The 44,424-nt window shown below is 64.2% G+C and carries 41 protein-coding genes, 2 tRNA genes and 1 pseudogene; 22 read left to right on the top strand and 22 right to left on the bottom strand.

The features are described from left to right. Positions 1 to 161 precede the first annotated feature (161 nt). Positions 162 to 938: an enoyl-CoA hydratase gene (locus tag EBS11_RS21310; RefSeq protein ID WP_290606149.1), complete on the bottom strand. Its 777-nt coding sequence runs from the start codon at positions 936 to 938 to the stop codon at positions 162 to 164. 174 nt (positions 939 to 1,112) lie between these two features. Between EBS11_RS21310 and EBS11_RS21305 the strand changes: the two genes are divergently transcribed. Both EBS11_RS21305 and EBS11_RS21300 read left to right on the top strand, forming a co-directional pair. Beyond that, a complete protein-coding gene (locus EBS11_RS21305) occupies positions 1,113 to 2,321 on the top strand; it encodes an MFS transporter (RefSeq protein WP_290606147.1) in 1,209 nt (402 codons plus the stop codon). A 137-nt stretch (positions 2,322 to 2,458) separates the two neighbouring features. Further along, positions 2,459 to 2,896, top strand: coding sequence for a universal stress protein (locus EBS11_RS21300; protein ID WP_290606145.1), 438 nt, complete (start codon positions 2,459 to 2,461; stop codon positions 2,894 to 2,896). Positions 2,897 to 2,930: 34 nt separating this feature from the next. Here EBS11_RS21300 and EBS11_RS21295 read toward each other — a convergent pair whose 3' ends face one another. Beyond that, positions 2,931 to 4,169: a murein transglycosylase A gene (locus EBS11_RS21295; protein ID WP_290606143.1), complete on the bottom strand. Its 1,239-nt coding sequence runs from the start codon at positions 4,167 to 4,169 to the stop codon at positions 2,931 to 2,933. Positions 4,170 to 4,218: 49 nt separating this feature from the next. Here EBS11_RS21295 and EBS11_RS21290 point away from each other — a divergent pair, with 49 nt between their 5' ends. Next, positions 4,219 to 4,365, top strand: a complete 147-nt coding sequence (locus tag EBS11_RS21290; protein WP_290606141.1) for a hypothetical protein — start codon at positions 4,219 to 4,221, stop codon at positions 4,363 to 4,365. 33 nt (positions 4,366 to 4,398) lie between these two features. On the opposite strand, the gene apaG is transcribed toward EBS11_RS21290, so the two are convergent. Then, complete coding sequence (gene apaG / locus EBS11_RS21285; RefSeq protein WP_131376037.1) at positions 4,399 to 4,773, bottom strand: Co2+/Mg2+ efflux protein ApaG; 375 nt, start codon at positions 4,771 to 4,773, stop codon at positions 4,399 to 4,401. Between the two features lie 166 nt (positions 4,774 to 4,939). Between apaG and rpe the strand changes: the two genes are divergently transcribed. The 7 genes from rpe to EBS11_RS21250 all read left to right on the top strand — a co-directional run bounded on the left by rpe (position 4,940) and on the right by EBS11_RS21250 (position 11,068). Continuing rightward, complete coding sequence (gene rpe, locus EBS11_RS21280) at positions 4,940 to 5,614, top strand: ribulose-phosphate 3-epimerase (RefSeq protein ID WP_290606137.1); 675 nt, start codon at positions 4,940 to 4,942, stop codon at positions 5,612 to 5,614. Then, positions 5,614 to 6,330: a phosphoglycolate phosphatase gene (locus EBS11_RS21275; RefSeq protein WP_290606135.1), complete on the top strand. Its 717-nt coding sequence runs from the start codon at positions 5,614 to 5,616 to the stop codon at positions 6,328 to 6,330. The genes rpe and EBS11_RS21275 overlap by 1 nt, the downstream gene beginning before the upstream one ends. 241 nt (positions 6,331 to 6,571) lie before the next feature. Then, entirely contained in the window at positions 6,572 to 8,068 is a 1,497-nt protein-coding gene (gene trpE / locus EBS11_RS21270) for an anthranilate synthase component I (RefSeq protein WP_290606133.1), read from the top strand. A gap of 1 nt (position 8,069) precedes the next feature. Next, complete coding sequence (locus tag EBS11_RS21265) at positions 8,070 to 8,633, top strand: aminodeoxychorismate/anthranilate synthase component II (RefSeq protein ID WP_290606131.1); 564 nt, start codon at positions 8,070 to 8,072, stop codon at positions 8,631 to 8,633. A 65-nt stretch (positions 8,634 to 8,698) separates the two neighbouring features. Beyond that, the gene (gene trpD / locus EBS11_RS21260) at positions 8,699 to 9,742 is read left to right on the top strand and encodes an anthranilate phosphoribosyltransferase (RefSeq protein WP_290606129.1); all 1,044 of its coding nucleotides are present in this window, start codon (positions 8,699 to 8,701) and stop codon (positions 9,740 to 9,742) included. A gap of 34 nt (positions 9,743 to 9,776) precedes the next feature. After that, positions 9,777 to 10,577 (top strand): indole-3-glycerol phosphate synthase TrpC, encoded by an 801-nt coding sequence (gene trpC / locus EBS11_RS21255; RefSeq protein WP_290606127.1) that lies wholly within the window; start codon positions 9,777 to 9,779, stop codon positions 10,575 to 10,577. A gap of 20 nt (positions 10,578 to 10,597) precedes the next feature. Further along, positions 10,598 to 11,068: a hypothetical protein gene (locus EBS11_RS21250; protein WP_290606126.1), complete on the top strand. Its 471-nt coding sequence runs from the start codon at positions 10,598 to 10,600 to the stop codon at positions 11,066 to 11,068. On the opposite strand, the gene EBS11_RS21245 is transcribed toward EBS11_RS21250, so the two are convergent. From EBS11_RS21245 to dkgB, 10 genes are all read right to left on the bottom strand, one after another. Further along, positions 11,019 to 12,224 (bottom strand): GGDEF domain-containing protein, encoded by a 1,206-nt coding sequence (locus EBS11_RS21245; RefSeq protein WP_290606124.1) that lies wholly within the window; start codon positions 12,222 to 12,224, stop codon positions 11,019 to 11,021. The genes EBS11_RS21250 and EBS11_RS21245 overlap by 50 nt on opposite strands. Before the next feature lie 60 nt (positions 12,225 to 12,284). Next, positions 12,285 to 13,433, bottom strand: coding sequence for a GGDEF domain-containing protein (locus EBS11_RS21240; protein WP_290606122.1), 1,149 nt, complete (start codon positions 13,431 to 13,433; stop codon positions 12,285 to 12,287). A 198-nt stretch (positions 13,434 to 13,631) separates the two neighbouring features. Continuing rightward, on the bottom strand, positions 13,632 to 15,467 hold the full coding sequence (locus EBS11_RS21235) for a M61 family metallopeptidase (RefSeq protein WP_290606120.1): 1,836 nt from the start codon (positions 15,465 to 15,467) through the stop codon (positions 13,632 to 13,634). Between the two features lie 48 nt (positions 15,468 to 15,515). Continuing rightward, the gene (locus tag EBS11_RS21230; protein WP_290606118.1) at positions 15,516 to 16,094 is read right to left on the bottom strand and encodes a nucleotidyltransferase family protein; all 579 of its coding nucleotides are present in this window, start codon (positions 16,092 to 16,094) and stop codon (positions 15,516 to 15,518) included. 13 nt (positions 16,095 to 16,107) lie between these two features. Next, positions 16,108 to 18,366: a xanthine dehydrogenase family protein molybdopterin-binding subunit gene (locus EBS11_RS21225; RefSeq protein ID WP_290606116.1), complete on the bottom strand. Its 2,259-nt coding sequence runs from the start codon at positions 18,364 to 18,366 to the stop codon at positions 16,108 to 16,110. A 10-nt stretch (positions 18,367 to 18,376) separates the two neighbouring features. After that, on the bottom strand, positions 18,377 to 18,835 hold the full coding sequence (locus EBS11_RS21220) for a (2Fe-2S)-binding protein (RefSeq protein WP_071325478.1): 459 nt from the start codon (positions 18,833 to 18,835) through the stop codon (positions 18,377 to 18,379). Between the two features lie 131 nt (positions 18,836 to 18,966). Further along, the gene (locus EBS11_RS21215; RefSeq protein WP_290606113.1) at positions 18,967 to 19,689 is read right to left on the bottom strand and encodes a DsbC family protein; all 723 of its coding nucleotides are present in this window, start codon (positions 19,687 to 19,689) and stop codon (positions 18,967 to 18,969) included. A 155-nt stretch (positions 19,690 to 19,844) separates the two neighbouring features. After that, on the bottom strand, positions 19,845 to 21,083 hold the full coding sequence (locus tag EBS11_RS21210) for an FAD-dependent monooxygenase (protein ID WP_290606111.1): 1,239 nt from the start codon (positions 21,081 to 21,083) through the stop codon (positions 19,845 to 19,847). Positions 21,084 to 21,149: 66 nt separating this feature from the next. Beyond that, positions 21,150 to 22,079, bottom strand: a complete 930-nt coding sequence (locus EBS11_RS21205; protein ID WP_290606110.1) for a TIGR03571 family LLM class oxidoreductase — start codon at positions 22,077 to 22,079, stop codon at positions 21,150 to 21,152. 10 nt (positions 22,080 to 22,089) lie between these two features. Continuing rightward, positions 22,090 to 22,914 carry a 2,5-didehydrogluconate reductase DkgB gene (gene dkgB, locus EBS11_RS21200; RefSeq protein WP_290606108.1) on the bottom strand — a complete coding sequence of 275 codons (825 nt, stop codon included), beginning with the start codon at positions 22,912 to 22,914 and terminating at the stop codon, positions 22,090 to 22,092. 186 nt (positions 22,915 to 23,100) lie between these two features. Here dkgB and EBS11_RS21195 point away from each other — a divergent pair. After that, positions 23,101 to 23,176 (top strand) — tRNA-Phe (locus EBS11_RS21195). 132 nt (positions 23,177 to 23,308) lie between these two features. Here the strand turns inward: EBS11_RS21195 and EBS11_RS21190 are convergent. Continuing rightward, on the bottom strand, positions 23,309 to 23,848 hold the full coding sequence (locus tag EBS11_RS21190) for a DUF2058 domain-containing protein (protein ID WP_070223805.1): 540 nt from the start codon (positions 23,846 to 23,848) through the stop codon (positions 23,309 to 23,311). Positions 23,849 to 24,135: 287 nt separating this feature from the next. Between EBS11_RS21190 and EBS11_RS21185 the strand changes: the two genes are divergently transcribed. Continuing rightward, positions 24,136 to 24,441, top strand: a complete 306-nt coding sequence (locus EBS11_RS21185) for a PsiF family protein (protein ID WP_290606105.1) — start codon at positions 24,136 to 24,138, stop codon at positions 24,439 to 24,441. A gap of 205 nt (positions 24,442 to 24,646) precedes the next feature. Further along, positions 24,647 to 27,058 (top strand): S9 family peptidase, encoded by a 2,412-nt coding sequence (locus tag EBS11_RS21180; RefSeq protein WP_290606104.1) that lies wholly within the window; start codon positions 24,647 to 24,649, stop codon positions 27,056 to 27,058. Between the two features lie 47 nt (positions 27,059 to 27,105). Here the strand turns inward: EBS11_RS21180 and EBS11_RS21175 are convergent, their stop codons facing one another. Then, positions 27,106 to 27,243, bottom strand: coding sequence for a hypothetical protein (locus EBS11_RS21175; protein WP_290606103.1), 138 nt, complete (start codon positions 27,241 to 27,243; stop codon positions 27,106 to 27,108). A gap of 10 nt (positions 27,244 to 27,253) precedes the next feature. Here EBS11_RS21175 and EBS11_RS21170 point away from each other — a divergent pair, with 10 nt between their 5' ends. Continuing rightward, positions 27,254 to 27,703 (top strand): hypothetical protein, encoded by a 450-nt coding sequence (locus tag EBS11_RS21170; protein ID WP_290606101.1) that lies wholly within the window; start codon positions 27,254 to 27,256, stop codon positions 27,701 to 27,703. A gap of 41 nt (positions 27,704 to 27,744) precedes the next feature. Here EBS11_RS21170 and EBS11_RS21165 read toward each other — a convergent pair whose 3' ends face one another. Next, positions 27,745 to 28,515: a hypothetical protein gene (locus EBS11_RS21165; protein ID WP_290606099.1), complete on the bottom strand. Its 771-nt coding sequence runs from the start codon at positions 28,513 to 28,515 to the stop codon at positions 27,745 to 27,747. 117 nt (positions 28,516 to 28,632) lie between these two features. Here EBS11_RS21165 and EBS11_RS21160 point away from each other — a divergent pair. After that, positions 28,633 to 28,708: transfer RNA gene (locus EBS11_RS21160), tRNA-Phe, on the top strand. 159 nt (positions 28,709 to 28,867) lie between these two features. Beyond that, entirely contained in the window at positions 28,868 to 31,309 is a 2,442-nt protein-coding gene (locus tag EBS11_RS21155; RefSeq protein ID WP_290606097.1) for an acyl-CoA dehydrogenase, read from the top strand. On the opposite strand, the pseudogene EBS11_RS21150 reads toward EBS11_RS21155, so the two are convergent. Continuing rightward, positions 31,285 to 32,424 (bottom strand): annotated as a pseudogene (locus EBS11_RS21150) (TCR/Tet family MFS transporter); the annotation flags it as partial. The gene EBS11_RS21155 and the pseudogene EBS11_RS21150 overlap by 25 nt on opposite strands. 105 nt (positions 32,425 to 32,529) lie before the next feature. On the opposite strand from EBS11_RS21150, the gene EBS11_RS21145 reads away from it, so the two are divergent. The 4 genes from EBS11_RS21145 to gdhA all read left to right on the top strand — a co-directional run bounded on the left by EBS11_RS21145 (position 32,530) and on the right by gdhA (position 37,792). After that, the gene (locus EBS11_RS21145; RefSeq protein WP_290606095.1) at positions 32,530 to 33,168 is read left to right on the top strand and encodes a TetR/AcrR family transcriptional regulator; all 639 of its coding nucleotides are present in this window, start codon (positions 32,530 to 32,532) and stop codon (positions 33,166 to 33,168) included. Positions 33,169 to 33,269: 101 nt separating this feature from the next. Then, complete coding sequence (gene yegQ / locus EBS11_RS21140) at positions 33,270 to 34,631, top strand: tRNA 5-hydroxyuridine modification protein YegQ (RefSeq protein WP_290606093.1); 1,362 nt, start codon at positions 33,270 to 33,272, stop codon at positions 34,629 to 34,631. 183 nt (positions 34,632 to 34,814) lie between these two features. Further along, complete coding sequence (locus tag EBS11_RS21135) at positions 34,815 to 36,062, top strand: DUF819 family protein (protein WP_290606091.1); 1,248 nt, start codon at positions 34,815 to 34,817, stop codon at positions 36,060 to 36,062. Between the two features lie 386 nt (positions 36,063 to 36,448). Further along, the gene (gene gdhA, locus EBS11_RS21130) at positions 36,449 to 37,792 is read left to right on the top strand and encodes an NADP-specific glutamate dehydrogenase (protein ID WP_290606089.1); all 1,344 of its coding nucleotides are present in this window, start codon (positions 36,449 to 36,451) and stop codon (positions 37,790 to 37,792) included. 130 nt (positions 37,793 to 37,922) lie between these two features. Here gdhA and EBS11_RS21125 read toward each other — a convergent pair whose 3' ends face one another. Further along, entirely contained in the window at positions 37,923 to 38,480 is a 558-nt protein-coding gene (locus EBS11_RS21125) for a flavin reductase family protein (RefSeq protein WP_290606087.1), read from the bottom strand. 179 nt (positions 38,481 to 38,659) lie between these two features. Between EBS11_RS21125 and EBS11_RS21120 the strand changes: the two genes are divergently transcribed. Together EBS11_RS21120 and EBS11_RS21115 are read left to right on the top strand one after the other, a co-directional pair. Continuing rightward, entirely contained in the window at positions 38,660 to 39,289 is a 630-nt protein-coding gene (locus tag EBS11_RS21120) for a DUF2807 domain-containing protein (RefSeq protein WP_290606085.1), read from the top strand. Positions 39,290 to 39,331: 42 nt separating this feature from the next. Then, positions 39,332 to 40,132, top strand: a complete 801-nt coding sequence (locus EBS11_RS21115) for an enoyl-CoA hydratase (RefSeq protein ID WP_290606083.1) — start codon at positions 39,332 to 39,334, stop codon at positions 40,130 to 40,132. A 16-nt stretch (positions 40,133 to 40,148) separates the two neighbouring features. On the opposite strand, the gene EBS11_RS21110 is transcribed toward EBS11_RS21115, so the two are convergent. The 4 genes from EBS11_RS21110 to EBS11_RS21095 all read right to left on the bottom strand — a co-directional run. Continuing rightward, the gene (locus tag EBS11_RS21110; protein ID WP_290606081.1) at positions 40,149 to 40,886 is read right to left on the bottom strand and encodes an AIM24 family protein; all 738 of its coding nucleotides are present in this window, start codon (positions 40,884 to 40,886) and stop codon (positions 40,149 to 40,151) included. Between the two features lie 3 nt (positions 40,887 to 40,889). Further along, positions 40,890 to 41,501, bottom strand: a complete 612-nt coding sequence (locus tag EBS11_RS21105) for an AIM24 family protein (protein WP_365955885.1) — start codon at positions 41,499 to 41,501, stop codon at positions 40,890 to 40,892. A gap of 47 nt (positions 41,502 to 41,548) precedes the next feature. Next, the gene (locus EBS11_RS21100; RefSeq protein ID WP_290606077.1) at positions 41,549 to 42,166 is read right to left on the bottom strand and encodes an AIM24 family protein; all 618 of its coding nucleotides are present in this window, start codon (positions 42,164 to 42,166) and stop codon (positions 41,549 to 41,551) included. 155 nt (positions 42,167 to 42,321) lie between these two features. Continuing rightward, positions 42,322 to 44,424, bottom strand: a 2,103-nt coding sequence (locus tag EBS11_RS21095) for a S8 family serine peptidase (protein WP_290606075.1), incomplete at its 5' end; no start/stop codon positions are given.

Raw genomic sequence — 44,424 nt, 5'->3', positions numbered from 1 at the left:
CTTTCGCGCTATCGACAAAGCGTTGTGTTTGTCAGCTGCGAAGAAGGAAGAGTATGAAGCATTTCGCTAAATCCGTCAACCTTCTTTTTTACTACCCAGCCCCGGAAGGCCGTCCCTTTTGTGCCGCAAACCAGTGCGTCTCATCGGGGAGGCGAATCATATCAAAGACCGTCGAAGTTTGGCAAGCGCTTTTCCAGGAAAGCGTGCATGCCTTCTTTTTGCGCAGGCGTGCCGAAGGCGGCCTGGAACAAACGGCGCTCGTAGGCGACGCCATCGGTCAGGGTGGTTTCAAAGGCGCGGTTGACGCAATCCTTGATCATCATGGCGACCGAGGTCGGCATGGCGGCGATGGTCCTGGCGGCGGCCAGGGCTTCTTCCAGCAATTTATCAGCGGGCACCACGCGCGACACCAGGCCGATGCGTTCCGCCTCGGCCGCATCGATGGTGCGCGCCGTCAACAACAAGTCCATGGCCTTGGCCTTGCCGATGGCGCGCGGCAAGCGCTGCGTGCCGCCCGCGCCTGGCGTGACGCCCACCTTGATTTCCGGCTGGCCAAATTTGGCGCTGTCGGCGGCGATCAGGAAATCGCACATCATGGCTAGCTCGCAGCCGCCGCCCAGCGCATAGCCGGCCACCGCGCCCACCACAGGTTTGCGCACGCGCAAAATATGCTCCCAGTTACGGCTGATGTAGCCCTGGGTAAAGGTGTCGGGATAAGTATAGTCGGCCATGGCGGCGATGTCGGCGCCGGCGGCAAAGGCTTTTTCGCTGCCCGTGAGCACGATGCAGCCGATGTTCTCGTCGGCATCGAACTTGAGCAGCGCAGCGCCCAGCTCATTCATCATGTTGTCGTTCAAGGCATTGAGCGCCTTCGGGCGGTTCAGGCGGATGACCGCCACTTTGTCCTGGATATCGATGATCAAGTCTTCGTATTGCATATAGTCTCCTCTGAATGAACACGGTAGCGACGATTGTAGCGGCTAACGGCAGCGGCGCGACAGGCGCACTGTTATTATTCTGAGCCTGATCCTTTTCAAATCGAGCAGCAAATTTCCTCCTCTCTACTTCAGTCACTGGCCGGCCGCCTGCGCGGCGACGGCAGCGTCGCCAGCGTGAATTTTCGCCGCCTGTGGTTCAGCAATGGCCTCAATTGCTTCGGCGCCCAGATCACCTCGCTGGCCCTGCCCCTATGCGCCGTGCTCTTGCTGCATGCGACGCCGGAGCAGATGGGTCTGCTCGTCGCCTTGCAGGCGCTGCCGTTCGCCCTCTTCGGCTTGCCCGTCGGCGTGCTGCTGGACCGGCGCAGCAAGCACCCGATCATGCTGTTCAGCGAAAGCATGTCCGGCCTGGCCCTGGCCAGCGTGGCCGTGGCTTACTGGTGCGGCGTGCTGTCCATGCCGTGGTTATATATAGTGGGATTCATTATCGGCACGGGCTTCGTCGTGGGCGGCGGCGCCGAACAGGTGTTTCTGACCTTCCTCGTGGGCCGCGATGGCTTGATCGATGCACAATCGAAATTTGCCGCCACGGAATCGGCGTCGCGCCTGATCGGTCCCGGCCTGGCCGGTGTACTCGTGCAAATGCTGTCGGCGCCCGTCGCCATCCTGTGCACGGCGTGCGGCTACCTGATTTCCGTGTTTAATCTGCGCGCCATGAGCGTACGCGATCCGCGCCCCGCCCCCTCCGACAAGCACGCCCTGCGCGACATTGCCGACGGTTTGCTGTTCGTCTGGCGCGAACCGCTGCTGCGCGCGCTGGCCTGGGGCGCCGGCATCTGGCACTTCCTGTTTTACGCCAGCATGGCCTTGACGGTGCTGTTCGCCACGCGCGACCTGGGCATGAGCCCTGGCGTGCTGGGCATGACACAGATGCTGGGTGGAGCCGGCGTGCTGCTCAGTGCCTTCATCGTCAAGCCGCTGACGAAGCGCTATGGCGCCGGCCGCACCATCCTGATCGGCCTGGCTTCGACCTCGCTCTGCTTTTCCCTGACGCCAACGATTCCCGCCGCCTTGTTCGGCAGCGCGGCCGCCAGCGCTGTGGCGTATGCCATATTGATGTTCTTTTTCGATTGCGGCGTGATGCTGTTCTTTATCCCCTACCTGGGCTTGCGCCAGAAGGTCACGCCCGATCCCATGCTGGGGCGCATGACGTCGACCATGCGCTTCCTGACGGTGGCGACGGCGCCGCTGGGCGCGCTGGCCGCCGGCTGGGTCGCGGAACATTTTGGCGTGCGCAATGGCCTGGCCTGCATCGCGGCAGGCAGCATTGCGTTGACGGTCGCCATGGTGTGGGGCACGCCGCTGCGTAGCGTGCGCACCTGAAGCGAGGAACGGGCATACACTGGTGAAAGATTGCCTTGGCGACACTATTCATGCCAAAGCCTGTGAGGTTTGATTTACATCAAGGTTTTAATTGATGTAAATCCATAAGCTGTCTTACATCACTTGAGGAGCACGCCATGTTTAACACCATCTTATTTCCCACCGACGGCTCGCCGTTGTCCGACAAGGCCGCCGAAACGGCCCTCGCCTTCGCCCAGCTGAACAAGGCCAAACTGGTCGCCATCAGCGTGGTGCAGCCGTTCCCGTTCTCGCCGATGGCGGACGGCGGCATCGTGCTCGACGCCGGCCTGTATGAGCAGCAGATGCAGGAAGCGTCACAACGCGCAATCGACAAGATCGGCGAAGCGGCGCGCGCTGCCGGCGTACCCTTCGAAGGCGTGGTCGCCGTCTCGCCCAGCCCGCATGAAGAGATCGTGAATGCGGCGCAAAACTATCAGTGCGACATCATCCTGATGGCCTCGCATGGGCGCAAGGGCTTGAACAAGCTCTTCGTCGGCAGCGAAACGCAAAAAGTGCTGGCGCACACGCACTTGCCAGTCATGGTCCTGCGCTAAGCAGTACCACACCTCCCGGCGCCGCCATGATGCCTTAGCGCGCCGGCGCCTGTTTCGGCAACAACACCCACACGGCGCCGCTCTGCTTCATGCGGCCCGCGTTCTCCGCCGCTTCCGCACCAAAGCCAAAAAAATAGTCGACACGGATGGGCCCGCGAATGGCGCCGCCCGTATCCTGCGCCATCACCAGGCGCTGCATGGGGATGTCGCTGTTGGCTTGCGTGGTAGCAAGGAACACAGGCACGCCGAGCGGCACATAACGCGAATCGATGGCCACCGAGCGCTGCGGCGTCAATGGCACGCCCAGCGCGCCCTTCGGCCCCACTTTCGGATCGGGCAAGCGCTCTTCCTTGAAAAACACATAGCTGGGGTTGGCATTGAACAGCTCATCCTTGCGCGTGGGATGGCCGGCGATCCACGCCTTGATGCCTTGCGCGGACGCCTGGCTCATGGTCAGTTCACCCTTATCGACCAGATAACGGCCGATGGATTTGTAGGGATGGCCGTTCTGGTCCGCATACGCCACGCGCACGGTTTCCTGCGTATCCGTCAGCTGCACCCGGCCGGAACCTTGCACTTGCAGGAAGAACGCTTCCACCTCGTCGTCGACCCACAGCAATTCCTTGCCGGAGACGGCCGTGGCACGCTCGATGTCGGCACGCGTGGCATACGGCACCACTTTCTTGCCCACCAACTTGCCCCGCAAGCGCATGTTTTTCAATTCCGGATACACGCCGGCCAGGTCGACCGTAACGAGGTCATCCGGCACCTTGTACAGCGGCGTCTGGTATGGTCCGCCACGCTTGCGCGCGCCATGCAGCAACGGTTCATAATAGCCCGTAACGAGGCCCGTACTGGCGCCATCGGCAGCGATGACTTGATTCGGCACAAAGAAGGTTTCAAAAAACAGGCGGATGGCCTTGTCGCTGTCGGCATTTACCTGGCGCGCGATCGTGCACGGCTCCTTCCAGTCGGGCCGCTTGACCAGCACGCCGCACGACGCCGTGAAGGCAGGCCAGGCAGCGCGCAAGTCGTCGCGTCCCCAGCCAGGCAAGGCGGAAAACTTGGCCGGAACGAAAGTGGGCGCGGCCGCGTCAGTGGCATCCTTGGCATCCTTGACGTCGGCCGGCTTGGCCGGCACCGGCTTGACGACGGACGGCGCAATCGCCGGCTCCTTGCCACCGGAAGCGCCGGGCGCGGCTGGGGGCGTGGTACAGGCGGACAGCGCGAGCGCGACGCCGCCGATGGAAACGAGTAGACTACCGCGTGTCAATAAACGATGGTTCAATAATAAGCTGCGTGTAAATAACATAGGGGTGCGTATGTGGATCTTGATGATAGAGGCGCTGGTGGCGTTCTTCTTGCTGGCATTTATAGTCTGGTGGACCATGTATTCAGGCAAGAAGCCCACGCCGCCCGCCCGCAAACAGCTCAGCGAAGAGCGGGACACCACCGAAAAACTGAAATAAGCGGCGCAAGTCCGCTCCATCTGGTCTGATTAATTAATGCAGGGTGCGCGGCACCGACAGCACGAATTCGGGAATCGGCGCTTCGAACTGGTGGCCATCCTCGGCCACACAGAAGTATTCGCCGCGCATCGAGCCTTGCGGCGTGCCCAGCATGGTGCCGCTCGTGTATTCGAACTGCTCGCCCGGCTGCAGCAGCGGCTGGTGGCCGACGGCGCCCAGGCCGCGCACCTCTTCCACCTTGTTGTTCGCATCCGTGATGACCCAGTGGCGCGAAATCAGCTGTGCGCCCACCGTTCCCGTATTGACGACGCGGATCGTGTAGCTGAACACATGCCGCCCCTGGTCCGGTGCCGATTGCTCGGGCAGATACTGCGTCTTGACCGTTACCGTAAATTCATAAGTCGCCATCGTCGTTCCTATTCAGACATTGCCAGTCATATATTGTGTGTCGCGCGCCGCATTGGCCGCCGCGCGCCGTGTATTCTGTGCTGCACCGTGCTGCAATCAGGCATGGTAGCGGCGTCAAGCGTAAAATAGCGCATCTTCGCATTTTCTATCCTTTGGCTACTTCACCATGACAACATTCCGTATCGCTCCCAGCATCCTGTCCGCCGACTTTGCCCGCCTGGGCGAGGAAGTGCGCAACGTCGTTACCGCCGGCGCCGACATCATCCACTTCGACGTGATGGACAATCACTATGTGCCGAACCTGACCATCGGCCCGCTGGTGTGCGAAGCGATCCGCCCGCATGTGCAAGTGCCCATCGACGTGCATCTGATGGTCAAGCCTGTCGATCGCATTATCCCGGATTTCGCCAAGGCTGGCGCGAACATCATCACCTTCCACCCGGAAGCATCGGATCACCTTGACCGTTCGCTGCAGCTGATTCGCGACAATGGCTGCAAATCGGGCCTGGTCTTCAACCCGGGCACGCCGCTGCACTACCTGGAACACGTGATGGACAAGATCGACATGATCCTGATCATGTCCGTCAATCCGGGCTTCGGCGGCCAGTCCTTCATCCCCCACGCGCTGAAGAAAATCGCCGAAGCGCGCCGCATGATCGATGAATCGGGCCGTGACATCATGCTAGAAGTCGATGGCGGCATCAAGATCGACAACATCGCCGCTGCCGCCGCTGCTGGCGCCGACACCTTTGTCGCCGGCTCGGCCATCTTCGGCAAGCCTGACTACAAGGCCGTCATCGACGCCATGCGCGCCGAACTGGCCAAGGTAGCGGGCGCCTGATGCAGGCGGGCACGGTGAAAGCCCACGTACTGGCCGGCGTGCGCGCCGCCATCATCGACCTCGATGGCACGATGCTCGACACCGTGCCCGATTTCCATGTCGCCATCAACGGCATGCGCGCCGAATTGGGTCTTGCGCCCATCAGCGCCGAAGCCATCAAGTTGATGGTGGGCAAAGGCTCGGAAAACCTGATCCGCACGGTGCTGGCGCTCGACTTCGATGCGGCGGGCGTGGAACTGCGCTTCGACGCGGCCATGGATGCCTACCAGCGCCACTACCTGGCCATCAATGGCCAGTTCAGCACCCTGTACCCGGACGTGGAAGCGGGACTGGCGGCGATGCAGGCGGCCGGCTTGCGCCTGGCCTGCGTCACCAACAAGCCGATCGCCTTCGCCCTGCCCCTGCTGAAACAGAAAAAACTCGACGGCTATTTCGAGATCGTCTACGGCGGCGATTCGCTGCCGAAGAAGAAACCGGACCCGCTGCCGCTGCTGCAGGTGTGCGCGGACTTCGACCTGGCACCGGCCAGGGTGGTGGCCATCGGCGACTCCTCGAATGACGCGCAAGCGGCACGGGCTGCGGCTTGCCCCGTGTTGACGGTACCGTATGGCTACAACCACGGACACTCTATACACGACACCGATTCCGATGGTATAGTAAATACGCTGCTTGAAGCGGCCCATTTTATTAGCATGCAAAACAGACCAGCATACTGACCCACACCACATCGTGAACACGTTTCTCATCAAAAAACACAATGTCACCCAAACCGGCTCGATTGAGGCCTGGCTTTGGCGACGCTGGCAATCCTGGCAGGCCTGAGGGCCGAGCCGTGTAAGATTGCTGTCGGCTGCGCGCGCACATTTTGCGCACTTAGCGTACCGGCAGGTTTTTTGATAACCCACCGCAGGGCTTGTGCATCGTGCACACTTGTCCCCTGACGGCATGGAGAGAAACATGACCGAACTCGAATTCAAATCGCTGGCCCAGCAAGGCTACAACCGCATCCCCCTGATCGCGGAAGCTTTCGCCGACCTGGAAACCCCGCTCACGCTCTACCTGAAACTGGCACAGACGCAGCAAGGCGGCAAGAACACCTTTTTGCTCGAATCCGTCGTAGGCGGCGAGCGCTTCGGCCGCTATTCCTTCATCGGCTTGCCCGCCACCACCGTGCTGCGCAGCCATGGCAACCGCACGGAAATCATCAAGAACGGCGCCGTGATCGAAGAGCACGAAGGCAACCCGCTCGACTTCATCGAACAATACCAGTCGCGCTTCAAGGTGGCCCTGCGCCCCGGCATGCCGCGCTTCTGCGGCGGCCTGGCCGGCTACTTCGGCTACGACACGGTGCGCCACATCGAGAAAAAACTCGCCGGCGGCGCGCCGAAAGACGACTTGAAGCTGCCCGACATCCAGCTGATGGTGACGGAAGAACTGGCCGTCATCGACAACCTGTCCGGCAAGCTGTACCTGATCGTCTACGCCGACACGACGCAGCCCGAGTCCTTCAGCAAGGCGCGCCAGCGCCTGAAGGACCTGCGCATGATGCTGCGCCGCGGCGTCGACGCCCCCGTCACCAGCGCCTCCGTGCGCACGGAAACCATTCGCGACTTCTCCAAGGAAGACTACCTGAAGGCCGTCGCCAAGGCTCACGAATACGTGATGGCGGGCGACCTGATGCAGGTGCAGATCGGCCAGCGCATCCGCAAGCCGTATGTCGATTCGCCGCTGACCCTGTACCGCGCCCTGCGTTCGCTGAATCCGTCGCCGTATATGTACTTCTATAATTTCGGCGACATGCAGATCATCGGCGCTTCGCCCGAGATTTTGGTGCGCAACGAAACGACGGCGGACGGCGGCAAGAAAGTGACCCTGCGCCCCATCGCCGGCACCCGCCCGCGCGGCGCCACGCCCGAGCGCGACGCAGAATTGTCAGCCGAACTGCTGGCCGACCCGAAAGAGATCGCCGAGCACGTGATGCTGATCGACCTGGCCCGCAACGACATCGGGCGCATCGCCGAGACGGGCAGCGTGCACGTCACCGACCGCATGGTCATCGAAAAGTACTCGCACGTGCAGCACATCGTCTCGAACGTGGAAGGCAAGCTGAAAGACGGCTTGTCGAACCTGGACGTGCTGCGCGCCACCTTCCCCGCCGGCACGCTGACGGGAGCGCCAAAGGTGCGCGCCATGGAAGTGATCGACGAACTGGAAATCACCAAGCGCGGCATCTATGGCGGCGCCTGCGGCTACCTGTCGTTTGGCGGTGAAATGGATGTGGCGATCGCCATCCGCACGGGCGTGGTCAAGGACGGCATGCTGTACGTGCAGGCCGCGGCCGGCATCGTCGCCGACTCGATCCCCGAAATGGAATGGCAGGAAACCGAAAACAAGGCGCGCGCCGTACTGCGCGCCGCCGAACAAGTGCAAGATGGCCTGGATGGGGAGTTTTAAGATGCTGCTGATGATCGACAACTATGACTCCTTCACCTACAACATCGTGCAGTATTTCGGCGAGTTGGGCGAAGACGTGCGCGTCTACCGCAATGATGAAATCACGATCGAACAGATCGAGGCGCTGAACCCGGACCGCATCTGCATCTCGCCCGGCCCGAAAGCGCCAGCGCAGGCGGGCATCTCGGTGGCAGTGCTGAAGCACTTCGCCGGCAAGAAGCCGATCCTGGGCGTATGCCTGGGTCACCAGGCCATCGGCGAAGCGTTTGGCGGCAAAGTCATCCGCGCCAAGCAGGTCATGCATGGCAAGACTTCCCTCATCGCGCATACGGGCGTGGGTGTCTTCAAGGACCTCCCCAGCCCCTTCACAGTGATCCGCTACCACTCTTTGGCGATCGAACGCGCCTCGCTGCCTTCCTGCCTGGAAGTGACGGCGTGGACGGACGACGGCGAAATCATGGGCGTGCGCCACCGGGAATACGATATCGAGGGCGTGCAATTCCACCCCGAATCGATCCTCTCGGAGCACGGCCACGCCCTGCTGAAGAATTTTCTCGAGCGCTGATTCCCCGCGCACGCCACGGCGTGCCGTCAGTGTCCTCCTGCGCCATCATTGAAGAAGGAAGCATCATGCCGATCACCCCACAAGAAGCCCTGCTGCGCTGTATCGAACACCGCGAAATCTTTCACGACGAAATGCTGTACCTGTTCCGCCAGATCATGTCCGGCGAAATGTCGCCCACCATGATCGCGGCCCTGACCATGGGCTTGCGCGTCAAAAAGGAAACCATCGGCGAAATCGCCGCCGCCGCGCAGGTGATGCGCGAGTTTTCCACCAAGGTGCCCATGGCCGACACCACCAACCTGCTCGACATCGTCGGCACGGGCGGCGACGGCGCGCACACGTTCAATATTTCCACCGCCTCCATGTTCGTGGCGGCGGCAGCCGGCGCGCGCGTGGCAAAGCATGGCGGGCGCAGCGTGTCGTCCTCGTCCGGCAGCGCCGACGTGCTGGACTCGCTGGGCGTCAACATCAACCTGCAGCCCGAGCAGATCGCCCAGTCGATCGCGCAGACGGGCATCGGCTTCATGTATGCGCCCAACCACCACGCGGCCATGAAGCATGCGGCGCCCGTGCGCCGCGAACTGGGCGTGCGCACGATCTTCAATATCCTGGGGCCGCTGACAAATCCTGCCGGCGCACCGAACATTTTGATGGGCGTGTTCCACGCCGACCTGGTCGGCATCCAGGTGCGCGTGCTGCAGCGCCTGGGCGCGCAGCACGCCATCGTCGTGTATGGCCGCGACAATATGGATGAAGTCTCGCTCGGTGCCGCGACCATGGTCGGTGAACTGGTCAACGGCGAGATCCGCGAGTATGAAATCCACCCGGAAGATTTCGGCTTGCAGATGATCGCCAGCCGCAACCTGAAAGTGGCCGATTCCGTGGAATCGAAAGCCAAGATGATGGAAGCGCTGCGCGGCGAACCCGGCGCCGCTTCCGACATCGTCGCCCTGAACGCGGGCACGGCGCTGTACGCGGCCGGCGTGGCCAGCTCGATCGAGGATGGCCTGGCGCGTGCGCGCACCGCCGTCAGTTCGGGCGCCGCGCTGGCGAAACTCGATCAATTCGTGCAGGTGACGCAGCAACTGGGCACCCCGGTGCAAGCCTAAGCCCTCCGCCCTCCCTTATAGAATAGCCACCATCATGTCCGACATACTCGATAAAATCCTGGCCGTAAAAGCCGACGAAGTGGCGAAGGCGAAAGCCCATCGCAGCCTGGCCAGCCTGCGCGGCGACGTGGAAAGCGACGGCGCCCTGCGTGCCAATCTGCGCGGCTTCGAGGCGAGCCTGCGCCAGCACATCGCCGCCGGCAAACCCGGCATCATCGCCGAGGTAAAAAAAGCCTCACCGTCGAAAGGCGTGATCCGCGCCGATTTCCGCCCGGCCGACATCGCCGCCAGCTATGCGGCGCACGGCGCGGCCTGCCTTTCCGTGCTGACCGACGAACAGTTCTTCCAGGGTTCCGTGGCTTACCTGCAGCAGGCGCGCGCCGCCTGCGCCATTCCCGTGCTGCGCAAGGACTTCATGGTCGACATGTACCAGGTCTATGAAGCGCGCGCCATGGGCGCCGACTGCATCCTCCTGATCGTCGCGGCGCTCGACCATGGCCTGATGGCGGAGATGGAAGCGTGTGCCCACGAACTGGGCATGGGCGTGCTGATCGAAAGCCATGATGGGGAAGAGCTGACGGCGGCCCTGAAGCTCAAGAGCGCACTGATCGGCATCAACAACCGCAATCTGCGCACCTTCGAGACGTCGCTGGAGAACACCATCGACCTCCTGCCGCGCATTCCGCAAGACCGTTTGATCATCACTGAATCGGGCATCCACAGCACGGCCGACGTGCAACGCATGCGCGCAGCCGACGTACACGCCTTCCTGGTGGGCGAAGCGTTCATGCGCGCGCCAGACCCCGGCGTGGAGCTGGAACGCCTGTTCGCCTGAACAGTGGTAGCCTGACGGTCATGAAACAGCTATTGACCGTCCTTGCCGCCACCACCCTGCTGGCAGCCTGCCAGCAGGCGCCGGAACCGCACGCGCGGGCATCCGCCGGTGCCCCTGCCGTGCCACCGGCGCCCAAGGCCATCGCACCGGCTGCCACCATCGATGCCTACAAGCTGCAGGTGGCGCAGCAGATCATGGATGCCAATACCCAGTTCACCTTCAGCGGGCGCCTGCCATCCATGCTGCCGGCCATCGTCGTGCTCGACCTGAGCGTCGGCCGCGATGGCACCCTGAAAAGCGTGCGCGTGCACCGTTCACGCGACAGCGACGCATCCAGCGTGGCGCTCGCTGCCGTGCGGCGCGTGCCCGGCGCCTTCCCGCCTGCGGCGCAACTGATGCGCAGCCGCGACAAAACCCTCGATTTCTCCGAGACGTTTTTATTCAACGATCAATATCGCTTCCAGCTGCGGACACTGTCCGGACCACAGTAGCGGCCCCGGTAGCGTCGATTTCGATGCGGTCGCGGCCATTTTCCTTGGCCTGGTACAGGGCCGCATCGGCGCGCGACAGCAGTTGATCCAGCTCTTCCTGCATCGATGCCTGGCAGGCCACGCCGATACTTACCGTGCAAGCCGGTAGCCCGTACGCATTCGGTTCTCGCAGCAGGGCGCGAATGCGTTCGGCGACGCCCAATGCGCTGTGCGGCGCCATGTCGGGCATCAGCACGACAAACTCTTCGCCGCCAAAGCGGGCCACGCAATCCGATTCCCGCAGCGCGCCGCCGATGATGGTGGCCACGTGCGCCAGCACCTTGTCGCCCGTGGCGTGGCCGTAGCGGTCATTGATCGACTTGAAGAAATCGAGGTCGATGCTGAGCAGGGTCAATGGCTGGCGGTGGCGCGGCAGATTGGCTTTCTCGCGCTCGTACACATCGCCGAAACCGCGCCGGTTCAATACCTGCGTCAGCGGATCGTGCGTCGAGCGGCGTTCGAGTATGGTCTGCAGGCGCCGTGTCGCCACCGTCATGAAGCCCACCGTCAGCAGCAGCGCCATGAAATTGGCCGCCGCCAGGTAGACGCTGGCCAACGTGCCCGTCACCGTCAAATCCACGCTGGCGCCCCCGTGCAGCAGCGCCGCACCTCCGCGCACCAGCACGACCGCCGCCTGCACCAGCATCAAGCTGCCAAAGAAGAGGCTTGAGAAATGGCGTTCGCCATGGCGGAACACGAGTTGCGCCTGGCGCGCATAGAAAAAGAAAACCACGACGGAAAAGACCGTGACGCGCCGTGAAAAATCGGGCGTCACCAGCAGCCACCAGGCGATGCCGACAGTGCCAAGCCCGCAGGCCAGCGCATAGAAGCGCAGGCTGGGCGAGCGCTCGTAGAATTTTTCCGTGCCCAGCATCGACAGGCCGATGCCCAGCATCAGGGTCACATTTGCGCCCAGCAGCGCCACGGCGTCAGGCCAGGTGCCACGCGCGCCAAACAGGAACGAGGCACACACCAGCAGCAGCAAGCCTGCCGCCCAATGTCCCAGGCCATGCACCTCGCGCCGGAAACTGCGGTACACGGAAAACATGACGATGCTCATGGCCCCGCACATCAGGGTCGTCATCAACATGATGGTGCGGGGATCGAGAGTTTCCACAGTCAGGTGAGGCCTAAAAAGTCATTACGGCAATTTTAGTTCAGTTATGGAAAATTTAGTTCAGTTCTGGCAAATATGAGGGTCGCGTCTGAACTGGAAAATTTCCACCTGCGCCACTTCGATGCGGTTGCGCCCCTGTTGCTTCGCCCGGTACAGCGCCCGGTCTGAGCGCAACAGCAGGCTATCGAGCGTCTCTTCGTCCGTCGCCTGGCAGGCGATGCCGACGCTGATCGTATACGCTGGCAGCCCCTGATCCGGCCGGGGCCGGCGCAGCGCCTCCTGGATGCGCTGCGCCACCAGTTCCGCGCGCGCCTGCTGCGTAGCGGGCAGCAGGACGACAAATTCCTCGCCGCCGAAACGCGCCACCGCATCGCTGTCGCGCAAGGCGCCACCGATCACGCCGGCCACATCGACCAGCACGCGGTCGCCCATGGCATGGCCGTGCCGGTCATTGATGGCCTTGAAAAAATCCAGATCGATACTCATCAGGGCCAGGGGCAGGCGCGCGCATTCCCTGGCGTGAAATTCGGCAAAGCCGCGCCGGTTCAGCACGGCCGTCAGCGGGTCGCGGTTGGAGCGCTGCTCGAGTATCGTCTGCAAGCGGCGCGTGGCCACCGTCATGAAACCGACGGGCAGCAGCAGGGTCATGAAGGCCGTGACGGCCAGGTACAGGCTGTGATACGGGCCGCCGTGCAGGATATCGGAACCGGCGCCGCCGTCCTGCAGGGCCGATACGCCGCGGTGCAATACCGACAGCGCTTGCACCAGGGTCAGCGTACCGAAAAACAGCGTCGACAGATGCCGCTCGCCATGCCGTACGATCACCAGGAATTGCGTGGCGTTCAACACCAGCATGAGGAAGGAAAACATTGCCACGCGCATGGCAAAGTCGGGCCGCAGATACAGCCAGCACAGCATGACCAGCAGCCCCAGCAGCCAGACCGCATGGAACAGGCGCCAGCTGGGACGCACGCCGTAGTAGCGCTGCGTGCCGATCAACAACATCCCCGCACCGCACAGGAAAACGGAATTGGCCAATGGCAAGAGAATTCCCGCGGGAACTATGCCACGCAAGCCGAACAGGACGCTGGCGCCAACCAGGCCCAGCAGTCCGATCACCCATTCACGCAAGCCCTGCACCGTCGATGGAAAACTGCGCAGCGCGGCGAACAGCACCACGCACATGGCAACCGCCATCAAGGTTGACATCAGAATAACAGTGGTGGGATCAAGTTTCACGAGGGACACGGTACGGTGAGCGGGCACATCGCGCTGCACATGCTGACAGGCACGAGAAATTTCGTGCGAGAAATTGTACCGTGAAAAACAGGCTGGCAACCGCCGGCAAAGGAAATCTTGTGCATCGCACAAGCTCCCCCTGCCGGGGTGCGCCAGCGAGGCGCTGGCTTACACGGCGCTAGGACGCTTCGGTCCCGTGGCTTTCTTGGGGGCCGGCAGCAGGGTCAGGTTGACACCCGGTACGCGGTCGCCTTGCAGCTCGGCGCTGAACGTCATCAGCTCGTCGCGGCGGAAGGCGTGAATCGCCACCTTGGCGCCGACCGCATAGCGGCCCAGCAAGGTGTCCAGATTGGCTGGATTGCCCGACACGCGCAAGCCATCGACGGCCACCAGCACGTCGCCCGCCGACAGGCCGGCCAGGTGCGCGGCACCGCCCTGATGCACCTGCGCCAGCTTCACGTCGTTGCCGTCGCGGCCCAGGTTGACGTCCAGGCTGGCCTTCTGCGCCTTGCGCACATCGCTGTATTTCACGCCGAAGGGCGCCAGCAGGCGCGCCAGCGGCACGTCGTCCGTGCCGCGAATATAGCGCTCGAAGAACGGCTTCATGCGCGTGCCGGCAATCTCGTCGAACAGGGCTTCGACTTCGGCCGGCGTCACGCCGCGGCCCTTGCCCTTGTAGAAATCGCGGCCATAGCGCTGCCACAGTGCCTGCATCACGTCGTCCAGCGATTGCTCGCCATTCGTCTTGCTGCGCAAGGTCAGGTCGAACGCCAGCGCGATCAGCGAGCCCTTGGTGTAGTAGCTGACGATGGCGTTCGGCGCGTTTTCATCCTGGCGGTAGTACTTGCCCCAGGCGTCGAAGCTGGAATCGGCCACGCTCTGCCTGGTGCGGCCGCTGCCGCGCAGGACGCTGTTGACGGTTTTCCCCAGCAGCTTGAAGTAGGCTTCCTCGTCGATCAGGCCCGCACGCACCAGCATCAGGTCGTCGTAGTAGCTGGTGAAGCCTTCGAACAACCACAGCAGCGGCGAATAGCTTTCCGCCTGCAGGTTGTACGGCGCGAAAGCGGCCGGCTTGATGCGCTTGACGTTCCAGGTATGGAAATACTCATGGCTGCACAGGCCCAGGAATTTCAGGTAGCCGTCGCCGATTTCCGTGCTGCTCGATGCCGTCGTCGGCAGGTCGGCGCGGGCGCAGATCAATGCCGTCGAAGCGCGGTGCTCCAGGCCGCCGTAGCCGTCGCCGACGGCCATGGTCATGAACACATAACGGTCCATCGGCGCTTTTTTGGTCTTTGGCTCGAAGAAGGCGATCTGCGTTTCGCAGATGGCTTTCAGGTCGCGGCACAGGCGGTCCAGGTCCAGGTTCGGCACCTTGCCCGTGACGACGATATCGTGCGGTACGCCGTGCGCCTTGAAGGTGGCCAGCGCGAAGTCGCCCATTTCCACCGGGTGGTCGATCAGCTCATCGTAGTTGGCGGCCTGGTAGCTGCCGAAGCCATAGCGCTTGGCCTTCAGCTCCGGCAGGGTCGTGGCGACTTTCCAGGTCTTGCAGGCCGCATCCTTCGGCTGCACGATGTTTACTTCATGCGCATCGGATTCCTGACCCAGCACGCGCAGGAATACGCTGGTGCCGTTGAAGAAGCCGTGGTTCTGGTCCAGGTGGGCGGCGCGCACGGACAAGTCCCAGGCATACACCTCGTACTCCACCGTCAGGGCGCCCTTGCAGGGGGCGGCCTGCCACGAGTGCTTGTCCAGCTTCGTCAACGCCACGGCCTTGCCTTCGGACTCGGCACGGATGCTGACGATGTTGCGCGAAAATTCGCGGATCATGTAGCTGCCCGGGATCCAGGCCGGCAAGGCAAATACCTGGCCGATGGCGGCCGGCGCCTTGACGGTCAGGCTGACCTTGAACATGTGGCCAGCCAGGTCCGCGGCGGCGATGCTGTAGACGATGCCGGCGGCGGGCGCCTTGGCGGTGGTTTTTTTAATTGCTGCTTTCTTCATGTTTTCCTCGTGTCTGGCATGTCTTCCCGGGAGCGCCACTGTCCCGCCTTACAAATCGTCCGGAGTATCGATATCGCGCAGGATGCCGCCATCCTCGACGGCCACCTCGCGCACCGCATGGCTTTGCACGATGCTGCGCGCGCCCTGGTCGCCGTCCAGCGCCAGCAGCAGCGGCAAGTGGACGGCGCTGAACGCGACAGGATTGCCGCGCCGGCCCTGGAAGACGGGCACCGCGATGCGCGCGCCATCGGCAATGGCGTGCGACAAGGCGGCGATTGTAGCCGGTTCCACACCAGGCATGTCGCCCAGAGCGATCAGCCAGCCCGGCGCGCCGCGCACGTGCGCGATACCACAGGTGAGCGAAGCGGCCATGCCCGTGTCGGCATCATGGCAGACGCGCACCTCGCAGCCCAGCGTACCGAGTGCGCGCGCCACCTGCGTGTCGTCGGCGCGCACCACGGCCAGCACGCGCGGCAAGGCGGCCAGCATGTTCCTCGCTGCCGCCACCACCACCGGCAAGCCCGCATGCGGACCTTCGGCCAGTGGCTGCAATAATTTGTTCTGCACGCCGGAAGGGTCGAACCTGCGCCCCCTTCCGGCTGCCAGCAAGATGCCGACCGTGCTCAAGACACCGCTGCCGTCATGCGGCCGCCAGGTCGAACGGCAGCTTGCGCAGGCGCTTGCCCGTCAGCGCGAACAGCGCGTTGGCAAACGCGGGCGCCAGCGGCGGCACGCCCGGCTCGCCCATGCCCGTCGGCGCGTCGCCCGAGGGCACCAGGTGCACCTCGATCACGGGCATGTCGGGCATGCGCGGCACGGGATAGTCGCCGAAGTTCTGCTGCTCCACCACGCCATCCTTGAGCGTGATGGCGGCGCCGGGAATGGTCATGCCCAGCGCCATCAGCGCGGCGCCCTGCACCTGCGCCTCGATCGTCAACGGATTGACGGCCAGGTTGCAATGCACGCCCGCCCACACCTGGTGCAGCTTGGGCGCGCCTTCCACCACCGACGCCGTCACCACGTAGGCGACCACGGAATTGAACGATTCATGCATGGCCACGCCCCAGGCCTGCCCTTTCGGCAGCTTCTTCTTGCCGTAGCCGGACTTGGCCACGGCCAGGTCCAGTGCGGCGATGTGGCGCGTATGCTTGGCGTCGATCAGCTGCTTGCGGTAGGCGACCGGGTCCATCTTCGCCACGTGCGCCGCCTCGTCGATGAGGGTTTCCATGACAAAGGCCGTGTGCGTCGAGCCGACGGAGCGCCACCACAGCACCGGCACGTTGGCCTTGGCCGTATGCACGGACAGCTTCATCGGCAGGGTGTACGGCTCGCCCATGCCTTCGACCATGGTGCCGTCGACGCCATTTTTCACCATGAAGGCTTCGAACGGCGTGCCGGCCATGATGGACTGGCCCACGATGGTGTGGTCCCAGGCAAGAATTTTCCCCTTGGCGTCGAGGCCAAGCTGGGCGCGGTGCACGTGTGACGGCCGGTAGTAGCCGCCCTTGATGTCGTCCTCGCGGCTCCACATCAGCTTCAAGGGCCCGCTCTTGCCGGCCGCCCGGTACGCCTTGGCGACGTTGACGGCTTCGACCACGTAGTCCGACGAGGGCACGGCGCGCCGGCCAAAGCCGCCGCCCGCCATCATCGTGTGCAGGGTCACCTGTTCCGGCTTGAGGCCGGAAGTGGCGGCGATGGCCGCCTGGTCGCCCGTCTGGAATTGCGAGCCCACCCACATCGTGCACTTGTCGGCCTGCAGGTCGATGACGCAATTGAGCGGCTCCATCGGCGCGTGCGCCAGGTAGGGGAACTCATACACGGCGTCGATTTTCTTCGGCGCCCTGGCCAGTGCAGAGACGTCGAATGCGCGCGCCACCGTGCCCGGCGTCTTTGCCAGCGCCTTGAAATCGGCCAGTTGCTTGTCGCTGCTGACCTTGTCCACGGCGCTCGTGTCCCATTCGATCGCCAGTGCGTCGCGTCCCTGCTTGGCCGGCCAGTAGCCAGTGGCGATGACGGCCACGCCGCTGCCGCCACGGTCGGTCTTTACTTCCAGCACATCGAGCACGCCCGGGATGGCCTTGGCCTTGCTGGCGTCGAATTTCGCCACCTTGCCACCAAAAACGGGCGGACGCGCCACCATGGCCACCCTGGCGCCGGGCGGCTTGAAGTCGATGCCGAACTGCTGCCTGCCGCTGGACTTGGCGGCGGCGTCCAGGCGCTTCACGGGCTTGCCGATGATGGCGAAGTCGCGCGGGTCCTTCAGCTTGACGGTGGCCGGTACGGACTGGCGCATGGCCGCGTCGGCAAATTCGCCATACGTCGCCTTTTGCCCGCCGGGGCCGTACAGCACGCCCTTGGCGGCGCGCACCTGGTCGGGACTGACCTTCCACTGCGCGGCAGCGGCGGCCACCAGCATGGCGCGCGCCTTGGCGCCAATCTCGCGGTACTGCGTGAACGAATGGGCGATGCTGCCCGAGCCGCCCGTCATCTGCATGCCGTAGGCCGCGTCCTTGTACTGCTCGCCGGCAGGCGCCAGCGCGCCCGACACCGTCGACCAGTCGGCATCGAGTTCCTCGGCGATCAGCATGGGCAAGCTCGTTTGCACACCCTGGCCAAACTCCAGCCGGTTCACCTGCACCGTCACCGTGTTATCGGGAGCGATGTGCAGGAAGGCGTTCGGCGCGTACACGGGCTTGGCGGGAGCGCCTTCGGCCGCCAGCGCCAGCTTGCCGGCGCCCGGCAGGAAAAAGCCCAGCATCAGGCCGCCGCCGGCCGCCGCACCCGCTTTCATGAAAGCGCGCCGCGACACGCCATCGGCCGCCGGCGCCGCTGCCAGCGCCGCGCCCAGGGTCACCCCGCCATGCTGCAATGCTTCCTGATTCAACCATTCGATACGCATGTCGCTCTCCTCAGGCCAGGGTCTTGGCCGCGTCCTTGATGGCTGCGCGGATCCGTTGGTAGGTGCCGCAGCGGCAGATATTGCCGCTCATGGCGCCGTCGATGTCGGCATCGCTGGGCGACTTGTTGGTGCGCAGCAGTGCCGTGGCGCTCATCACCTGGCCGCTTTGACAGTAGCCGCATTGCGGCACGTCGTGCCGCACCCACGCCGCCTGCACGGCCTTGCCCACCTGGTCGTTTTCCATCGCTTCGATGGTGGTGATCTTTTGCGCGCCGACGGAAGAAATCGGCGTGATGCACGAGCGGATGGCCTGGCCATCGAGATGCACCGTGCAGGCGCCGCACAGGGCCATGCCGCAGCCGAATTTGGTGCCCGTCATGTTCAGGTTATCGCGCAGCGCCCACAGGATGGGCGTGGAAGGATCGGCGTCGACCTGCGTGTCGCGTCCGTTGATATTCAAGGTAATCATCTGCTGCTTCCCCTTCTTTGGATTGTTATGGCGTCGACAAACAACACTTGATGATACGACAGCGGAAAAAAAGCAAAAAAAAGCGCGCCTTGCGAGGGCGCGCCGTCCAGCCTTCCTGGCGACAGCCCGGATTACTTAATGGTCGAGAATTTCTGTTCCAGCGTTTTCGCGTCGACTGCGCCCGGAATGCGGCTGCCGTCGGCAAAGAAGATCGAAGGCGTGCCCGAGATGCGCAATTGCTGGCCCAGCGCCAGGATTTTCTCATGCGGGTTGGCGCAGTTGGCCGGCGAGGCGGCAGGCACTTTACCGTTCAGCATCCAGTCATCCCAGGCCTTGTTGCGGTCCGGCGAGCACCAGATATTGCGCGACTTGGCGATCGAATCGGGCGACAGGATGTTGTACATGAAGGTGTAGACGGTCACGTTATCGATTTCCTTCAGCGCGTTCTGGCGGAAACGCTTGCAATAACCGCAATTCGGATCTTCGAACACGGCGATCACGCGCTTGCCATTGCCCTTGACGGTCTTCATGGCCGAATCAAGCGGCAGGTCGGAGAACTTGATGCGGTTGACTTCGTCCAGACGCACCTTGGTCAGGTCTTGCGAGGTCTTGGCGTCGAAGACGTGGCCAACGAACAGATATTGCGCATTTTTGTCCGTGTACAGGATGTCGCCACCCGTGCGCACTTCATACAGGCCGCCATACGGGGTTTCCTTGACCGAGTCGACCTTGGCGCCTTCGCCCAGGCGCGGCTCGATCAGCTTCTTGATGCCCGCTTCCGTCGGCGTTTCCGCGCCGGCGCACGACATCATCAGGCCCGAGGCCAGTACCAATGCGATTCTGCTCATCTTCATCACTATCACTTCTCCACTTGGAACGCCCGGCAAGAACGGCCATATCAGCCCGGCGCCATTATCTCTTTAACAAAACGATCGCCGCAGACCAGCTGCGGCGACCTTGAATTTTCACTGCTACCATTATCCAGCGATATCTTAAGATTCACTGATATCTACTGATTTCCCAATGCATGCGAAATCATTTTTCGCTTCAGACCCGGTAATTTATCCAGCAAGTTTAATCCCAAATTGCGAACCACGCGCAGCGGCTCGAGATCCGCGCCGAACAACCGCGCCAGACCGTCGGTCGCCAGCTGCATCAGCAGCACGTCTTCCTTGCGCGCGCGCGCATAGCGGGCCAGCACGCGCTCGTCGCCGATGCCGCGGTGCGTTTCGCGTTCGGCCACCGTCCGGACCAGTTGCGCCACGTCGGCAAAGCCCAGGTTCATGCCGTGGCCGGCCATCGGGTGCACCACGTGGGCGGCGTCGCCCACCAGGGCCACGCGCGGCGCCACCATGGCGTGCGGACGCATCAGGGTCAGCGGGAATGCGCGCACCAGCTCCGGCTGCAGCGGCGTCAGCTTGCCCAAGGTATCGTGGCAGTAGGCAGCCAGGCGGGCGGCCAGGGCGTCGGCCGATTCGGACATGAGGGTGTCGGCCAGCGCATCGGGCGCCGACCAGACGAGGGAAACGCGCTCGCCCGGCAGCGGCAGCAGGGCGACGATGCCCTCGCTGCCCGTGAACCACTGATGTGCCGCGCCATGGTGCGGCTTTTCGCAGGCAAAGTTGCTGACCACGCCACGCTGGCCATACGGACGGTAATCGAGGCCGATGTCGCACTGGCCCCGCACCCAGGACTGGGCGCCGTCGGCGCCGACCACCAGCGCGCAGGTGATGGTGTCGCCGCCATCGAGGTGCACGACGGCCGAGTCGTTCGTCCATTCCAGGCGGCTGGCGCGGCCCTGCACCACGTTGACGTTCTGCGCGAACTTCAGGGCGGCGTCCAGTGCCTGGCCCAGGTTGCGGTCTTCGACGATCCACGCCAGCGTGCCCACATGGGCGCCGTAGGCGTCGAAACCGAGTCCGCCCGCCTGCGCGCCGTCGCCGTTGACCAGCATGGCGTCGACGGGCGCCACCCGGTCGGCCTCCAGGGCGCCCCACACCTTCAGCGACGACAGCAGCTGGTGCGCCGTGTGATTGAGCGCATACACGCGCACATCCCAGCTGGGCTCGACCGGCTTGGCGGCTGACGCGGGTGCGGGCGGGCTGGCCGGGCATAACAGGGTGACGCTTTGTCCTGCCTGGGCAAATGCCAGCGCCGTGGTTTTCGCGATGGCGCCATTGCCGACGATGCAAACGTCGCTGTGGCTGTGCATGAAGCGCCGCATGGTAGGGGAATTGGGACTGTTCATGGGGCCATTATAGCGTTTGCCCCACCCTTTTCAGATAGTCCGGAAGTACAGGACGCATGCCCCAGGTCAAGCGGCGCCATGAAACACGGGCAGCACGTATTCCGCGATCTCCTGCATCGTCTCGGCCAGCGGGCGACGATTCTGCCGCAGCTGCAGGCCGATATGCCGCACGCCGGCGTCGCGCATGGCGTGCAGCTCCGCGACCAGGCCGTCGCGCCCCGTGCGTCCGCCAAAGCGGAAGCGCTGCAGCGGCATGGCGGCATCCTCGTCCAGGTCCAGGTGGATGAAGCTGACATACGGCTTGTCGACGCCGGCGACGGCGCGCCACTGGGCAGAGCGCCGCGCATGGTCGTCCGGCGTGCCCGGATAGGCGAGCCAGCCATCCATCTGCGCGCCGATCCAGGCGGGCGACTGCTGCGCCAGCCCCGCCACCAGCAGCGGCAGGGGCGCCGCCGGCTTGGGCAGCAGGCGGATGCCGGACGGCAGGCGCGTCTCGCCCCAGTCGCGCAGCATGGCCACCTGCTCGCGGAAGGCGGCGCCGCGCTGCTCGAAGTCGCGGCCGAACACGGGGTACTCGACGGGCCGGTCGCCGCTGGCCACGCCCAATAACAGGCGTCCGCCGCTCAGCCGGTCGACGCTGGCCGCCGCCTTGAGGGTGAGCACCGGCTCGCGCAGCGGCAGCACCACGGCGGCCGTGCCCAGCAAGATGTTCTCCGTGATGCCGGCCAGGTAGCCCAGATAGGTAAATACCTCGAAGACCTGGGCCGCGTCGCCGAACGACGGGTCGTACAGGGGCACGTCGCGCAGCCACAGGGCGCGGAACCCCAGGCCGTCGGCCAGCCGTGCCAGATCCGCATGCCGTTGCAGCTCAGGCTCGCCCGGCACGCGGCTCGATGCCGCATTCGCCTGGCGCCCCGTGGACGACCAGTCGTTATCGAGCGGCAGCTCCAGGCCGATGCTCAATCCCTGCTGCCCCAGCTTCTGCATCGCAGTCATGGTCTTCACCTCAATCCCACTGCGGCGCCAGGCCGTCCGGATTGGCCAGGCGCTCGCCGCGCTCCAGGGTGGCCATCTGCGCCATCTCGTCCAGCGACAGGGTGATGCGCTTGAAATGCAGGTTCGCTTCCAGGTTGGCGCGTTTGGTGGACGAGGGAATCACGGCAAAGCCCTGCTGCAGCGACCAGCTCAGGGCCACCTGCGCCGGCGTCACGCCGTGTTTCGCCGCAATGGCCGCGATGACAGGATCGGCCATCACCTTGCCATACGCGAGCGGCATGTAGGCGGTGATGTGGATGCCCTGGCTGCGCACGAAATCGACCACCTTGCGGTTCTGCAGGAAGGGGTGGATCTCGACCTGCTGCGTGGCGATTTCCGACGCGCCCACCGTGGCGATGGCTTGCCGCAGCTGCGCATTGGTGAAATTCGACACGCCGATGGCTTTCGTCAGCCCTTGCGCCTTGGCTTCCGCCAGTGCCGCCATGTATTCGGCGACGGGAATGGCGTCCTGCGGCGACGGCCAGTGGATCAGGGTCAGGTCCAGTTGCTCCAGCTGCAGCTTGCGCAGGCTGTCCTTCAGGCTGGGAATGAGTTTGTCGCGCTGCAGGTTCTCGATCCAGATCTTGGTGGTGACAAACAGCTCGCTGCGCGGCACGGGGCTGGCGGCGATCGCCTGCCCCACTTCGGCTTCGTTGCCGTAGATTTGCGCCGTGTCGATATGGCGGTAGCCGACGTCGAGGCCCGTGGTGACGGAGTCGATGACGACCTGGCCCTGCAGGCGGAAGGTGCCCAGGCCGATTTGCGGGATGGCGATAGGGTTGGTGCTGGCGTTCATGCGGCAGTCCTCTCAAGTGAATTTCGATGGCCACACTATGCGCCCATCCTTTGTTGAGAAAAATACCGTTTACCTCAAATCATATTTGCCCCACAGGCAAATAACTGGCCGGCGCCGCAAGAAATCCGGGAAAAGTCGTCGCCAACCCTTGCATTCGCATTTTGGTCTGCTATAATTCGCCACCTTGGCCTGGTAGCTCAGTCGGTAGAGCAGAGGATTGAAAATCCTTGTGTCGGTGGTTCGATTCCGCCCCGGGCCACCAAGAATTCAGCAGTAGATAGCAAAACGCCACCTTCGGGTGGCGTTTTTGTTTGTGCGCCGCTTATCCAGCAGGCAGGCCGCTTCCGGCCAGCGCCCTGCACTCACCCGGCGCAAGGCGCCGGGCGAACCCTTCCTACCACATCAAATCATCGGGAATCTGGAACGCCGCGTACGGATCATCCTCGTCCACTTGCGTGCTGGCCTGTTTCACGCGCACGACGATGGCGGGGTCGCGCTCGGCGATCTTGTCGGCGATGATGCGCGGCACCAATTCCACGGCGCCACCGAGGCAGACGATCACCAGACGGCCCGCCACCAGATGGGCCTGCACGGCGGCCGTCACGTAGATACGCTCGATCTTGTTGTTAAAAGTAAAATTGTACGGCACGTCGCCGTTATTGCCCTTGCTCTGGCGGTTCTTCTGCACCATTTGCGCGATCTGCGCCACGATGGCCTTCTGGTTGGCGGCCGCGTCGCGCTGGGCGTTCAATTCGCGCGCCCGTTCGGCGTTTTTGCGCTGCGTCTCGAGCGCGGCCAGGCGCACCTCGTCGACACTTTGCGTGCCGCTCTTGCGCTCGTCCTTCTTTTGCTTGCTCTTGTCCTGGTTGGCCAGCTTGACCTTCTTCTTGTCGACCAGACCGGCCTTTAAAAACTGCTCTTGCAACGAGACCATAACAACTCCGTATTGAGGGTGCGCCGGCCAAGGCAGCGGCATCGGCCGGTGGAAAGTCGCTAGCATAGCAAAAAACGGCCTGCCGGCGACCTTTTCCAGGCCGGCCGCCACGGCCGGACGATGACAAGCCGGCACGCCGGACAGCGCAGTCGCCGCGCAGTAACAAAAAGACACACTCAATTGGAAATTTTGTTGATAAATGTCATATAGTTAGTTACGTTCTGCATATCGGCAATTGCTGCCGATTGCATGTCCCCTTCCCTAGCCCGCGTCTACAAGGATTTGCCATGAAACAATTAATCGCCTTCTGCATCGCCGCCGCGTTTGCCGGTACCGCCTTTGCCGCCGCACCGGAAGCGGCGCCCGTCGCCAAGACGGCGCAACAGTCAAAAATGACCACCTGCAATGCCGATGCCGCCGGCAAGAAAGGCGATGAACGCAAGGCCTTCATGAAGGAATGCCTGAGCGCCAAGCCGGCACCGGCCATGACGCAGCAAAACAAGATGAAGGCGTGCAATGCCGACGCCAAGGACATGAAGGGCGATGCCCGCAAGGCCTTCATGAAGGAATGCCTGAGCGCACCGAAAAAATAAGCCGCCGGCACTACCGGCAAGACGACGCCAGCGCCATGCTGGCGTTTTTTTTGGCACCGACACTCGGTCGCCATGTGCAACAGGAAGGCTCGCGGCCCCATTCCGGCCTTAACTTTCCGACATTTCCTGCATGAAACTCCTCCGCTAGAATACCAGGCTCATAGCCCTGCACCTTCACCATCCCCTCTTGTTAAAGTGATCTCCGATGCGTCTGGTTCTCCCCCTGTTGGCCCGCCCCCTGCTGCTGACCCTGCTTGCAGCCGTCCTTCCCGCCGCGCATGCCGCGCCTTCCCCCGCCATCTCCACCGCGCCCACGCCCATCACGCTGGACCAGGCGATGGCCGATCCCGACTGGATCGGCACGCCCGTCGAAGCGGCATGGTGGGGCTGGAATGGCCAGCTGTATTACAAGCAGAAGCGCATCGGCTCGCCCTTGCGCGACACCTTCCAGGTGTCCGGCGCGAACGCCAGGCTCAATAGCGGCAAGAAGGTCGACGATGCGCAGCTGGCCAACCTCGATGGCCAGCAGATGGTCGTCAACCGGGCCGGCACGCGCGCCATCCTGCTGCGCAACGGCGACTTGTTCGAACGCGACCTGAAAAGCGGCGCCTTGATCCAGATCACGCGCGGCGTCTCGGCCATCAGCGACCCGCAATATTCCGCCGACGGGGGCGCCGTGCAATACCGCAGCGGCACCGACTGGTTCAGCTGGAGCCGTCTTGACCGCCTGAGCGCCCCCGTCGCCCTGTTGCGCGCGGCCAAGGATCCGGATGCCAAGCCGGAAGCGGACTCCCAGCGCGAGCTGCAGCTGCGCCTGATCGTCAACCTGGCGCGCCAGAAGGAAGACCGCGATGCCAGCCGCGAACGCCGCCACGAAGAGCGCCGCCTGGACAGCACGCGGGCGCCGGAACCGATCTACCTGGGCGAGAAAGTCACCATTTCCGGCAGCGCCCTGTCGCCGGACGGCCGCTGGCTGCTGTTCGTCACGCAGGACAAGGCCGCCGAAAAAGGCAAGCTGGGCAAACTGGCCCGCTACGTCACGGAAACGGGCTACCCGGAAGCGGACGACGAGCGCACTCGCGTGGGACGCAACATGCCCATCGCGCAAAGCCTGAAACTGGCCGACCTGCGCACGGGCACCGTGCGCGAGCTCGCCTTCGACAGCCTGCCCGGCATCGCCACCGACCCGCTGGCCGCCTTGCGCGCCGAGCAAAAACTGCCGCCCCTGAAGGGCAACCGGGCCGTGCGCATCGACGCCCAGCGCGACGGCATCGCCTGGACCGACGACGGCAGCAAGGTGGCCGTGCGCATCCGCGCCGTCGACAACAAGGACCGCTGGCTCGCCAACGTCGACCTGGCCAATGGCGCCCTCGTGCCCGTGCACCGCATCAGCGACACGGCCTGGGTCAACCGCCGCGCCGACGAATTCGGCTGGCTGCCCGACAACGCCACCCTGTGGTACTTGTCCGAGGAAAGCGGCTACGCCCACCTGTACGCGAAAACGGGCGCGGCACCGGCACGCGCGCTGACCAGCGGCCAATGGGAAGTGAGCAACGTCGAGTGGAGCCGCGACGGCAAGAACGCCTACTTTATCTGCAACCCGCAAGCCCCCGGCACCTATGAAGTGTGCGCCAGCACGGCCAAGGATGGCGGCGCGCGCGAAATCACCAGCTTGAAAGGCGTGGAAAACTTCGGCCTGTCGCCCGACGGCGGCAAACTGCTGCTGCGCTACTCCACCAGCTACGTGCCCGCCCAGCTGGCCACGGTGCCTGTCGCTGGCGGCAAGGCCAATCTGCTGACGGATACCCGCAGCGACGCCTTCAAGGCGCGCAACTGGGTCATGCCGCAACTGGTGCAAGTGCCGTCCACGCATGGCGCGGCGCCCATCTGGGCCAAGCTGTACCGCCCTGCGACACTGGAGGCCGGTAAACAGTATCCGATCGTCATGTTCGCCCACGGCGCCGGCTACCTGCAGAACGTGACCGAGCGCTATCCCGTGTATTTCCGCGAGCAGATGTTCCACAACCTGCTGGTGGAGCAAGGCTACATCGTGCTCGACGTCGACTACCGCGCCTCGCTCGGTTACGGCAGCGCCTGGCGCACGGCCATCTACCGCCAGATGGGTCACCCGGAACTGGAAGATTTCATCGACGGCGCCAATTGGCTGGCACAGCAGCACCAGGGCGACATCAAGAACGTGGGCATCTATGGCGGCAGCTACGGCGGCTTCATGAGCCTGATGGCCCTGATGCGCGCGCCGGAGGTCTTCAAGTCGGGCGCCGCCCTGCGCCCCGTGACGGACTGGACCACGTACAACCACGAGTACACGGCCAACATCCTGAACACGCCGGACGTCGATCCGCAGGCGTATAAAGTCTCCTCGCCGATCGAGTACGCGGACAAGCTGACGGGCAACCTCCTGATCGCCCACGGCATGATCGACGACAACGTCTTCTACCAGGACTCCGTGCGCCTGTCGCAGCGCTTGATCGAGCTCAAAAAGGATAACTGGGAAATGGCCAGCTACCCGATGGAACGCCACGGTTTCGTGCAGCCGGAAGCGTGGTATGACGAGTACCGCCGCATCTATCAGCTATTCAATCGTACCTTGAAGTAAACGAAGCGATCGCAATGCCCGCCTTGAGCGGGCATTGTTTTATCCCCTCAGCAACAGGCCTTGCCGGCGGATTGACAGTCATTCAATCCAGCCACGACGCCGCGGCCGGCGATGGCGATGGCGATGGCGATGGCGGCAGGATCAGCAGCACGACGTGCGGCCAGCGCGCGAATTGCGCTTGCCATTTGAGCAAGCATGGCACATGATGAAGGCATGACGACATCCACCACCTCCGCCCTGCTGCGCGCCGTGTGCGCCGGCTTCCTGCTGCTGACGGCCAGCGCCTGCGGCAGCGCTCCCACGCAAGATGATGCGCCGCCTGCACCGGGCAATGCCGGCTTGCTGGCACAGATCCAGGCGGAAGTGGGCAGCGCCGCCTGCGATTCCACGCAGCAATGCCAAACCATCGCCATCGGCGCCAAGGCGTGCGGCGGCCCCGAGCGCTACCTGGCCTGGTCCAGCAAGGGTAATGACGGCAAGAAACTCAAGGCACTGGCCCAGGCGCACGCCGAGGCGAGCCGCAAGCAGCAGCAGGCGGACGGCATGATGTCCACCTGTTCCATCGTCACGGACCCGGGCGCCACTTGCCAGGCGGGACGCTGCGTGCTGCAAAAGAGCGGCATGGGCGGCAGCTCGGCGATGTAGCAAAGCCGCAGGAGCAGCGCCTGGGGAGCTGGCGCAACGCGTCAGGGCTGCAGCTGCAAGGTCTTGATGATCCTGCTTTCCACCTTCTCGCCCGCGCCCGAGGTGGCGCTCCGGCTTTCCTTGCGCAGCAACAATAAACGGTCGCCGCTGACGCCGTACTGGCGCGTCTCGTCCGTTTTCTGCGTAAAACTGACCACGACGAAGGCGCGCCCGCTCACATCGATGTGAAACTGGCTGGCCAACGGCGTGCCGTCGGCGGCGATCCACACGTCGATGCCGCCGTCAAACTTCTTCACGTACTTGCGGTCTTTTTCCGGCACCTTGTCGAGCGACAAGGTAAAGCTCAGCAGCCGAGCCGGCTTGCCCTTGTAACTGTCCATCTTTTCGCCGCTGAATACGGCTTCGTCGATCTCGCGCGACAACGCCCCCGCCGCCGACACCATGGCCCGCAGTTCCGTCGCCTTCATTTCCCCCAGCGCAAAGCCGGTCGGCGTCTTCGTCTTCGGGTCCTTCACCTTGGCGCGCTGCTCGGCTTCCACTTTCGCCAGCAACTCCTTGCTGTACAGCACTTGCAAGCCCGCCGGCCCGCCCTCGACGGCGACCGTGACCTGGCCGCTATCCTCTTCCGCCTCCTTGCCTTCGCCCTCGCGCCGCCAGGTCTTCGATTCCACCTGTGCCTTGATCGGCATCTGGCCCTGCAAGCGCGCCAGCGCCGCAGTCAAATCGGCCAGGCCATCGGCCCGCGCCGCGCCGCAAAACAGGCTGAACCCCGCCGCCACCGCCAGCCAGCGCACGCCTTCACGTCCTTGCATCGCCGTATCCCCATGTCACATATGGATGCCAAAACACCATGTTTTGGCTGCCTGTTGCATTTGAACACAGCTTCCTCTGGTCAGGTGGAAAGTCTTTCTGCTATAATTCGCCGCCTTGGCCTGGTAGCTCAGTCGGTAGAGCAGAGGATTGAAAATCCTTGTGTCGGTGGTTCGATTCCGCCCCGGGCCACCAAGGATTCAGCAGCACATAGCAAAAAGCCAACCTTCGGGTTGGCTTTTTTGTTTTGCGCGGCAGCCTGGCAAGCGGGCTTCATCCCGCCAATGCGCTATACCGCACAGTAAGCTTTGCCGCAGCGACCTATCCTGTCGTCATATAACAGGGAGATATCGCATGCTCAAGATTGCTCTGCTGGTGGCCCTGCTGGGCCTGCTTGTACTCTTCGCCGTCGGCCCCGTGCGCCGCGCCCTCGTCACCCCGCGCCTGCTGGCGTTGTTCAAGCGCATCTTGCCGTCCATGTCCGAGACGGAGCGCGACGCGCTCGAAGCGGGCACGACTTGGTGGGATGCCGACCTGTTTTCCGGCCGGCCCGACTGGTCCAAATTGCTGGCCTATGCGCCGCCCGCCCTCAGCGCCGAGGAACGCCATTTTCTCGACCATGACGTCGAGCGCCTGTGCGAACTGGTCAACGACTGGGAAACCCAGCAGCTGCTCGACTTGCCGCCCCAGGCCTGGGCCTACATGAAAAGCCAGGGTTTCCTCGGCATGATCATTCCCAAGCAATACGGTGGCAAGCAATTCTCGGCCTATATGCACTCGCAGGTGGTGATGAAGCTGTCGACCCGCTGCTCGGCGCTGGCCGTCAGCGTGATGGTGCCCAACTCGCTGGGACCGGCCGAACTGCTGTTGCACTACGGCACGGAAGCGCAGAAGGATTACTATCTGCCGCGCCTGGCCGCCGGCACGGAGATTCCCTGCTTTGCCCTCACCAGCCCGTATGCGGGGTCCGATGCGGCCGCCATCCCCGACCTGGGCGTCGTCTGCATGGGCATGCATGAAGGACGCTCCACCCTGGGTTTCCGCCTCACGTGGAACAAGCGCTACATCACCCTGGCGCCCGTGGCCACCCTGCTGGGCCTGGCGTTCCAGACGAGCGATCCCGAACACTTGCTTTCCGACAACGACGCACCGGGCATCACCTGCGCCCTGATCCCCGCCAGCCACGACGGCGTGGTGATCGGCCGGCGCCACCATCCCTTGAATGCCGTGTTCCAGAACGGCCCGACGTCGGGCAACGGGGTCTTCATCCCCATGGAGTGGGTCATCGGCGGCCAGGCGCAGGTGGGCAAGGGCTGGCGCATGCTGATGGAATGCCTGGCGGCCGGGCGCGCCATCTCGCTGCCCTCGTCCAGCGTGGGCATGGGCAAGATGGCCGTGCGCGGCACCAGCGCGTATGCGGCCGTGCGGCGCCAGTTCAACATGCCGATCGGCAAGTTCGAAGGGGTGCAGGAAGCGCTGGCGCGCATGGGCGCCAATCTGTACTTGATGGATGCGGCGCGCACGCTGTCGGCGCTGGGGGTGGACCTGGGCGAAAAACCGGCCGTCATTTCCGCCATCGTCAAATACCACGTCACGGAGCGGGGCCGCGCCCTCGTCAATGACGGCATGGATATCCTCGGCGGCAAGGGCATTTGCAGCGGCCCCAACAATTTCCTCGCCAGCGCCTACCAGCAGATTCCCATCGCCATCACCGTCGAAGGCGCCAACATCCTTACGCGCAGCCTGATCATCTTTGGTCAGGGCGCCATCCGCGCCCATCCGTATGTACTGCGGGAAATGGCCGCCGTCGGCGAAAGCGACCAGGCCAAGGCCGTGCGCGATTTCGACTCCGCCTTCTTCGGTCACGTGGGTTTCGTGCTGGGCAACCTGGCAAGGGGGCTGTGGTACGGACTGGGCGGCGCGCGCCTGGCCGCCGTGCCAAGCGCAGCCGCGCCGGAACTGGCACCGTATTACCGCGCCGTGACGCGGCTGTCGACGGCGTTTGCCGTCATGACGGACATGTCGATGTTCGTGCTGGGCGGTGAACTCAAGCGCCGCGAACGGCTGTCCGCACGCCTGGGCGACGTGGTCTCGCAACTGTACCTGGCGTCGTCCGTGCTGAAGCGCTACGAGGACGACGGGCGCCCGCCCGCCGACCTGCCGTATGTGCACTGGTCGCTGCAGGATGCGCTGCTCAGGGCGCAGCAGGGCTTGACGGGCGTGCTGGACAATTTCCCCGCGCGCGGGCTGGCCGTGCTGCTGCGCACCTTGCTGTTCCCGTTCGGCCTGCCCCACCGCCCGCCTGCCGACGAACTGGGCACGGCCGTGACGCACGCCATGCAGACGGCCGGGGGCGACCGCGAACGCCTGCTGGCCGATTGCTACGTGGCCAGCGACGCGGCAGATCCCGTCGCCCGCGCCGAGCAAGCCCTGCTCCTGCTGCCGCACGTCGTGGCCATCGAAAAACGCCTGAAAGACGGCAACACCTCCCTCCGGCACATGCCGCAGAGCCTGCCTGCGATGCGGGCCTGGCTGTCCACCGCCAAGGACGCCAGCGCCATCAGCTGCCAGGAGCACAATACCTTGCTGGAATTTACGCGCCTCGTCGATGGCCTGATCCAGGTCGACGATTTTGCCCCTGCGGCAACGCATGCCACGCCGGCGTCCTATCCCCGTGACGACGCGGGCGTGGTGGACGCCAGCGGCAGTCCCAGCACGAGCGGCACCAGGGCCGCGTACACGACGATGACGGAAAGCCAGATGGCGCCGGGCCAGTGCGCCCTGACGCCAAAATAAATGCTGGAAAACACCAGCGGACACAGCACGGACGCCAGGCTGACGGCCGAGGCCAGCACGCCCTGGAACTGTCCTTGCCGGTCGTCGGCCACCTGCCGCGTCGCCAGCGACTGCAGGGCCGGCGCGCCGATGCCGCCCAGGGCGAACACGGGCATGATGGCGAAGATCATCCAGCTGCGGCTGGCAAAGGCCATGACGACCAGGGCGACGCAGGCGCAGGCCACGCCCGCCAGGATGGTGGCCCGCTCGCCCAGCAGCCTGACGGCCGGGCCGGGCAAGAAGGCCTGCGCCAGCGCCTGGCACACGCCAAAGGCCCCCAGCGACAGGCCGATCCACAAGCCATTCCACCCGAACGCGTCCTGCCCCCACAACGCCCAGCACACGCCATACACTTCGCCCGCGGCGCTGAAGGCAAAGAAGATGAGGGTGATGGGCAGCAAGCGCCTCTTGGCAAGCACCCAGCGCAGCGGCCGCAGGGGATTGAGCGCCGTCAGGTCCCATGCCGGCCGCGTGGACGGGCGCACGGGCGGGCGTGATTCGGGCAGCGCGAACCAGGCCAGCAGCAGGTTGCAGGTATTTAACAGCGCCGCCGCCATGAACGGCAGGCGCAAGCCGTAATCGCCCAGCGCGCCGCCGAGCACGGGACCGATGATGAAGCCCGCGCCGAACATGGCGTTGAGCAGGCCAAAGCGGCGTGCACGCGTCCCTTGCGCGGAAATGTCCGTGATGTAGGCCGTGGCCACGGACACGTTGGCGCTCGTCAGCCCGGCGATGGCACGCCCCAGCAGCAGCATCCACAGGCTCGGCGCAAAGGCGAGGAACAGGTAATTGACGGCCGCGCCCGCCAGCGACAGCAGCAGCACGGGGCGCCGGCCCAGCCGGTCGCTCAGCGCGCCCAGCACGGGTGCGAAGATGAGCTGCATCAGCGCGTACAGGGCCGTCATGCTGCCGATATACGGCGCCACGCTGGCCGCATGCGTGACCTCCTGCAGCAGCGCGGGCAGGATGGGGAAGATCAGGCCGATGCCGATGGCATCGAGCACGACGGTGGCGAAGATGACGGCCAGCGCGCGCTGGCGCACGGGCGACGCCGTGGCAGGAAGGGGATTTTTCATATACTCGATATAAATATGTACTCAGTACATAAATAGTATGCGCAACACTGCCACATCATCAAGCCTTATCTATACTCAGTACACTTCGTGTATGATCGCGGCAACATGCCTATCCCTTCCGACCTCCGTTCCCGCAAGCGCCTCGCCACCCGGCAAGCCATCTCGAATGCCGCCACGCGCCTGTTCTTCGTGCACGGCTTCGACCGGGTGACGGTCGACGAGATCGCGGCAGCGGCCAATGTCGGGCGCATGACCGTATTCAACCACTTCCCCCGCAAGGAAGACATGTTCTTCGACCGCGAGGAAGAAGGCCGCGAACTGCTGCGCGCCGCCTTGCGCCAGCGCGACCCCATGGTGGCGCCCAGCGAAACCTTGCGCCGGCTCATGCACCGCCTGGTACTGGAAGACAGTCCCTATGTCACGTTTTCCGCCGCCGGCCAGGGGTTTATCGCCACCGTCGAAGGCAGCGACACCCTGAAGGCGCGGGCGCGGGCGATCCGCGATGAACTGGCGCAAGTGGTCGCCCAGGCGTTGACGGACTGCACGGGTCGCGATGCACACGATCCCCTCGCCCACCTGGCGGCCAGCCTGCTGCTGGCGACCTGGAGCGTGGCCCTCATCGAGGCGCACCGCGCATTCCGCCGGCACGGCGACGCGCAGCAGGCGAGGGCCTCCTTCCTGTCCCTCGTGGACCAGGGCCATGGCGGCCTGAAGGCGGCGTTGGCGGGCACGCCTTACGCCTGAGGCCGTACGGGCCGGCATCGGCGCCAATACGTAAATCCTTGACCTTGGGCAAGGCGCCGCCGCCGCTGCCGGCATAAAATCGCCGGCTTTGCCCATTGCCCATGCGCCACGCTCCCGAACTCCTCCTGCCTGCCGGTTCCCTGGCCAAGATGCACGCCGCCTTCGACTATGGCGCCGACGCCGTCTACGCGGGCCAGCCGCGCTACAGTTTGCGCGTGCGCAATAACGACTTTTCGACCTTGCAAGCCTTGCAGGAGGGCATTGAAGGCGCGCATGCGCGCGGCAAGCAGTTCTTTGTCGCCAGCAATATCTTCGCCCACAACGCCAAGCTCAAGACGTATCTGCGCGACATGGAGCCGGTGATCGCCATGCGCCCCGACGCCCTGATCATGGCCGACCCGGGCCTGATCATGATGGTGCGCGACAAGTGGCCCGAGATTCCCGTGCACCTGTCCGTGCAGGCGAATGCCGTCAACTGGGCCGACGTGAAGTTCTGGCACCGCATGGGCCTGACCCGGGTGATTTTGTCGCGCGAACTGTCGCTCGACGAGATCGAGGAAATCCGCCAGCGCTGCCCGGAAATGGAGCTGGAAGTGTTCGTCCACGGCGCCCTGTGCATCGCCTATTCGGGCCGCTGCCTGCTGTCCGGCTATTTCAACCACCGCGACCCGAACCAGGGCACGTGCACGAATTCCTGCCGCTGGGATTACAAGGTAAAGAATGCCGAAGAGGACGCCAGCGGCGACCTGGGCGCCATGCAGGTGGTGCCCCTGCAGTTCCACCAGGCGCTGGCCGAAGCGGACAACAATGCCTTTTCCGCCCTGCACCAGCAGCCGCGCCACCCGCTGGCCGACCAGCCGTATCTGATTGAAGAAGCCCAGCGCCCGGGTCAGCTGATGCCGATACTCGAAGACGAGCACGGCACCTACATCATGAATTCGAAGGACTTGCGCGCCGTCGAGCACATCGAGCGCCTGGTGAAGATCGGCGTCGATTCGCTGAAGGTCGAGGGCCGCACCAAGTCGCTGTACTACGCGGCGCGCACGGCGCAAGTCTACCGCCAGGCCATCGACGATGCCGTGGCGGGCCGCCCCTTCGATATCAGCCTGCTGGGTCAGCTGCAAGGCCTGGCCAACCGCGGCTACACGGATGGTTTCTACCAGCGCCACCACACGCAGGCGCACCAGAACTACATGCGCGGCGCCTCCGAGGCGGACCGCAGCCAGTACGTGGGCGACGTGCTGGGCGTGACGGACGGCTGGGCCAGGGTGGACGTGAAAAACCGCTTCGCCGTGGGCGACCGCCTCGAAGCCGTGCATCCTGGCGGCAACCGCGACATCACCGTTACCCGCATGCTGGCCGACGATGGCAGGGACATCCAGGTGGCCCCGGGCAGCGGCCACTTCGTGCGCATCGAACTCGACGGGGCGCTGGACAAGGCCTTGCTGGCCCGCTATTTGTAACCGCCAGTCGGGCATCCATGCTGCAAACCAGTACGCAAGTGCTTGATTTTACAAGAAAAATTTAGCACCTTCGCGCCTGAATAATTTGTTTAGGCCTCAACATTGCTATACGATACGGCCACCCTGCGCCCGGGTGACCTATCGGCATCCCGGGCATCCCTGACACGTTCACCGGAATCCCCGATGCCACCTGCCACCCCTGCCCTGATCACCAATGACGCCGTCGTTCTCGGCCTGCTCGCCATGACCCTGGGGGCCGTCTTCTGGACGGCCTCCCGCCCCGACGGCTTCTGGAAAAAGTTCTACACGTATATCCCGTCCCTGCTGATGTGCTATCTGATCCCGGCGCTGCTCAATACCTTCGGCATCATCGACGGCAACGCGTCCGGCCTGTACGCCGTGGCGCGTGACTATCTGCTGCCCAGCGCGCTGGTGCTGCTGTGCGTGGCCATCGATTTCGGCGGCATCCTCCGTCTCGGCCCCAAGGCCATCATCATGTTTCTCACAGGAACACTGGGCGTCATGCTGGGCGCCCTCGTCTCGTTCGAGGCCTTGCGTTTGATCCACCCGGACACGGTGGCGGGCGACACCTGGCGCGGCATGACGACTGTCGCCGGCTCGTGGATAGGCGGCGGCGCCAACCAGGCGGCCATGAAGGAGGTATTTGACGTGGATGCCACCCTGTTCGGCCAGTTCGTCGCCGTCGACGTGCTGGTGGCCAACGTCTGGACGGCCGTGCTGCTGTTCCTGGCCGGCCGCGCGGGCGCCTTCGACCGCTGGACGGGCGCGGATCTGTCCGCCATCAATGCCCTCAAGGACGGCATCGAAAGCTACCGCGCACAACATGCGCGCGTTGCCACCCTGACCGACATCATGATCATCCTCGGCGTGGGTCTGGGCGTGACGGGCCTGTCGCACTTCCTGGCCGGCCCCATCATCGGCTGGATCGGCACCCTGCCCGCTGAATGGCGCCTGCAGGATTACAGCCTGACGTCGAATTTCTTCTGGATCGTCGTGCTGGCCACCACCTTCGGCTTGCTGCTCAGCTTTACCCGGGCGCGCAGCCTGGAAGGCGCGGGCGCCTCGACCATCGGCTCGGCCATGCTGTACGTGCTGGTGGCCACCATCGGCATGCACATGGACTTGAAAGCCTTGCTCGACAAGCCATTCCTCTTCCTGCTGGGCCTGATCTGGATCGCCGTGCATGGCGGCCTGATGCTGCTCGTCGCCAAGCTGATCCGCGCGCCCCTGTTCTTCATGGCCGTGGGATCGCAGGCGAACATCGGCGGCGCCGCCTCGGCCCCCGTCATCGCCAGCGCCTTCCACCCGGCCCTGGCCCCCGTCGGCGTGCTGCTGGCCGTGCTCGGCTACGCGCTGGGCACCTATGGCGCCTACATTACGGGCCTGATCCTGCGCGGCATGGCAGGGTGATCAAGGAACTGGCGTTCGCCAGGAAAGCTGCATGACACGCGACAACGCCAGCCTGCGGGCTGGCGTTGCCGTTTCTGCGCGGGTACGGAGGCGAACGCTGCATGCCACTGCGTGTGCCGCGCCACCATGCGGCAGTAACCGTCGGTATTGCGTCATGACGCCAGTGGCGCGCCATGACGTCGGCCACCGCTGCCCGGCGCCTTGCAACGGCAGTGCCATTCAGTTGTTTTTCGCACCAGACCAATTCCCGCGCCAGCGGCAGAAGATCCGTTTGAAAAATCCCCATGCTGTAGCAGAAACCCCTCACAACCAAATTTTTGCACCATTTTCGTGCGAAATCTGCGATGATAGTTGCCCAAATAACCGATTACCTCCATGGAATTCTGATGAAATACGCATCTGCTCACGAGTACGTCCAGCATGTCGCCGCACGCAATCCAGGTCAGCCCGAGTTTCTGCAAGCCGTCACTGAAGTCATGGAGAGCCTGTGGCCGTTCCTCGAGCAGCACCCGAAATACGCGGAGCAAGGCTTGCTGGAACGCTTGATCGAGCCGGAACGCGTGGTCATGTTCCGCGTGTCGTGGGTCGATGACCATGGGCAGGTGCAAGTGAACCGCGGCTACCGCATCCAGCACAGCATGGCCATCGGGCCGTACAAGGGCGGCATCCGCTTCCATCCGTCCGTCACCCTGTCCGTGCTGAAATTCCTTGCCTTCGAGCAGACGTTCAAGAATGCCCTGACGACCTTGCCGATGGGCGGCGGCAAGGGCGGCGCCGATTTCGATCCGAAGGGCAAGAGCCCGGGCGAAGTGATGCGCTTCTGCCAAGCTTTCGTGAGCGAACTGTTCCGCCACGTGGGCTCGGACACGGACGTGCCGGCCGGCGACATCGGCGTGGGCGGACGCGAAGTGGGCTACATGGCCGGCATGATGAAAAAGCTCAGCAACCGCGCCGACTGCGTCTTCACGGGCAAGGGCGCCAGCTTCGGCGGCTCGCTGATGCGGCCGGAAGCGACGGGCTACGGCACCGTGTATTTCGCCGAGGAAATGCTGAAGACGCAGGGCCGCTCGTTCGAGGGCATGCGCGTGTCCGTCTCCGGTTCGGGCAACGTGGCGCAATACGCCGTGGAAAAAGCCATGGCCATGGGCGCGAAAGTCATCACCGTCTCCGATTCGAGCGGCACCATCATCGACGAGGACGGTTTTACGCCGGAAAAGCTGGCCATCTTGATGGAGATCAAGAACCACCTGTATGGCCGGGTCAGCGACTACGCCGAACGCACGGGCGTGCGTTTCGAGGCCGGTGCCTCGCCATGGCATGTGCCGGTCGACATCGCCCTGCCCTGCGCCACGCAGAATGAACTGGACATCGACGCTGCGCGCACCCTGATTGCCAATGGCGTGCAGTGCGTGGCCGAAGGCGCCAACATGCCCACCACCATCGAAGCGGCGAAAGCGTTCGAGGCGGCCGGCGTGCTGTATGCGCCGGGCAAGGCCAGCAATGCGGGCGGCGTGGCGACATCCGGCCTGGAAATGAGCCAGAACGCGGCCCGCATGTCGTGGCCGCGCGAGGAAGTCGATGCGCGTTTGCTGCAGATCATGCAAGGCATCCACGCGGCCTGCAGGCAATACGGCACGCGCGCCGATGGTTCCGTCAGCTATGTGGATGGCGCCAACATCGCCGGCTTCGTGAAAGTCGCCGATGCGATGCTGGCGCAAGGAGTAATTTAGGCGGCCTAATGACACCTGACAAAACCGTAGCGAGCGGAAGAGAGAGGTGGCCGAGAAGCGCAACCGTACTCAAGTACGGTGAGCATCGCAGGCCGCCTATATCGACGCGCAGTAGGTTTGGTCAGGTGTCCTACAACATTTCGGGCTTCATCAGACTCTTGCGGCTGATGGTCCTGCCCGACACCATGAACTCGCCATTGCCCCGGTAGTGCAGGGTTTCCGGCAGCTTGGGCGACGTGGCCACGTGGGCCTTCACGCATTCGAAGATGAAGAAGCCGCCCTTCGGGTTGCCCGCCACCTGCGCCAGCTTGCATTCGAAGTTGGCGTAGCACTCGGCGATCAGGGGCGCGCCCACCAGTTCGGCCGGCTGCGGCGTCAGGCCGAAGGCCGTGAACTTGTCCGTGTCTTCGCCACTGCAATTGCCGATGGCCACCACCTGGTCGACCATGTCGGCCGTGGGCAGGTTGATCACGCATTCCATGCTGCGCTTGATCATTTCATGGCTGTGATTGGCGTCGGAAATGAAGCAGCCCAGCAAGGATGGCGTAAATTCCATCAGCATGTGCCAGGCCATGGTCATGACGTCGCTCTCGCCCTTCCAGCTGGAACTGACCAGCACCACCGGCCCCGGTTCCAGGAAGCGGCGGATATCGGCGACGGGATAGTCTTCTTTGTGGTAATTTTTCATGCAGTCTCCAGGACGCGGTACGCCATAGCATAGCCCAACGGCGCCATGCCGGGCGCGCGGCTGGCCGGCAGCGGCGTGTCGCCGCGCATGCCCCGATTGGTGCAGTGCATCGCAACTTTCTCCCTTTTTCGAGAGCTTCCACCCTAGAATACACTGATCAACTACTCAAGGAAACCGCCATGCGCCACCTGTTCCTGTTGTCCGTCCTGTCCCTCGCCACCCTCGCTTCCCCTGCCTATGCCGACGAACAGGCGCGCACGGTGGGCGCCTTCAATGCCATCGATATCCGCGGCCCCATCAGCATCGAAGTGGAATCGGGCAAGGAACAAAGCCTGACCTTGCGCGGCGACCAGAAATTCCTCGGCAACGTGATCACGGAAGTGGTCGATGGCGAGCTGAAGATCTCGCTGAAGGACAAGGACAGCAAGAAAACGGAAGGCGACCCGCGGGTCATCATCACCATGCCCACCTTGCGCAAGCTGATCGCCGAAGGCGCGGGCGAGAAGATCCTGACCAAGCTCAATGGCCCGCGGGTCGACATCAGCTACAAGGGCGCGGGCCGCCTGGCCGCCGATGGCAATGTCGACTGGCTGCGCCTGAAGGCGCAGGGCGTGGGCGAAGTCGATACGAAGGCCTTGCTGGCGAAGAACGTCGATGTCAATTTCGACGGCATCGGTAATGTCAAGGTGTATTCCTCGGGCGAGCTGAACGCCGTCGTGCGCGGCATGGGCGAACTGACGTATTACGGCAAGCCGAAGATCGTGCACAAATCGATCGCCGGCATCGGCAGCGTCAATGCCGGCAAGTAAGCTGTTCCATCATAACAAGGCCATCAGGCCGCTGGAGACCGCATGACTGCAACACCTGACACCACCGCGCCGCTCGTGCTGCGCGAGGACGAGGACGGCCTCGTCACCCTGCGCCTGAACCGCCCCCTGCAATTCAATGCCCTGTCGGAAGCCATGCTGGCGGCGCTGCAGGAAGCGTTCGATACGATCGCGCAGCAGCCGCACGTGCGCTGCGTGGTGCTGGCCGCCGAAGGCAAGGCTTTTTGCGCGGGCCACGACCTGCGCCAGATGCAGGCCAACCGCCAGCTTGCGTATTATCAAACCCTGTTCGCGCAATGCTCGCGCGTGATGCAAGCCATCCAGGCCTTGCCCGTGCCCGTGATTGCCCGCGTGCACGGCATCGCCACGGCGGCCGGCTGCCAGCTGGTCGCCAGCTGCGACCTGGCCGTGGCGGGCGCGGGAGCCCGCTTTGCCGTCTCCGGCATCAACGTGGGCCTGTTCTGCGCCACACCATCCGTCGCCCTGTCGCGCAATGTGTCGGCCAAGCGGGCCTTCGACATGCTGGTGACGGGCCGCTTCATCGACGCCGACACGGCCGCCGACTGGGGCCTGGTCAATGAAACGGTGGCCGACGCGGGGCTCGACGACGCTGTGGCGCGCCTGGCGCGGCAGATCATGGCGAAAAGCCCCACGGCCATCCGCCATGGCAAGGCCATGTTCTACCGCCAGCGCCAGCTGCCGCTGGACGAAGCGTATGCGTACGCGGGCGACGTGATGGCGCGCAACATGATGGAAGAGGATGCGGACGAAGGCGTGACCGCCTTTCTAGAAAAGCGGCCGCCCAATTGGCTGGCGCGGCCGTAAGATCATCGCAGGAGCCCTAGCGCTCCTGTTTCATCTGCTGCTGCACGGAAAGACTCAGCTTGCCCAGGTCTTCCTTGCCCAGCAGCGGCAACTGGGCCAGCAGGCTGGCCAGCGTGGAACTGCCCGTCACGTCCAGCTCGGACGACTGCACCAGCACCGTGCCGGCGCCCGTGAAGTCGATCTGCTTTTCCTCGCCCGACAGGCTGAAACCCGTCAGCGCGCCGGCAGCCGAAGCCCAGCCCTGCACGTGGGCGTAATCGTAGTGGTAGGACGGGCTGGGGCAGTCGGCCCAGCCCAGCACGGCCTGCTCGTCGACGCGGCAAGGCAGCTCCAGGAAATGCACGGGGCCGTTCGACGAGGCGATCACTTTACCGGTGCCGATCATGGTCAGGTAGCCGGGCAAGGTCGATTCCTGGCAAATCACATCCTTCGTAAAACCCAGCAGGTTCTTCGCGCGGATGGTCATGTTGGCGTTGTCCAGGTCGTAGCACGCCAGGTCGTTGCCGTTGTCGCCCAGGATGAGCTGGCCCTGGCCTTGCGCCACGACAAAGTGGTGCACGTACTTGGGCGCATTGAAGGCATTGCGCACGATCAAATCGAGCACGCTGCTGCCCATGGCTTCGAAGCGCAGCTCGCCATAGAAGGCGATCATCTTGCCCTTGCGAATGAAGATCTGTTCCTTGACGTCGATGACATACGCAAAACGGTTCAGGTTATCGTTCTTCGGCAAGGTATCGGGATTGTAGATCGTCATGGCTTACCTTTCGCTCGCTTGGATGTAGACCGTGCCCTGGCCCGTGAACTTCACCTGGTAGGACTCGCCCGACGCCTGGCCGACGAAGGTTTTCCAGTTCAGGTCCGTGACGATGGTCGAGCCCAGCTGTCCCGTGTGGCCGATATACGCCTGCGGGTCGACAAACACGGGCACGTCCGGCGTGACGGGCAAGCCGATGGCGTTACCATCCGACAAGATCGCCACCTCGCCCGTGCCTTGCAGGGTGGTGGTAAACAAGCCCTGGCCCGAGGCCATGCCGCGCACCACGCCCTGCACGCCGCCCTGGTTGCCAAGGAACATGGTGCCGGCCGTCAGGCGCGCATCGAAGGCCAGCAGGGAATCGCTTTCCACATAAAACGTTTCGCCGCGCACGGGGACGATGGTGACGAACAGGCCGCCCTGCGCGTAAAACACGCTGCCCGTGCCGCGCGCCGACATCAGGGCATAACCCTCGTTCGTGACGGCGCGCATGGCCAGGCTTTGCACGCCCTGGCCCGCCAGGAAGGAGCGGCTGAACGCCACGTCGCCCTGGTAGGACACCATGGCGCCCTTGCGGGCGAACACTTCTTCATTGCCGAGTTTAACCTCAAGCATCTTTTCATTGATCTGCTGATAGACAGGCATCGCGGGTCCTCGCTGATTTAACGTTCGGCGGGCTGGATGAACACCACGCCCTGGCCCGTGAATTTGTGCTGGTACGATTCGCCCGAACTCTGGCCGATCATGGTGCGCCAGTTGACGTCGAAGACGAATTCCTGGCGGATATCGCCCTTGAAGCCGACGAAGGCGTCCGGGTCCACGCGCAGCGGGTGGGCCGGCGTCACTTCCAGCATGATCAGGTTGCCGCGCGAAATGACGGCCAGGTTGCCGTGGCCTTCGACGGTGGTGGAAAACAGGCCCTGGCCCGAACTGGCGCCGCGCAGGCCCGCAAAGGTCGTGCCCGTCTTCAGGCTCGTGTCGTAGGCCAGCAGGCTGCTGCTTTCGATGGTCAGCTTTTCGCCGGCCAGCGCCATGACGGTGATCTCGGCCGCATTCTGCGCGAAGAAGACAGTGCCCGTGCCGGCGGCCTGCATCACCTGCATGCCTTCGTTCGTCACCTTGCGCTTGAGCGCGCCAAACAGGCCCTCCCCGCCCAGCAGGGATTTTTCAAACTTGATGCTGCCCGTATAGGCGACCATGGCGCCGGCGATGGCCAGCACTTTTTCATCCTGCAGGCGCACTTCCAGCAGGCGGTCGGTATTGGTGCGGAAACTGGTCACGCGCGACTCCCCAAGAATGCCAGGGCACCAAGCCATGGCTGTCCGACAAGATACCGGGGCGATGCGGGCCGCGCAAGCGCAATTCCTCCCGAACGGGGCCATCCATAAAAAAAGGCGTGCCCGGAGGCACGCCTTGCGTTCACCGCCGCGGCCGTTTAATCGGCCAGCACCGGCTTGCTGCCGCGCGCGTCCTGGAACAGCGGCACGGGATCATCGGTATTGACCTCGACCACCGTCACGCCCTGCACCACGCCGGCGACCTGGTAGCCGACGGCGCCCAGGTGGCGCTTGCCTTCGGCCAGGTTGGACCAGCTCAGCGAGACGGAAGCCGTGCCGCCCGTGAAGGCCGTGCCCGGCATCAGCGCCTTGAAGCCGCCGTTGGACAAGCCCGGCGCCAGCACCCACGACGACAGGGTGTAGTTGGCCTGGCCGTTTTGCGGCGCAAAACCGATCAGGCACACCTTGTAGGTGCCGGCGGCGGGCAGGCGCAGTTCCACTTGCTCGTTGGAACTTTGATTGCCGCTGCTGCCGACGAGCACATTGGCGGCGTTGTAGACCTCCATGTCCAGGTCGGTATTTGCACCGCCCGTCGTTTCCGCGTCATAGGTGGCGAAGCGCGCGGCCAGGGTGCCGGCCGGGATTACCACGTTGTGCGCATTGACGCCCGTGCCGCCGCCAGCCTTGCAGGCGGCCGAGGCGGCGGCGCCCGTCGATGCCTGGCCGATCGTGCGCGTCTCGCGCACGGCTTCGACGAGTCCCGACTTGACGCCGACGAGCGCGCCCGTGAAGCCCGTGCCCAGGGTCAGCACCTTGCTGCCCGTGGCCGCTTCGCTGCTGACCAGCGGAATGACGGCCAGCGTCGTGCCGCGCGCCGTCAGCGGGCTGCGCACCGTGTGCGTGCCGTCGCTCCAGCTCAGGGCGCCGTAGACCCAGGTATTGGCCGGCGCCGTGGTGCGCGTCAGCTTGACCTGGAACTGGCCCTTGGCGCCCGGTGCCAGACTCAGGCTGGCCGGCGTCACCGCCACCGTGTAGCCGGGCAGGCTGGCCGAGGCGTTGTAGACGGCGCTGCTGCTGCCCACGTTCGTCACCGTGCGCGTCAGGGTCTGCGTGCCCAGCACGTTGGCCGCCGTCAGCGACGCCAGGTTCAGGTTGTAGGCGGCGATGGTGCCGATGGCCTGGCAGGTGGCGGCGCTGTAGACCTTCAGGTTCAGGCCGCACAGGAAGCGCGCATAGTCGATTTCCGACAGGTCATACACGAGGCCGGGATCGGCCGCGCTGTTCGGCGCGATGTGGCCGGCGCCCTGGCCCCACGGCAACTGGCCCGACGTCTTCGCCGTGGCATCCCACGACACGGAACCGTTCAAGCCGTCGGAATACGTGCTGAACGCCGTCGTCATCAGCGCCGACTTGATGGCCGCGGGCGACCAGTCGGGATGCTGCTGCTTGAGCAGCGCCGCCACGCCGGCCACGTGCGGGCTGGCCATCGAGGTGCCGGAATAGAAATCCCACTCCGCCGCCGGCGCCACGCCGCCCGCCGCCACGGCATCGCGCTGCGCCTGCGTCAGGTCGGCCGTCACGCCGGCCAGCACGTTGGTGCCCGGCGCCGACAGGTCCGGCTTGAGGATATTCGCATTGGCCACGTTCGGCCCGCGCGAGGAACGGTCGCTGACGATGGGCGCCACCACGCTGGTGTCGGGGACGGTATGCACTTCGCCCAGGGCCGCCGTGCCGTCCGGGTTGGCCGCCATGTAGGCTTTCAGGGCGTCGCCCTGCGCCTGCGCCAGGTGCACCGTCGACAGCACGTGCGCCTGGTTGATGATGGTGTTGGCGCCGCCGGCCACGTTGGCGATGATCACGCCCGCCGCGCCTGCCGTCTTGCCATTGGCGCTCTTGTTGACCAGCACGTTGCCGCCACGGTCGCAGACGAGCACCTTGCCTTGCACTTTCGCCGGGTCCAGGTAGGCCGAAGTGGCGTCGGCCGCGCCGTAGCAGCGCAGCAGGTTGACGTCCGTCGGCGACACGCCCGCCAGGCCCGCATCGCGCGAGCGGATCAGCAGGCTGGCCGGCGTGTTGGCATTGCTCGATGCGCCTTCCAGCCGGGTGCCGTTGCCGAGGATGGCATTGGCCGCGTACAGGCGGTTGTGGGTGGAATTGGCCACCGTCGCCAGCCACGGGCTGATGTGCGACACGGGCGCCGGCATGTCGGGCGCCGGCGTCGAGGGACCGGAGTTGCCGCCCGAGGTGGCGACGAATACCCC

The sequence above is a fragment of the Janthinobacterium sp. genome (assembly GCF_009923995.1).
Taxonomy (GTDB): Bacteria; Pseudomonadota; Gammaproteobacteria; order Burkholderiales; family Burkholderiaceae_D; genus Janthinobacterium.
Note: the sequence above shows the minus strand (reverse complement) of the source record. Positions and strands in the feature narration are given on the sequence as shown.

Bases quoted from the DNA above. Each gene is read 5' to 3' on its own strand.
- apaG (WP_131376037.1), bottom strand. From the start codon at position 4,773: ATGGCGACTTATGAATTTACGGTAACGGTCAAGACGCAGTATCTGCCC.
- trpE (WP_290606133.1), top strand. From the start codon at position 6,572: ATGACCGAACTCGAATTCAAATCGCTGGCCCAGCAAGGCTACAACCGC.
- EBS11_RS21215 (WP_290606113.1), bottom strand. From the start codon at position 19,689: ATGAAGATGAGCAGAATCGCATTGGTACTGGCCTCGGGCCTGATGATG.
- EBS11_RS21185 (WP_290606105.1), top strand. From the start codon at position 24,136: ATGAAACAATTAATCGCCTTCTGCATCGCCGCCGCGTTTGCCGGTACC.
- EBS11_RS21235 (WP_290606120.1), bottom strand. From the start codon at position 15,467: ATGAAGAAAGCAGCAATTAAAAAAACCACCGCCAAGGCGCCCGCCGCC.
- EBS11_RS21210 (WP_290606111.1), bottom strand. From the start codon at position 21,083: ATGAACAGTCCCAATTCCCCTACCATGCGGCGCTTCATGCACAGCCAC.
- EBS11_RS21190 (WP_070223805.1), bottom strand. From the start codon at position 23,848: ATGGTCTCGTTGCAAGAGCAGTTTTTAAAGGCCGGTCTGGTCGACAAG.
- EBS11_RS21135 (WP_290606091.1), top strand. From the start codon at position 34,815: ATGCCACCTGCCACCCCTGCCCTGATCACCAATGACGCCGTCGTTCTC.
- rpe (WP_290606137.1), top strand. From the start codon at position 4,940: ATGACAACATTCCGTATCGCTCCCAGCATCCTGTCCGCCGACTTTGCC.
- EBS11_RS21265 (WP_290606131.1), top strand. From the start codon at position 8,070: ATGCTGCTGATGATCGACAACTATGACTCCTTCACCTACAACATCGTG.
- EBS11_RS21300 (WP_290606145.1), top strand. From the start codon at position 2,459: ATGTTTAACACCATCTTATTTCCCACCGACGGCTCGCCGTTGTCCGAC.
- EBS11_RS21105 (WP_365955885.1), bottom strand. From the start codon at position 41,501: ATGCTTGAGGTTAAACTCGGCAATGAAGAAGTGTTCGCCCGCAAGGGC.
- EBS11_RS21250 (WP_290606126.1), top strand. From the start codon at position 10,598: ATGAAACAGCTATTGACCGTCCTTGCCGCCACCACCCTGCTGGCAGCC.
- EBS11_RS21175 (WP_290606103.1), bottom strand. From the start codon at position 27,243: ATGGCAAGCGCAATTCGCGCGCTGGCCGCACGTCGTGCTGCTGATCCT.
- EBS11_RS21220 (WP_071325478.1), bottom strand. From the start codon at position 18,835: ATGATTACCTTGAATATCAACGGACGCGACACGCAGGTCGACGCCGAT.
- EBS11_RS21170 (WP_290606101.1), top strand. From the start codon at position 27,254: ATGGCACATGATGAAGGCATGACGACATCCACCACCTCCGCCCTGCTG.
- EBS11_RS21205 (WP_290606110.1), bottom strand. From the start codon at position 22,079: ATGACTGCGATGCAGAAGCTGGGGCAGCAGGGATTGAGCATCGGCCTG.
- trpC (WP_290606127.1), top strand. From the start codon at position 9,777: ATGTCCGACATACTCGATAAAATCCTGGCCGTAAAAGCCGACGAAGTG.
- EBS11_RS21225 (WP_290606116.1), bottom strand. From the start codon at position 18,366: ATGCGTATCGAATGGTTGAATCAGGAAGCATTGCAGCATGGCGGGGTG.
- EBS11_RS21290 (WP_290606141.1), top strand. From the start codon at position 4,219: ATGTGGATCTTGATGATAGAGGCGCTGGTGGCGTTCTTCTTGCTGGCA.
- gdhA (WP_290606089.1), top strand. From the start codon at position 36,449: ATGAAATACGCATCTGCTCACGAGTACGTCCAGCATGTCGCCGCACGC.
- EBS11_RS21240 (WP_290606122.1), bottom strand. From the start codon at position 13,433: ATGTCAACCTTGATGGCGGTTGCCATGTGCGTGGTGCTGTTCGCCGCG.
- EBS11_RS21310 (WP_290606149.1), bottom strand. From the start codon at position 938: ATGCAATACGAAGACTTGATCATCGATATCCAGGACAAAGTGGCGGTC.
- EBS11_RS21125 (WP_290606087.1), bottom strand. From the start codon at position 38,480: ATGAAAAATTACCACAAAGAAGACTATCCCGTCGCCGATATCCGCCGC.
- EBS11_RS21155 (WP_290606097.1), top strand. From the start codon at position 28,868: ATGCTCAAGATTGCTCTGCTGGTGGCCCTGCTGGGCCTGCTTGTACTC.
- EBS11_RS21120 (WP_290606085.1), top strand. From the start codon at position 38,660: ATGCGCCACCTGTTCCTGTTGTCCGTCCTGTCCCTCGCCACCCTCGCT.
- EBS11_RS21275 (WP_290606135.1), top strand. From the start codon at position 5,614: ATGCAGGCGGGCACGGTGAAAGCCCACGTACTGGCCGGCGTGCGCGCC.
- EBS11_RS21110 (WP_290606081.1), bottom strand. From the start codon at position 40,886: ATGACGATCTACAATCCCGATACCTTGCCGAAGAACGATAACCTGAAC.
- dkgB (WP_290606108.1), bottom strand. From the start codon at position 22,914: ATGAACGCCAGCACCAACCCTATCGCCATCCCGCAAATCGGCCTGGGC.
- yegQ (WP_290606093.1), top strand. From the start codon at position 33,270: ATGCGCCACGCTCCCGAACTCCTCCTGCCTGCCGGTTCCCTGGCCAAG.
- EBS11_RS21145 (WP_290606095.1), top strand. From the start codon at position 32,530: ATGCCTATCCCTTCCGACCTCCGTTCCCGCAAGCGCCTCGCCACCCGG.
- EBS11_RS21180 (WP_290606104.1), top strand. From the start codon at position 24,647: ATGCGTCTGGTTCTCCCCCTGTTGGCCCGCCCCCTGCTGCTGACCCTG.
- EBS11_RS21115 (WP_290606083.1), top strand. From the start codon at position 39,332: ATGACTGCAACACCTGACACCACCGCGCCGCTCGTGCTGCGCGAGGAC.
- EBS11_RS21165 (WP_290606099.1), bottom strand. From the start codon at position 28,515: ATGCAAGGACGTGAAGGCGTGCGCTGGCTGGCGGTGGCGGCGGGGTTC.
- trpD (WP_290606129.1), top strand. From the start codon at position 8,699: ATGCCGATCACCCCACAAGAAGCCCTGCTGCGCTGTATCGAACACCGC.